Origin of the sequence: Serratia sp. PL17, from assembly GCF_017832355.1 — a bacterium.
GTDB lineage: Bacteria > Pseudomonadota > Gammaproteobacteria > Enterobacterales > Enterobacteriaceae > Serratia.
Window position 1 is genome coordinate 1 of sequence record NZ_JAFIBY010000013.1, and the last position, 55,328, is coordinate 55,328.

The window sequence follows — 55,328 nt, forward strand, 5'->3', positions numbered from 1 at the left end:
AGCCAACACCGCGACAACGTGAAGGATCACGGGTATACCCAATAGATTTCACGTTGTAGCAAGGCGGCAACCAAGGGAATCCCCGGGAGCTTAGTTAACTAAGTGACTGGGGTGAACGAGGGCAGCCAACACAGCGACAACTTGAAAGATGAAGGGTATAAGGGTTTCCAACAGCACCAAGGTCTATTATCATCGGCAACCTATGCCCTAAAGGAATGTGATTACTATGCGCTGTAAAACGCTGACTGCCGCCGCTGTAGTTCTTGTGATGCTGACTGCAGGCTGTTCTACTTTTGAGAAGGTGGTTTACCGGCCTGACATCAACCAAGGGAACTACCTGACGTCAACCGACGTAGCTAAAATTCAGAAAGGTATGACCCAGCAACAGGTCGCTTACACATTGGGTACCCCAATGCTGCAGGACCCGTTCGGTACTCAGACATGGTTCTATGTGTTCCGTCAGCAACCAGGCCATGAAGATATCACTCAGCAGACCCTGACGTTGACCTTCAACAGCGCTGGCGTGTTGACCGATATTCAGAACAAACCTGCGTTGACCAAATAATCAGCGGGGAATTATCGTCCGGCCCATGAGGGATGCGTCACGTTCTTCATGACAGTCACAGGCTGCAACTCGGAAGATAACATTCTGATAAAAAATAAGGCGCATTCAGCGCCTTATTTTTTTGCCTTTTCTGCCCGTTGGCGGCGCAGTTCTTTAGGATCGGCAATCAAGGGGCGGTAAATCTCCACCCGGTCGCCATCGTTGAGCACATCACCCAACTTGGCTGGTCGGCTATAGATGCCCACCTTGTTACTTTGCAGGTCAATGTCACTACGCACTTCAAGCAGCCCAGAGGCAATTATCGCCTGTTCAACGCTGCTGCCTTCTGCCAGCGTGACATTGCGCAGATATTGGCGTTCCGGCAGGGCGTAAACCACCTCAACCCGTATATCTGACACTGTAAACCTCTTTTGCCCGCTGGGTGAATGCTTGCACCATATTGCCGGCCAGCTCTTTAAACACCTTTCCGAATGCCAACTCGATCAGCTTGTTGGTAAATTCGAAATCGAGGTGCAGCTCAACCTTGCAGGCTTCCGGGCTGAGCGGCGTAAAATGCCAGCCCCCCATCAGCTTACGGAAGGGACCATCCACCAGTTGCATATTGATGCTCTGGTTATCCAGCAGCGTATTACGCGTAGTAAACGTTTTGCTGATACCGGCTTTGGCAACATCCACTGCGGCGGTCATTTCATTGTTGGACGCGTCAATCACCCGGCTACCGGTACAACCAGGCAGAAAATCGGGATAAGAGTGAACATCGTTTACCAACTGATACATCTGCTCGGCGCTGAACGGCACCAACGCAGACCGACTGATCTGGGGCATATCATTTCCTGTGAGACACAAAACATACAAATCATATCATTTATCTATCAGCAAACAAAAAATCTGCTATGCAACGAAGGGGCCAAAAATGCGAAAAATTGCGCAGGTGCTGAGCGGTAAAGGATTTCTTTCGCTGGCGCATCCAGTATAATGAACACACTATGACAAAGAAAAAAGCACACAAACCCGGTTCTGCCACCATTGCGCAAAACAAGCGAGCGCGTTTCGAATACTTCATTGAAGAAGAAATCGAAGCGGGCCTGTCCCTGCAAGGGTGGGAAGTAAAATCGCTGCGTGCCGGCAAAGCCAACCTCAGCGACAGCTACGTAACATTCCGCGATGGTGAAGCCTATCTGTTTGGCGCCACTATCACGCCGCTTAGCGTGGCTTCGTCGCATGTGGTTTGCGATCCGACGCGTACCCGTAAACTGCTGTTGAACAAACGCGAGCTGGATTCATTATTCGGCCGTGTTAACCGCGAAGGTTATACCGTGGTTGCCTTGTCCATGTATTGGAAAAATGCCTGGGTCAAAGTCAAAATCGGCGTAGCCAAAGGCAAGAAAGAACACGATAAGCGCGATGACATCAAAGATCGTGAATGGCAGACGGCGAAAGCCCGTATCATGAAGCACGCAAACCGATAAGCCTCTGGCTTAACGGGCTAAACTTCTGGTATACTGTACAAAGTTACTTGGGGCTGATTCTGGATTCGACGGGATTTGCGAAGCCCTAGGAGCATGCCGAGGGGCGGTTGGCCTCGTAAAAAGCCGCAAAAAAATAGTCGCAAACGACGAAAACTACGCACTAGCAGCTTAATACCCTGCTCAGAGCCCTCTCTCCCTAGCCTCCGCTCTTAGGACGGGGATCAAGAGAGGTCAAACCCAAAAGAGATCGCGCAGATGTCCTGCCTGGGGCTGAAGCGTTAAATCCAATCAGGCTAGTTTGTTAGTGGCGTGTCCATCCGCAGCTGACCGGCGAATGTAAAGATTGGACTAAGCATGTAGTGCCGACGGTGTAGTAATTTCGGACGGGGGTTCAAATCCCCCCAGCTCCACCAAATAGGTCACCGGTGACCCCAGATAGATCTGGTGACAATAACGAAAAAGCCCGCAATTCACGTTGCGGGCTTTTTTGTGTCTGTAGCTCTCCAAGAATACCCAATCAAACCTTCGGGTTATTGGTATACGTTTAGGTATGCCAATCATGGAAGAATCCTTACACAGTGCAGACTACAGGTCCCCTGCCCCATACCGAAATGCGCTGAGCAAATAACGTTACGATCGTTTTTGCCGATCAATAGACTTTTATTGATCTGCCGAACCCATTGGACGCTGTTGCGTAGGGCCGCTTATAGTCGAGCTGTACAAACCGCATACACCCAACACCGGGGAACCCCGTAGCGGTAACTACTCAGGCCTGCATTGCAGGCCTTTTCTTTGCCTGATATTTCGCCCTGCCGCCCATCCACAGGGTAAATCCATCGCCCACTGGTCACTGCTTAATTATTTGTTTTTAAAAAACTAAAATCAAAAGTGAACACTGAGAACAATTTTTCTATAAATCTTTTTTTTCTGGCGTTTGGACCATTGCCCTGTCAGAGACTCTTCCAGTCAGGCAGTTTGTTGGCCCGCTTGCGCCAAGAGTGGATTAACGCCATGAATAAACCAAACAACAAACCGGCAAAGAGGGCATTTAACACCTCGGTTAGTATACTGACACCTTCATTTTTCCAGCGACTAAACCACATAAGAATACCCCATAGCGGGCCAAACCAGACGGCAAAGAACAATGTATTCAGCCAGAAGGGGGCGAACGGTGGCGGTGGCATTTTACCCCCCATCATCCAAAACAGGCGCAAGATCGGCGGTGCATAATTGCTCCGCCACATCTTTTTATCTTCCATCAGGGCTATTGCTTTTTTCTTCTTATCTTCAAATACCATCATCCGAATCCTTTCATTGGGCATCTATAGAGACCGTATAATAATAGGCCTTATCCAGAGTCAGCCATAGCGTGAAATGAATGAACGTTCAGCCCTCTTGTAGCAAGGCAGATATTACCGTCAGAAGCACTTCGAGAACCGGCCCAGGCCGGTTGGGTAATCCGTGCCTGGTTCGCGAGGTTCGATAACCTTGACGCATCTAGCCCTGACTCAATTTTTTGAAAAGATAATCAAAAACCAAACGCACTCTCATTGGATAAGGGGTCTGATGTGTGTGGTAGAGATTGACCGGCCACGGAGGCGGTGCATCGTCACGGAGAACGGAGACCAACTCACCTGACGCGATGTGGTCTTCTACCAAATACTCCGCCAGTTGGGCAAACCCTAAACCGGCGAGTACCGCTTTGCGTTCAATATCGGGTGTGTCAGTGACAAATGCGGCGGATTTCGGATAGAAATTGCGTTTTTGACTAAACTCCCAGGGCCAGTAGCGCCCGGTTTTACGGTTAAGCAGCGCCACAATCGGCAGGCGGGCAAGATCATCAACGTTGGCAGGTGGCGGCATGTTTTCAAGCAGCTTCGGTGATGCAACCAGATGGAAAGGCATGGTACAGGGTTGGCGAACGATGCAGGTTTGGTCATGCAAAAAGCCTATGCGTATGCCGATATCGATTTTTTCATCAACCAGGTCGCTGTGTATATTTGACAGGTGGAGTTCGAGCGTAATTGCGGGATACAAACGTGTAATCTCCGCCAATATTGGCATGATGATTTCACTGCCATAGGTATGTGGTGCCGTGATGCGTACAACGCCATTGATATCTTCTGTACTCTTCTTTTTTTCCTGAAACAGCCTGTTCATCTGTTCCATGGCTATTTTTGCCTGCTCAAAAAAACCGAGGCCAAAATCTGTGAGCTTTACGCTTCGGGTGCTGCGGTGAAATAGCTGCTCCCCGAGCAACGACTCTAACTCTTTGATGGCTCTTGTGACTTTTTGCGGGGAAATACCAAGCCTGGTCGCCGTGTGTTTAAAGTTCATCTCCTCTGCGGCACAGCAGAAAATACGTAATGCTTCTTGTCTGTTTTGCACCATCACCTCTTTATTCCAAAAAATGGAATTCTAAAAGCATAACACTTCCATTTACTGATTTTAAACTGCGGATAAAGTATTCGCACAGACAAATACAGGAGAAAAGAAAGATGAACAGTATTGCAGGTAAAGTCGTCGTGATCACCGGCGCCAGCAGTGGGCTTGGTGAAGCAACCGCAAAACACCTGGCTGCAAAGGGGGCCACGGTAGTCGTTGCGGCACGCAGAAAAGCGCGTCTTGATGCGTTGGTCCAGCAAATCGTTGATGCCGGAGGGAGCGCATTAGCGCTGCAGGTGGATGTGACAAACCGCCTGGATGTCGAAGCGATGATCGCCCAGGCCGTAAAGCAATTTGGCAAGATTGATGTATTGGTCAACAACGCAGGGCTAATGTCGATCGCCCCGCTCAATGCCGTGAAGGTTGATGAGTGGGAGCGAATGATCGATATCAATGTGAAAGGGGTGCTTTACGGCATCGCCGCGACGCTGCCGCTGTTCGAAAAACAGCAATTCGGTCATTACATCACTATTTCGTCCATCGCCGGCAAGAAGGTATTCAGTCCCGGAGGGACGGTCTATAGCGGCACAAAATTCGCGGTAAGCGCCATAACCGAAGGTTTACGCCATGAAGTCGGCGGGAAGATCAGAACCACCACCATCTCTCCCGGCCTGATCGACACTGAATTGAAGATGGGCAGCTCGCACGCAGAAAGCTCGAAGGCCGTTGTCGAGCTCTATCAGAGCCAGGCGATTTCTGCCGATGCAATCGCGCGTGCCATAGCGTATGCGATCGAGCAGCCTTCAGACGTGGACGTAAGTGAAATTGTTATCAGGCCGACAGTGCAAGAGTTCTAAATCATCGGTAGGAAGATTCAACGTTCATTACCCCTATTTCATAGGGGTTCTTAGGTATTTTTTCTTACATTAACGAGGTCTTCTATGCGTCGCAATATACTCATTGGCGCGTTTCTCGCCGTTTTTTCCGCTGCTTCAACCGCCATGGCGCCTTTTTCTAAAATAGAAAATCCCGGGTTCTACAGGATAATGCTTGGCGACTTCGAAGTGACGGCGTTGTCTGACGGAATAAGCCCGATGCCCGCAGATAAAATATTGATCAACACTCAGTTGAAGCAGCTCGAAAAGGCGATGGCGCTCAATAACCTGTCGTTACCCTTGCCGACATCGGTGAATGCCTATCTGATTAACACCGGAGGCAAGTTGATTTTAATCGACGTTGGCACCGGCATGCTGCATGGCGAAACGCTGGGCAAGATGATGAAAAATTTAAATGCTTCGGGCTATAAGGCGGAACAGGTGGATGAGATTTATTTAACCCATTTACACCCCGATCATGTGGGGGGACTGATGGCGCAGAATAAAATCGCTTTCCCGAACGCCATCGTCAGAGTGGAGAAAGAAGAAGTCGCTTTTTGGCTTAGCGAAGAGAAAAAACAACAGGCGGAAGAGAAAGATAAGCGCTTCTTTGATGCCGCATCCGTTTCATTAAAGCCTTACGAAACGGCGGGAAAACTGAAGACGTTCGAAGGCGATAAGGAATTAACACCGGGTATTTCGGCTATCGATACGCGTGGGCACACGCCAGGACACAGCGTGTTTGCCGTCGAAAGCAAAGGGAAAAAGATGGTGATACTGGGCGATATGATCCACGTCGCTTCCGTACAATTCCCTGACCCGAATGTCGCTATCGCCTATGATATTGATGTCCCTGCCGCCGTTGCACAGCGCAAGAAGCTGTTTGACAGTCTTGCTCAGCAAAGAGCACTTGTCGCGGGCGCGCATCTGTCCTTCCCTGGCCTGGGCTACATCAGTAAAAGCGGTGATGGCTATGGCTGGCACCCTTTAAACTACGGCGCAATGAATCAACATTAATCTGCCCGATAGTTAATAAAGAATGAATGCGAACATGATGTTATGGGGCCGAATGGCCCCTTTTTTATGATGCAAAGGACACATTTTCAATGTTGAACCGCTGGCTTTCACGCTGCGTGTTGTGTGTTATTTTGGTCACCGGTGGCAGCGGTTAAGCAGGTAGAAAGGCTATGGGGAATTCGGCATTCATGCATCGTTTTGACGCGTTGGGCGGGCTTGAGCTGCTCATTGCAGATTTTTCGGACCACCGATTTGACGTGCACTGGCATGATACCTGGTCGATTGGCGTTGTCCTGCGCGGCGCCAATAACAACAGTGCCAAAGGCGACGCCGAGGGTATCGTCTGCCGTGGGCAAATCAGCGTCATCTCCCCAGGGCAGATGCATGCCGGGACCACTCTGGGTGTAGAGGGTTGCCACTATTTTATGTTTTATCCCAGCCACGAGATGCTGCTCGGCGCAGCGGAGAGCATGGGAATGCAATTACCTACGATCAAGGGAAAGCACATCGAACATGCGGTTTTAGCCAAAAAATTGTGTGAAACCGCTACGGTATTAACTGACATGCAATCTAGCCATTTTGATCGTGAAGTGGCCTGGAGCCACTGTGTGGCGGAGCTGCTCCAGGTGTTTTCCCCGTGGCAGTCATTGACTGAGGCTGGCGACATCACGCCAGGTTTGCGAAGGGCAAAAGAGTATCTGCACGATCATAATGCGCAGGAAGTGCGTCTGGATATGCTGGCGCAGGCAGTCGGCATATCGAAGTTCCACCTTTGCCGCCAGTTCTCGGCAAAATTTGGTTTATCGCCGAGTCGCTATCAGCGGCAGCTTAGATTGCAACAGGCTAAGGCCTTGCTTTCCAGGGGCGGAGACATCGCGGAAATCGCTATCGCTTGCGGATTTGCCGATCAGTCGCACATGGGCAGAATATTTAAGTCGACGTACGGCGTCACGCCGCGTAGCTACCGCGATCGGCGCATTTGAGCAATATCGTTCTATCTCACCGACGAAGAGGCGCTAAGAATATGCCTTTTTGACGACGAGAAGAAAACATGTTCATCGATCTTTCCACGTTGGGTTTATTTGCTCTTTCGGCTGCCGCGCTAACGCTTATTCCGGGTGCCGACATGCTTTGCGCATTGTCTAACGCCATCAGCCAGGGAACGAAAGCGGGGCTAATCACCGTATTTGGCGCTGTCACTGGGGTGACGTGTCACATCGGTCTTGCGATTGCCGGCGTTACGGCGCTGATCGCCTCTTCGCCTGTGTTATATGGTTTTTTTGTCGTCGGCGGCGCGCTCTATATTATGTGGGTAGGCTTTGGCATCTTTAACAACAAAAACGCGATCAGCCTTCAAAACAACAGCGAGCGGAAAAGCCTGCATAAACTTTATTCGCAAGGATTACTGACCAACTTGCTGAACCCTAAAGCCATCATCTTTACATTGGCATTTATCCCGCAGTTCATTCGGGTTGAAACGGGCATGCCGGGTATGCAGATGCTGATATTGGGCATTGAGCTCATCGTCATTATGTTCCTCATTGAAATTCCCCTGGTATTTCTGGCAGGTAAAATTGCAATGAAAATAAAAACCAGCCCGGCAATCGGTATCTATATTAATAAGTTCTTTGGCGCCGTCATTCTGGCATTGGCCGTTGCCATTCTGGCCACGCGATTGCTCTAGGGTCTTAAATAGGCAGATTGGCAGCGTTGTTCGGTAGATAAGGTTTAATCTAGCCCGGAGCCTCTATCACGGCCTTCGCCTGAAGATCAGATCCTGGCCCTCCCCCGCCAAGTTGGCATAGACAAGATCCTGCCCCTACAGGGCCTGTTCGAGAACCGACGGGTTCAACACGTCGCCCATGATCACCCGGCGGTTTGCCGGGTGCGGGTGTCGAATATTTCCAGGGTCGCGAACAACCCGGCTGCTGGCGCCACAGTCAGCCCCCTACTCATAGAGGCGTCTGGTCTTATCCCAGGTGTGCGGCAAAAAACGGCAGCACCCTGGCCAGTGCTTCACGAACGGCTTCGGGTTTGTCATACAGCTCGTAATGTGAAAAATCAGGCAAGGAAACCAGTTCGCGCTGCTTCGAGATTGTTGCTCGTCCATAAATCTCCATGCCATCGCGATAGGCGCCAAAGGCACCGACTTTCTCTCCGACAACAACCATCACTGGCTGCGTCAGTAACACCTCAGCATACGCAAAGGCATCCCAGGCCAGCGTTTTCTGAGCATGCGAAAACAGCATTCGCGTTGCGCCACCGGGTTGTTGACCGCGAGATGTCTTGTAGTAGTCAGTGGCTTCATAGACATCACGCTCGGTCAGCCCATGGGCTTTCGCCATATCAAGACTGGCAGGTAGCAGTTCGTTAATGTGAAGCTCGCCCCCTTGGGCTTCGATTGTGCGCTGTGCAGCCATCGCATTCAGAGCACCAATCGGGTCGTAATTACTGAAACCTTCGCGGAAAAGTCGGCCGATATTAACGCCGGTAATGCTCACTACGGCCTTGATTCGTTTTTCTGTCAGGGTGGCATTGATGGCATAGCCGCCACCGCCGCAGATACCCAACACGCCAATAAGTTCAGCATTGACGTAGGGCAGAGTGACGGCGTAATCAATCACTCGGCTAATATCCTCTACACGCTGGGTCGGATCTTCTACCCAACGTGGAGTACCACCAGACTGCCCCTGGAAACTGGCGTCATAAGCGATAACGACATAACCCGCTTCAGCCAGCGCTTTGCCGTAAACATTGCCGGATGTCTGCTCCTTACAACTGCCAAAAGGATGGACGCTGATAATCGTCGGGTATTGTCTGGACTCATCAAAATCCAATGGGAACTGAATATCGGCGGCAATGTGCCAGGCCATGTCGGTATTCTGAATATGCACATGTTTCATTACAGTGTTCCTTTAAAGAACGGGGCTAATACCGAAACCGCTTCAGCGACGTACTCTTTACCGTCATACAGTTCCATGTGGTTAGCGCCTTCCACAATGTGATAGCGCTTGTCGGTGCTTGAGGCACGGTCATACAAATCGTCACTCATCCATTTACTCCCAGCCATGCTGCCCGCCACAACCTGTATCGGCTGGGTCAGATAAACTTCGGCCATAGAGTAGGCATCATAGGTAATAATCTGGTTCAGGCTGCGCAGCGTGGCGAACCCAGGAGCGGTTGGATATTGCGCGCGTGGCGTATGGTAATATTCCCAGGCTTGGCGTAATTCTTCGTTTGGGGCATCGGACTCTTTCATGGGTGCCAGTGGCATGGTGGTATAGTTACCACTGGTAATATCACCGGTACGGGCATTTGAGCCCGCCTCTACGTACGGCAGTGCGTCAATGGATTTCACATTGTTTTCCCAGCCGTTACGGAACATCGAGCCAATATTTACCGCACTTACGGTACCTATCGCTTTGATGCGACGATCCTGAATTGCAGCATTTGCGGTATAACCCGCACCAGCACAAATCCCCATTGCCCCCACTCGCGCATTGTCGACATACGGCAGCGTGGTCAGATAATCAATCACAGCGCTAATGTCTTCGGTACGAATATACGGATTTTCTAACTGACGCGGCTCACCGCCACTTTCCCCCTGGTAGGATGCGTCGTAGGCAATGGTCACAAATCCATTTTCTGCCAGCTTTTCAGCATAGGTTCCGGCAGTTTGTTCTTTAACACCGCCACCCGGGTGGGAAACGACGATAGCCGGATACTCACGGTTCTCATCAAATGCTGGGGGGAAATAGATCACAGCAGATAAAGAAATAGTCGGGATATTGGTATTAGTGAAGCTGATTTTCTGGTTCATCATCCGGTTCCTCATAGGGCTTCGGTTAGCAGTAACGCCTGGTGATATCACTATAGTCATTGACCATTAAGATGATTAGACCCAAAATCACGATAGGACCTATCATTTAAATGATTAATTAACGAGAATAAAGGCAGAGATGAAGCGTGATGAGATAGCGGATCTGGTGGCATTTGTGGTCGTCGCTGAAGAACGCAGTTTTACCCGGGCCGCGTCTCGTCTGAATATGGCGCAGTCGGCATTAAGCCAGATTGTCCGGCGCATTGAAGAACGACTGGGGTTTCGTCTTTTGACGCGAACGACCCGCAGCGTTGTAACCACCGAGGCCGGAGAGCAACTGTTGTCCGTACTGGGTCCTATGCTGCATGATCTTGATTCTGCCGTGGCCTCTCTGGGGGATTTACGCGACCGACCTTCCGGCACGATACGTATCACAACGGTTGAACATGCAGCAAAGACCATACTGCTGCCTGCCATGCACAATTTGTTGAAATCTCACCCCGAAATCAATGTACAACTCATCATCGATTATGGCCTGACTGACGTGGTATCTGAACGTTTTGACGCCGGTGTACGCCTGGGTGGCGAAATGGACAAAGATATGATTGCAGTGCGTATTGGGCCTGATATTCCAATGGCGATAGTGGGTGCGCCAGATTATCTTGCGCGACGGGGAACCCCAACATCTGTCGCGCACTTGGTCGATCACCAGGCTATCAACCTGTATCTTCCGACATCAGGTACCGCAAACCGCTGGCGACTCATCCGCGGGGGGCGAGAAGTCCGGGTTCACATGGAAGGTCAACTACTGCTAAATACGCTAGATTTGATTGTTGATGCCGTACTTAACGGACACGGGCTGGCCTACCTACCTTATGACCAGGTACGGAATGCCATTGAAGAAAAAAAACTGATTCGCGTTCTGGAGAAATTTACCCCTGATTTGCCTGGATACCACCTGTACTATCCACACCGGCGCCATCCTGGCTCTGCCTTCTCCTTATTCATTGATGAGCTCAAATATAAGGGATCTGCTTAGCCACGCTTTGTGATGATATGTCTCACATTCTGAGCCCGCCAATGAACCACATTGCAACCTCCGCGATTGGCACCAGGCGCCGGCATAATTAATGAATATGTCTAATAAACCCTAGTTAATTACCCCATCTAATCGAATAAACCGCTTTGCGTTATGCTTTCCTACACAACAGCTGAAGGATAACGTCATGCAAACTGTAAAACTGAATAACGGCATTGAAATGCCCCTGCTGGGTTTTGGCGTGTTTCAGATGTCTGATGCCGCCGAATGCGAAAGAGCCGTTATTGACGCCATCGATACAGGATACCGCCTGATCGATACCGCCGCGTCTTACCAGAATGAAACCCAGGTCGGCAACGCACTGAAACAGAGCGGGATCGCACGTAACGAACTCTTTGTTACCACTAAACTTTGGCTACAGGGTACCCATTACGAAGGTGCTAAAGCGCAGTTCGAACGTTCTCTGAACCGACTGCAACTGGACTATGTTGACCTGTACCTGATTCACCAGCCATACGGTGATGTGCATGGTGCCTGGCGTGCAATGGAAGAACTCCAACAGGCAGGCAAAATTCGTGCAATAGGCGTCAGTAACTTCCACCCTGACAGGCTAGCCGATCTTATCGCCTTCAACAAAGTGGCCCCTGCGGTCAACCAGATTGAAGTAAACCCCTTCAACCAACAATTGCATGCCGCTCCCTGGATGCAAAGCCGTGGCATTCAGACGGAGGCCTGGGCACCCTTTGCGGAGGGTAAAAATGGTCTGTTCCAACACCCCGTGTTAACGGCGATTGGCCAAAAATACGGAAAAAGTGTAGGTCAGGTTGTTCTGCGGTGGATATACCAGCGCGGCATCGTTTCGCTGGCAAAATCAGTGCGAAAAGAACGCATGGAAGAGAACATCAATATTCTCGATTTTGAACTCAACTCTGCAGATATGCTGCAGATTGCCGCTCTTGATACAGCCACCAGCGCATTCTTTTCTCATCGCGATCCAGCCATGGTTGAATGGCTGACTGGCCGCAAACTCGACGTTTAAGCCAGGACAAAAGAAGCGCTTATTGAATGCAAAAAATGTTATCCGGGTATCTCTGGATTCGGTTACATGGCGCTTCGTTAAAACTCAGGCGGGTCCGCTGCACATTGCGGAGCCGCTATTGCGAGTACCTAAGCGCATCGATCATCAGCGCAAAAGCAGGTGGGTGCTGTTTGCGGCTGGGGTAATAAAGGTAGTATCCGGGGAAAGAAGGGCACCAGTCCTGCAGAACCTGAATAAGTTCTCCTGACTTTACATGATCCTGAACCACATCCTCGGGAACACAGGCGATGCCAAAACCCGATAACACCGCATCGATCCTTTCCGCCAGCAGATTAAACGTTACCTGTCCTTCAACTCTCACACGCAGCGGCTTCCCTTCTCTCTCAAACTCCCAGTGATAAAGGCCACCGGCAGTCGGCAAGCGCATATTGATGCAGCGATGATTTTGTAGCTCATGCGGCGTTTCAGGCGCAGGGTTAGCTGCAAAATATGACGGTGCGCCCACCACGGCCATTCGCATATCCGGACCAATCTTCACAGCGATCATGTCTTTATCCACGCTTTCGCCCAGGCGGATCCCGGCATCAAAGCGGCCATCGACGATATTGACGAAGCCGTTATCGACCAACAACTCGACATTGATTTCCGGATATTCCTTGAGAAAGGGTTTTAGCTTCGGCCATACCAGACTCCGCGCAGCGTGTTCTCCCGCAGATAAACGGATGTTGCCGGAGGCTCTGCCATTCAGTTGCAAAAGCGACTCCAGCTCCTGCTCAAGATCGGCAATACGAGGTTCAAGGCAGGCAATAATTCTCTCGCCGGCTTCTGTGGGGGCAACGCTTCGCGTGGTTCGGGTTAAAAGACGGAGATTCAGTCGTTCTTCCAGAGCTTTCATGGCATGGCTAAGGGCTGACTGGGAAACACCAAGCTTACCAGCAGCTTTGGTAAAACTTCGCTCTCTTGCCACCACGAGAAAGATTTGGAGTTCATTGAAGTTTTCTTTGAGCATTGTTATTTCCTTGTTCAAGCATCGCCCCCCAAAGAGAACTTATGAAGGGTATTCATAGACACTTAATTTTAGCCCCGTTACTGACAATAATGATAATTGAAATGGGCCATCCCCCCATGACTCTTGCCAGAAATCAACGCAATGAGGCGTTACCTGCTGATGCCGGATTCTAAAATCGCCCCTCGGAAAATACTGATGATGGGTTCGTTGGCAAACGCGTCTTTGTGGAGGGATACCTCAGGTAACTGAAGATCGCATTGAATCAGTAATTGTTATGTTATATTGTAACGTTTTGTTTTTTTGCAATCCTAAGGAGAGTGATATTTTGGGACGTTATCTTGGTAAACTTTCATTGGCGCTGGGTGCGTTCTTGGTGTGTGGCTACGTGTCAGCCCATGGCCATCATTCGCATGGCAAACCTTTGACGGACATCGAGCAGAAGGCCGCTGTCGGTGTTTTCGATGATAAGAACGTGAAGGATAGAAGCCTGTCGGATTGGGATGGCGTATGGCAGTCGGTTTATCCTTATTTGCAAAATGGGGACCTTGATCCGGTGTTCAAGAAGAAGGCAGAAAAAGAACCGGGTAAAACCTTCGAACAGATCAAAGCGTATTACCGCAAAGGGTACGCTGGCGATATAGACACTATCGGGATTGAAAACGGCGTTATGGCCTTCCATAAAGGCAACGAAGAGAGCTCCTGCAAGTACGACTATGCCGGCTATAAAATCCTGACTTACACCTCGGGCAAAAAAGGGGTTCGCTACCTGTTTGAATGTAGAGATGCCGGTAGCCAAGCGCCGAAATATGTTCAATTCAGCGATCACACCATCGCGCCACGCAAATCGGCCCATTTCCATATATTTATGGGGAATACATCCCAGGAAGCATTGCTGGCGGAAATGGATAACTGGCCGACTTACTACCCCTTCCAACTGACAACGGAACAGGTTGTCGACGATATGCTTCATCACTGAAAGTGATGATAGATCGGGTGACAATAACGAAAAACCCGCGACCCAGGTTGCGGGTTTTCTTACGGCAGCGCTAACCCGCCTGGCAACTCACCGCGAGTGATTATTCATTCACCGCTTACCGAGCCGGTGGAACTGATGCAGCATCCTTTGATCTCAGCAAGCTGTCACCACCATGACCAGACACCCTGATGAAAACCCTGCTATTCAATAAAGGTGGCCCTATCCTCACAGCGTCCGCGTATACACCCTCGACGCCTCCCCCCAGGGGTGATAACCCAGCCCGTTAAAGGCAAAACCCTGCTTTTCGTAATAACCTTCCAGATCGGTGCACAAATGTAGCTGTGGAAACCCCAGTCTGCGCGTCTCCGCGGCCACATGATTAATCAACAATGTGCCATAACCGCACCCACGGTGCGCGTCCTCCACATACAGCGCACATAGCCAAGGATAGAGTTCGCCCCGGCTGATAAAATCATTGGTGATCAGCCCCGCACAGCCAAGGATCTCAGTCTTTTCCATTAACAAATACCACTGAGGTAACGGGTTGGCTGCACCAATACAGCGGGAGATAGCATCCTCATACATTATCAAGGTCTCCTCCGACGCCCACTGTTGCTGGAAGTAGCGAATAGCCTGTTGTTTAAATTCGGGTGACTGACGCACCGAAATAATGTCCATCTCAACACCTGTTATTTTTCATTATCTGGTCGGTTTAAAATTATGCAGCAATGCCTCTGTTTTAACACCCGTTTATATTGGAAAACAACGCCATCAGCGCATACCATGGCGGAGACACAACCCCAATACAGGAATCGTAATGGCTCAAAATATTTATGATAATCAGGCATTTTTCGATGGATATGCACAGCTTAACCGTTCCGTGAACGGCTTGGACGGTGCGCCGGAGTGGCCGACCATCCGCAGCATATTGCCGGATTTACACGGAAAGAAAGTGGTCGATCTGGGCTGTGGTTATGGCTGGTTTTGCCGCAGTGCCCGTGAACAGAACGCTGCCAGCGTCCTGGGCTTGGACCTATCGGAAAAAATGCTTAACCAGGCACGGACATTGACACAGGATGACGGCATTGAATACTGCCAGCAGGATCTGGAGCAGCTTCAACTTCCCCCTGCTTCCTACGATTTTGCCTACAGCTCACTGACGCTGCATTACATAGACGATCTGGCCCGGTTGTTTGCTACGGTCTATCAGGCACTGGTGCCCGGTGGTCAGTTTGTCTTCACCGCCGAACACCCCATTTATACTGCGCCGCAGCATCAGGGCTGGTTGGTGGATCAGAACGGGCAGAAATCCTGGCCGGTCAATGGTTATCAGAAAGAGGGCCAACGGATCTCAAACTGGCTGGCGGAAGGTGTGATCAAACAGCATCGTATGCTCGGCAGCTACATTAATCTGCTGGTACAACAAGGTTTTGTCGTCACCTACCTCAATGAATGGGGCCCTTCGGCGCAGCAAATAGCAGAAAACCCGGCGCTCGACGAAGAGAAAGAGCGCCCGATGCTCTTTATTCTCGCCGCACATAAGCCCACATAATTACCCGGCACCGCATAAATGCTTACTCTATCCAATATGGGGAGGTCACCTCCCCCATGAGATCCTCCCCAGGTGGCATTATGCGCCTATTGGCAAATATCCCTGCCACAGCGGCCGTGCCGGTTCCCCTTGCGCATTGGCCTGCAGATGAACATGGTACCCCTGCAGTGAGTGCAGCAGCAGGCAGTCGTCGACGTCCGCCAAATCATCCTTATGCTGTTGGAAACTGCCGGTCAGCAGCACCTGCTTGGCTTTTTCTTTGGCCTCATCGGCATTGTGTGCCACAAACAAGCCAAACTGATGCAACTCAGCCAGCTCGTCACTGCGGTAGCCCCCCACATTGACAAAGAACAGCTTCTCGGGACCGTTAAAGGGGGCTGGATGCAACATTACGTCGTAGCCATCCGCCCATTCAATACGCGCATAGCCATCAATATGCACCTTGCTCTTATCCCCAAACCATTTTTCTCGCAGTAAAGGGTGAGCCTCTTCAGGCTGGTCTGCTGCGACAAACTGCACATCGTGCAGTTCGATATTGGCGCCCGGCGCCGTGCCGCCCACATAGAACATCAATAGTCCCGGCATTATCGTGTTATCTCCCTGTTTTAATAATCGCTATATAACATAATATATAACGATTATTCTGCCAACCACCACAACGCTCAAGACAGGTTTACACCAGCAAGGCCGTTACGCGCGGATATCCTGGTAGTCGGGGGTCGTATCGAACTCGTGTTTGGCAAACGGGCACAACGGAATAATTTTACGGTTTTCCGCGCGCATTTTCGCCACCACCAACGCCACCAGCTTTTTACTCACGCCCTGGCCTTTCAACACCTCGTCCACCCAGGTGTGATCGATAATCGTTAATTTATCCCCACTCGGCACAAAGGATATCTCTGCGATCATTTTTCCCTGCGGATCGTTTATATAGAAACGTTTCTCATCTGCCAGAATTTCAAAATCCATAAAGTTATCCCATCTTAAAAATACATAAATTTATACCCTATAGATTTCAAGCTGCAGCTAGGCGGCCAGCTCGCTCATCCCCAGGCGCTTACTTGAGTAAGTAACTGGGGTGAGCGAGTGCAGGTAACAACACTGCAGCTTGAAAGATGACGGGTCTAGAACAAATCTGATATTAGTCTACTATTTAATCAGTAACACGACATAATTTTGACAGTGGCTAAGGAGTTCAAAATGGGTGAAAGTTCAAAAGACGGCGTTATTCTGCTATCCCGAATATTATTGATGATTTTGTTTATTATTTTCGGCTGGATGAAGTTAACCAACTTTGGTGCAAGCGTTACGTCAATGGAAGGGTATGGCACACCAATGCCTTATTTGGCGGCCATTATCGCTGTAGTCGTTGAATTCTTTTTTGGCATCGCACTTATTCTCGGGTTATTTACCCGTCCTATCGCGGTTATTTTTGCTGTCTATGTCCTCGGTACCGCATTTATCGGTCACCCGTTCTGGAAAATGACCGGCATGGAAATGATGGGCAATGAAATAAACTTCTTCAAAAATATCAGCATAATCGGCGGGCTGTTGTTACTGGCCGTCACCGGTGCCGGGCGTTATTCACTGGATTATAAGTTCTTTGGTAAATAATTTTCTTCAGCCGGCAGCCGCAACGCTGCCGGTTGTTCCTGCCACCTCCTCAACTCCCACGCTAGCGGCTGCGTTTGGCATGACGTTCGAAGTTATCAAGCCTGGCCTGCGCTGACTTGCGCAATGTGACGTAACAAGCCCCGTCGCCCCCATCACGCGGTAGCGCTCGGCAAAAAGCCTGTACCTGTTCAAACTGCGCCAACCATTTGGCGATAAAACTGCGGATTATGTTGGCGTGGCTCTCATTCCCCCGCCCACGACCATGAACAATCAGCAACGAACGCAGGTTTTGCTTTTCCGCCTGCAAAATAAAACGGAACAGGGCTTCTCGGCACGCCTCTACCGGCTGTTTCAGTAGATTAAGGCTGGCCTGCGGTGGGTAGCGGCCATGGCTTAGCTTATCCAGTACGCCTTGCTGAATGCCCTCGCCTTTGTATTCCAACGGCAGCTCGCAGGGGATCAGTTCGAGAAAGCCGGTGCTGAGAAAGTTTTCCTGTCGCAGCGCCTGCTCTTCACGACGCACACTTTTGTCCGTCTTCTCCAGCGGCTTAAGGTATAGCGTCTGGGAAGTGCTGGATAACGGCGTCACATCCGCCATCGCCTGTTCAAAAAAGTCTTTGTCTTGTTTGCTCATCTCACTGCCACTCTTGGACCTAAGCCTTCAACGCTTGGGATGACCCTGATTGTAAAACGCCTCACCCCAGTTGCAAGCCGGGAATTTTCCGCAATTGTCGTCAACGGGTGAGGTTCTGTGCAGTTTTCGTTATACTGCTAAACCATTATTGAGTGCCGCAAAGGATCGATCCCATGAAAATGCGCGAGCTGGAAACCCAGTTTCAAAATGCCATGAGCGAGTTGCAGGCCAGCTTCGAAAGGCAGCACCGTGAATGGCAGCACAGCTATCAGGCACTGCAGCAGTTGCTGGAAGAAGCTAAACAACGCGAAGTTGCATTACGTATGCAAAATGAGCAGCTGGTGCGCAAGCTGAGCACCGCCAGCTCCGTGCCGGAGCAGCACGCGTTGGTCAAGCAAATCAAAATGCTGGGCGCCCATCTGGATGCACTGGCCAAGGATGCAGCCACCTTCAACCACCACCTGCGCAATCAACAGCGGGCAGCCGACAATTTCAGCGGCGAACAGCGTTGACACCGGGCGCTGTCGCACAGCGCCTCCTGCCAAATACTGGCGTTCTGAGAGTGTAATAAATCATAAATGACCTGGATCATCATCGCTGCCCTGATCGTTGTATTTATTATTGGTTACCGCATTTTGACTTCCGATACGCGCAAAGCCATCGACTCTCTGGCCCACTTGCTGAAAGTAAAACCGATGTTGGTTGAATCGATGATTCAGGAGATGGGCAGCCGTAACAGCCAAACCTTTATCCGCGTTTTAAACAACGGCTACACCGAAGAGATGCACCAGGCAGCCTATTTGCTGTTTATCTATCTGACCTTTATCAAACAGGCGGATGACCACCAGATTGCCCTGTGGCGGGAAACGCTGATGCGGGCAGGACTATCGCCAGAGCTGCATGCCGAACACACTGAAGCCGCCCTGTTTTACTTTACCGAACTGGATATAGACGCCTTCGAATTGGCGCAGTTTCGGCGCGCGTACAACGAGCGTTTTAATCAGGACGCTATCGCGAATGGGTGAAAGTGTCCCCCGCAGGCGGGGGAGGCATTACTGAAACATGCTGTAGATATAGCGCGAAAGCGCATCACGCGAGCTGAAGCCGTGTGGAATGCCGTAGCGCGCACTCGGGGCATCACTGCTTAAATCCAGGGGAAACTCAAGGTACTGATCGCTGGTGCGCACCGGCGAGGTCGGCGTGGCGAAATGCACGCTTTTCTCTTTCAGTGCAGGGTGGATCACCAACGCGGTTCTGCCCATCCGCGCTTCACGATTCACATACACGTAGTGCTCACCCTTGCGGTAACCATAAGACTGGTCGGTGACATAATCACGCTCAAAGCCAGTATTCTCCAACACTCTAGCCACTTCATCCGGCCGTAAATACATCGATTTCTCCTCTCGTTCTGGACCGCTGAGCGACCTTACCGCAATCATGAGATGAAACAATAAATTTTTCGGTATGAATGTGGGTTTAGGAATAATCCTTAACTATATATTTTGCCGGTTTAGCAGCAGCAAACGCAGCGTCAGCAGAGCGCCCATAAACACCATCAACGCAGCCGCCAGATAGATTGATGGCACCCCCGAATGGCTCATCAACAACCCCGCCAATGGCCCGGTGATCCCCAGCGCCAAATCAAGAAACGCGGAGTAAGTACCCAGCGCGGTGCCCTGATTTTGCTGTGGCACTTGCTTCACCGCCTCCACGCCCAACGCGGGGAAAACCAGGGAAAAACCGGCTCCTGCCAGCAACGCGCCGGCCTGCACCATCAGCGGATCCGTCGCCAGCCAAATCAGCAGCAGCCCGGCAATCTCAATCAGGAATGACACCAACGTCACCGTTAACCCACCGTGACGATTGATGGTATTACTGAAAATCAAACGAATGCCGACAAAAGCACCACTGAACAACGTCAGCGAGAACGCGGCACCGCTCCAGCCTTTATCAGCATAGTAGAGGGTGATAAAGGTGGCGATAACCCCAAACCCCACGGTGCCCATCGCCAGCCCCACGCCGTAGGTCCAAATACGCCCCAACACCGCGCTAAAGGCAATGCGTTTACCGGCAGTGATTGAAACGGTGGGTTTAGCGCTCGCCAGCCACAGTGAAACCGCCACCGCCAACACGATTAACGCCGCTACCCCGGCCAATCCCCAGTGCTGGTTGAGGTAAACACCGAGCGGCGCCCCAGCCGCCATCGCACCGTACGTTGCCACCCCATTCCACGAGATAACCCGGGCGGTATGCAGCGGCCCCACCAGGCCAATCCCCCACAGCGTAGACCCCGTACTGGCAAAGCTTTCGCCGACACCGAGAAATACCCTGCCGACGCACAGCAGGATTAAACTCAACAACGGCACCCCGCCGAACCAAAAAGCCAGGGCATAAAACAGACCGCTCACCCCGCAGCAAGCCAGCCCGAACAACACCACTTTTTTCGGCCCAAGCTGATCGGCATAGCGCCCGGCATGCGGTCGACTAAATAAGGTAGCGAAATATTGGGCGCTGATGATCAGACCGGCCAACACCGAGTTGTACCCCAAATCGTTATGTACAAACCCAGGCAACACCGCCAACGGCAGGCCAATGGTCAGGTAGCAAACGAAGGTGAACATCACGACCGACAAAATACGTTTATTCAGTTGGAGATTGTTTTCTTTGGAACTGATTGCGGTCATCAACGGTGGCTCGCATCGAACGGGGTAGGCAACAGCGTTCAGCATACCCCGATGGGATCCGATGATAAATGTGAGAGTTATAACGAATTATTATTTAACTACGCGTTTGTTGCCTGCGCCATTCGCTCGGATTGACGCCATAAATGCGTAAAAACTCACGGTTAAAGTTCGACTTGGTGGTAAAGCCCGCCGCCTGCATGATCTCGGTGATCGAACGGTCATCGGCAAGCAACCACTGCGCCGCTTGGCAAATACGCAGTTGATTAACATATTGCGACACATTCATGCCCGCATGCCGATTGATGGCTTGTGACACACGGCGTGCCGGTAAGCCAACTTTTCGCGCCAGCCGCGCCAGATTCAGTTCTGGTTCCAGATAAAGGTCATCATGTCGCAGCCGTTGCTGTACCTGCGCAAACCACTCGGCCAGCCGTTCTTCATCCTCTGCGGCATCTTCCGTGGGCTCTGGCAGTGCATCCACCGGGCTTTCCGAGGGTCGGCTGCGGGCCAACACCAGGCAGAGGCTCAATGCCACCAGCACATTAACGAGGGTGGCCATCCAACCGGCATGTCGCCCATCAAACAGTGAAAAATCGAGTGTGATCACCAGATCGGCTATCGCGACCGCGATCAGTAACATGCCCAAACCGCGCCACAACCGATAACTGAGCCAACTGTCCGCCAGCGCCACCTGCTGCAGGCTGTTCTCACCACGCCGCAGCGCATACAGCAGCGCCACGCCATAGCCCAGGTCAGTGCCAACGATCAACGTATCCAACCAAAAAGGCGCGGCCAAACTCGCCAACAACGTCAGGCACAGTGGCATCAGGTGCCACAGTTCTCGCCGCCTTAGCCTGCCTTGGGTACTGGCCAAAAAAGCCAAATACGTTAGCGTGGGGATCGCCACTGCGCTCAAAGGTTGCAACCCATTTAATTGAGCCAGGCCGTAGCCGTAACGGATGCCCACCAGCACACTTTGCCAAGCACACAACAGCAGCAATAACTGAAAGACCCAGCGTTGCGCATGTGGTCGCCCCAGCCGATACAGCAGCCCCAGGCACAATAAACCAAACAGAAAAGTGAGCGGAATAAGCGGCATCGTCAGCATCTTGTTGTCTTTACACAGAACCGACAGTGTACTGTTAAAACAATCATTTAACGACCCGGATCGCGATCGAGGTCGCCGGGCAGCCCCGCCAATGTCACTCTCTCGACGTTGATACATTGAGGAGTGAAAATGAAAAGAGCATTGTTGTTATTGTGGGTCTTATGTGGTGCCGCGAGCGCCACCCCTTACCAGGTTGCCACCCGGGATGACGTCTTTCAGGACGGTCCACGTACGTTGACCAGCCGAATTTACTACCCCACCACCGAGACAGGTTCCCCCCAGCTCATCGGTGCGAATCCGGTCTTTACCGGCATTCAAAGCCAGCCTGATGCACGTATAGCCAATGGGCGCTTTCCGCTGATCGTGATCAGTCACGGTAGCGGTGGTAATAACAGCAGCCAGGCCTGGCTGGCAGCCGCTCTTGTCCAGCAAGGCGTGGTCGTGGTGGCGGCTAATCATCCCGGTAGCACCACCGGTGACTCAATCCCCGCACGCTCCGCCAAGCTGTGGTTACAGACCGACGATATTTCTGCCTTGATTAGCGCCATCACGGCAGATCCCCACTGGGCTAAGGCCATTAATCATAAAGCCATTGGTGTTATCGGCCACTCGAAGGGCGGTTACAGTGCGATTGCCATCATCGGTGGTCGAGTCCGGCTCACCGATTTCATTCGCGGTTGCCAGCAAGCGCCACGCTCGCCCAACTGCCAGTTTTATACTCGGGCCAAGGTTGATCTGGGTACCCTCTCCACCCAGCAATTTGATGCAGACTATACCGACCCGCGCATCCGCTTTGCCGTCGCCCTCGATCCCGGTATGGTGCCTTATCTGCTGCCTGCCAGCCTGCATCAGCTCAGCGCCCCTTTATTGATCGTCGAACCTCAGCGTTTCGAGCCAGACGGCCAGATCCCCGGCCTTGGCGGTGCCGCGCTGGCCAAAGAGGCGGGGCAGCAACCGATTCACGCACTACTGTTGTCCAGAGGCAATCATTTCGATTTTACTCCGCTTTGCCAGCCCAATGGACGTCAAATCCTGGCAGAAGAAGAGAAAGATGCGGAGGTGTTATGCGCTTCTTCCAACGCGCAACGCGAATGGGTACACCAGCAAACGGTGGCTAGCATTCTGAGCTTTATTCACCCCTGGTTACCTGTTCACGCAGAAAATCAATAAACGCCCGTACCTTTTCCGGCACATGGCGGGTATTGGGGTACAGGGCATAAATACTCTGTTCAGGGAAGCTGTGATCTGGCAACAAATGACACAGTTTTCCTGATGCTATTGCCGGCTGTACCAGCCACGCCGGCAGCAGTGCCACTCCAGCACCATGCAGGGAAAACGCGAGCAGCGCAGAAGCGCTGTCGCCCATTAGCGTGGCAGTGTCTTCAACTTTGAACAACACCGCTTGCCGTTCTGGCGTCACAACCTGCCAGCTCAAGGGCGAGCTGAGGCGACTGTGGGCGATCCACTGCGCCTGCGCCAATTGGGTTAATGACTCAACAGGATGTCGCGCCAGATAGTCCGGCGACGCGACCGGCAAGATGGCAAAACTGTCCAGCAGAGCCGCCCGGTGGCTAGAATCTGCCAGTTGCCCCAGGCGGATAGCCACGTCAAAGCGCTCTGAAATCAAATCGGCATGATAAGAAGAGGAAACGTGTTGAATGCGCAAACGCGGATGCAGGCGGGAAAATGCCGCCAATGCCGGCACCACGACCTGAGCCCCGTATTCAGGCGTGGTTGTGATGCGTAAGACACCACTTAACCCGTGGTGATCGCGGCGTACGTCGTCCAACACATTCTCGGCATCTTGCAACAAGCGCAGGCAGCGCTGATAAAAGCGTTCACCCGCATCGGTAAGTGCCAGCCGCCGGGTGCTACGCACCAGTAAGGATACGCCTAGCTCACTTTCCAACTGTTTGACGTTGAAACTCACCACCGCCTTGGTTTGCCCGAGCGCTACCGCAGCAGCGGTAAAACTGCCGGCGTCCACCACCGCCACAAAGATAGCCAAACGCTGCAGGTTAAGCATGTTACCGCCCTTTATTGTCAAAATTATTTTGACAGTGTAATCGCTCGCAGCCGATTTATCCGCACTTTCCCGCCCGCTACACTGCTCGCCTTCAACCGGAGGCACCATGCCCTATCGCATCAAAGTCGCAATCGTCTATCTGCTCGGTTTTTTCGTCGATCTGATCAACATGTTTATCGCTAACGTCGCTTACCCGTCTATCGGGCATACCTTTCATGCCTCAGTCGGTGAATTGGCGTGGGTCAGCAATGGTTATATTCTCGGCCTGACGCTGGTGATCCCACTCAGCGCCTGGCTGGCGCAACGCATTGGTGGGAAACGCGTATTTTTGGTCTCTCTGACACTGTTTATGCTGGCGACGGCCGCAGCCGGTAATGCGGGTTCAATCGGGGAACTGATTGGCTGGCGTGTGTTGCAAGGCATGGGGGGCGGTTTGCTGATCCCGATAGGCCAAACATTGACCTATCAACTGTACAGAAGCCATGAACGTGCGGGGCTTTCCGCCGCCATTATGTTGGTCGGCTTGCTGGCACCCGCGTTATCACCTGCACTGGGTGGACTCATTGTTGATCGGCTTGACTGGCGCTGGGTCTTCTTCGCTAACTTGCCATTGGCAGCGCTGGCGCTCTTGCTGGCAGCACTGTGGTTACGTCCGCAAGCACCTGATGCCCAACCCAGGCCACTCGACGTTAACGGGCTGCTCTGCGCCTGCACGGCCCTGACACTGATCCTGCTTGGCCTCACGCGGCTGGGTGAAACTGACGGTCTGCTACAGGGCTTCTTATTGCTGGCCGCAGGGGCATTAACGCTGACCTATTACCTGCGGCGCAGTTTGCGTATCGCGCAGCCTTTGTTGAACCTGCGACTGGTGCAAGAGCCGCTGCTGCGCACCTCGATGATCATTTACCAATGCATACCGGGTGTCTTTATCGGAGTCAGCCTGGTTGCCATGTTGTATTTGCAAAATCAACTCGGAATGCGTGCCGCGCAAGTCGGCAGCCTGATGGTACCTTGGTCTTTGGCCTCATTCCTGGCCATCACGCTAACCGGCAAAAAATTTAATCGCGTTGGCCCACGCCCCCTGTTTATCGTCGGCTGTCTGCTGCAAGGGCTGGGTATTTTGGCGCTATCGCAGATTGCGCACGCCGGGGAGTATGGGTTGCAGGTAGCGGCTTTCGCCCTTATGGGGTTTGGCGGCAGCCTGTGCAGCAGCACAGCGCAGAGCAGCGCCTTTCTGCATATTGCCGATGAACAATTGGCAGACGCCAGTGCGCTATGGAACATCAATCGGCAGCTCAGCTTTTGCCTGGGCGTCGCCCTGCTCAGCTTAGTGCTGAACCTGTTGCTTGAGCATTTTCCCCCGGCCGTTGCCTATAAAAGCTGTTTCTACCTGGCCGCCGCCAGCACGTTAATTCCACTACTGCTATGCCTGCGCATCGCTAACCGCGCAATTGTGCGCCACCTTAAGACTCAACAGGACCTCTCATGAACCAATATTTTACCGAAGTGATCGACGCTCATGTCGCCATTGAAAACTGGCTGGAAAAAGGTACAGGGGAAGAACAGACGCTGCTGGCGCGTTTTGATCCCGCATTCAGCATGATCGCGCTGAACGGTAACCGGCTGGATTTCGCTGCGCTTAGCGCATTCTTCCATGCCAATCGTGCCGTTAAACCGGGGCTGGTTATCACAATAGAAGAAATGACGTTAGTGGCCGAATGGCCAACGGGGGCGGTGGTTAGCTATCGCGAAAAGCAAATGCTGCCAGGACAAGGGGCAACGCTGCGTAACTCTACCGTGGTGTTTACGCAGACCCAGGCTGGGCTGGGTTGGCGGCATCTGCACGAAACCACACTGGCCCAATAATCAGGCGTCAGAGAAAGCCGTCTGCCAGGAACAGTTCCCAGGCAACAATCAGTCCGCATAAGGTGACGGCGCTGAAAATCACTTCGAACAAATAACGATTGATCATCATGAGCTAGCCCTCAAAAGAAAACACCCGGAAAAACCGGGTGTTTGCATCGCGTCTGGATGATGCGGCACCCTCAGGCCCCGCATTTGTCACTCAATTAAGCAGCTGGAGTTGCTGATTTTTTAGCCGCTTTGTGGTGCTTTTTAGCGGCCTGAGCTTTCTGCACTGGCGCTTTTTTGTGGTGTTTTTTAGCAGCCTGGGCTTTTTGAGCTGGCGCTTTTTTGCTTACTTTGTGGTGAGTTTTAGCAGCCTGAGCTTTCTGTGCTGGGGCTTTGTGGCTCACTTTGTGGTGTTTTTTAGCAGCCTGAGCTTTCTGTGCTGGGGCTTTCTTGGTCGCTTTGTGGTGCTTTTTAGCGGCCTGAGCTTTCTGTGCTGGGGCTTTCTTGGTTGCTTTATGGTGCGTCTTCTTATGATGAGTCGCTTTAGCAGGAGCCTTCTCAGCAGCAGCTGGCGCAGCGGTAGTCGTGGTTGCAGTTGCAGCAGGTGCTGCTGCTGGAGCTACTGCATCAGCAGCGAAAGCAACAGAAGACAGACCCATGGTAGCAGCAACGATCAGGGCTAATACTTTTTTCATCTTTAATTCCTCAGAGTGTTTTTTCAGTAAGCCCCGTTGGGCCGTTGAAGCAGATACTAGAGGAATCGATGAACCGCTTCCGTGAGTGATTGGTTTCGCCGAGTAACCAAATGTACAGCGCTTGTGAACCCTGTACACAAGTCTATGCTGGAAGCTGAAGATCCCCTTTTGCTACAGGCTGGCAGCGCCATGAAAACCTCAACGATGAAAGTCACACCGGCAAACGTTGCTGGTCTGGGCGCCGGTGTTCTGTTGCTGCTGGTTATGCTCTATCTGTTCGCCCGCCACTGGGCGGAGTTCGTCCAATACTGCATCAATGCCCAGATCTATATGCACCGTTATCTGGTGCTGTACTTATTGCAACAGCGCAATCATCAGTACAGCGGTGGTGTGATGCTGGCATTGTGCAGCTTTATCTATGGTTTCCTGCATTCCGTCGGCCCGGGCCACGGCAAGTTTGTTATCACCACGTATCTGGCGACCCACCGTAGACAATTGAACGCCAGCCGGCTGATCACTTTGCTCGGTAGCCTGATGCAAGGCGTTGTGGCGATCCTTTTCGTGCTGGTGCTGGCAATCGCGCTGAATTTGTCGATGGGCGATCTGAGCCTGAGCCGTTACTGGCTGGAAAAAGGCAGCGCACTGTTTATCGCCGCGTTCGGCCTGGTGGTGATCCTGCGCGCCGTGGGGCTACCCCAACGCAAGCGACTGGCGTTCAAGGCTCTGAGGCCGTTAACAACAACCACACAGCACAGCCCAGAAGACGATTGTGGCTGCGGCCATCGGCATCTGCCTGATGCAACAGCCCTGACGGGGGGCTGGCGCAATGCACTGTGGCTTATCGTTTCTATCGGTATCCGCCCCTGCAGCGGTGCGATCCTCATCTTGGTGTTTGCCAACGCCGTTGGCATGTTCACCTGGGGCGTGATTTCCGCACTCAGCATGGCGCTGGGAACGGCGCTGTCGATCATGATTCTCGCCACCCTGGTACACCATGCACGTGAAAAATTTATCGCTGCCAACGACCATTTGACAGGTAAACGCCTGGCGCAGGTATCACGACTGGCCGTTATTTTAGGGGGGATATTGCTGATCCTGTTCGCATTGGTGCTGTTCAATTCTGTCATCCCGGTGAGCGCCAACGGCGACTTTATTGCCGCCGGTTGCTGATGGCTTCTATTGCGTCGCTATCCGCCGCGAAAACAGCGCTTAATGACAGTTTTTTCCGTGATCGCCAACACAGTTTGAAAAATGGTCTACACTTAATAGACATGTGTCGAAACGGAGAATCGAATGTTTAAGAGATCAGAAAAAGTAGAACGCGACATCGATCAAGACGTTACCCTTCTGGCCGATACGCTGGACGAAGTGTTACGGGAGTCCGGTGACAAGACCAAAGAGGAACTGAAAGAGCTGCACAGTAAGGCAAAAGGTGTATTACGTGATGCCCGGGCACGCTTCAATGGTTCCACTAATCTGACACAGCATGCTCGCGATGCCGTCGAACACGCCGATAGCTACGTGCGCGAAAAACCTTGGCAGGGCGTAGGAATCGGGGCCGCGGTTGGCATCGTCCTTGGCGTTCTGCTGGCCCGGCGTTAACACCCCCTGCAGTCATAAAGATAAAACAGATGTGCGTCTGGCCCGCGGGAAACCGCGGGCCGTTTAATGTCCACTGTTGAACAATTCAGCCAACCTGGCCACCGCCTGTTCGGCTTCACCCTGCTGAGTAAAATTGGCAAAGCCCATGAGCAGGCCAGAGCTTGTTGGTCCTGTGATTTGCCAGTCCGATAACGCCTGTACCGACAATCCGCGCCGCCAGGCCTCCTCCGCCAAACGCCGGTCCTGCCCATGCTCCGCTAACCGTGCCAGCAACTGAATGCCACCCGCTTGCGAGACCACCGCCAAGTGCTCAGCCAATTGTTGCTCGAGCGCCTGCGCCAACCACGCACGTCGCTGGCGGTAGATTGGCCGCATCCGTTTCAGGTGGCGATAAAAATGCCCCTGATTAATAAAGTCTGCCACGCTGGCCTGCATCAGTGGCGGGCAACCGCAGCCCCGCAGCCGGCTGCCGTGGCCAAAAACCTCCACCAGCCCAACGGGCACGACCAAATAAGCCATGCGCAGCGCCGGGAACAGCGTTTTGCTGAAGGTTCCGGCGTAGAGCACTCGCCCCTGGCGATCGAGGCTTTTCAATGGCGGTAGCGGACGGCCATGATAGCGAACTTCGCTGTCGTAATCGTCTTCAAGGATCCATGCCGCCTGCTGCTGTGCCCACTCAAGCAAGGCCATACGCCGCGCCAGGCTGAGTGATACCCCCAGTGGGCTTTGGTGAGTCGGCGTCAATACTGCCATGCTTGCCAAAGGCGCCTTCGCCATGCCGGCGGCAATGTCCATTCCCTCTTCATCAACCGGTACCGCTACCGGCCGCATACCCGCGGCCTGGAACAGCGGCAGCGTCACCGGGTAGCCTGGATCTTCCAACCACACCTCATTGCCCGGCTTAAGCAAGGTACCGATCACCAGATCCAGCAATGCCTGATACCCGGCGCAGATAAAGACCTGCTCTGGACGGCAGTTGATGCCACGTGAAAGTTGCAAATAATTGACAATCGCCGCGCGGAGTTCAGGCAAACCCTGAGTTGACGGATGCGCCAGCGAAGCCAGCGGGCTCGTCCGTAATTGGCGACCAACAATCCGCTGCCATAGCGCACGCGGAAAAACATCCAGCGCCGGCAACCCCAACTGAAACGGCTGAGTAGCCCCATTGGGATGCAACGGATTCGCCGTCACCGCCGGTAAAGGCTCCGCCGTCGATGCTGCCCGCACAGGCAAGTTCTGCACCTGTGGCGAAACATAAGTACCCGCCTGCCCCCGACTTTGCACAAACCCCTCAGCGATCAGTTGGCCATACGCGTTTTCCACCGTGGCGCGTGCCACACTGAGATCGCTCGCCAGCCCACGCACCGAGGGCAATCGGCTGCCGGCTTGCAAGGTGCCCTGCGTAATGGCGTCTTTAATTCGCAGATAAATCTGCCGGTACAAAGGATCGGCAAGCTGGCTGTCCAGCCGCAGGGAGGAAAGAAACTGACGCATCATGGCCTGATTAAATAATCATTTTATGGCCCTATAGCATAGTCCATATTGCCCTTAAAGTAGCACCAAGATTCTGCTACTCGCTAACCGAGGTTGACCATGATTAAGCAACGTTTGAACTATTCCGAACTCTCTCCTGCACCGTACAAAGGCATGGTGAACGCCCTTATGGCACTGGAAAAGGGTGCCCTGGACAAGGCAACAATTGAACTGATGTTCATGCGTGTATCGCAGATCAACGGCTGTGCCTACTGCCTGGATATGCACGGCAAGGCGCTGCGTGAAAGTGGTGTTAGCAACGCTAAACTGGATACCTTGGCAGGCTGGCGTGTCAGCCATGAATTCAGCGCACGCGAACGTGCGGCACTGGAATGGGCAGAGTCTGTCACGCTGATCGCCGAAACCGGCGCACCAGACAGCGCGTTTGAAGCGCTAAAAGCGCATTTCAGCGACGCAGAAATTGCCGATTTGACCTTCGCCATCAGCATCATGAATGCCTTTAACCGCTTGGCCGTCAGCATGCGCCAGTGATAAAAATGCGCTTTCCCCTCTTGCTGCGAGAGGGGATTTTCACCGATAACCGCCCGCAAAAAAATTTTCCTCACCGCATTTCCAGCCCCGCTGCGGCCTCCGCGCAAAATCCACCAAAACACCATATATAGCGTGGTTGATAAATTAAACGTCAACATATAGTATTTATTCCATCAACCGCAGGGAACATGTCGCGGTCGGTAACGCCGTCAGAAACGCCGTTCAATGCTCCGTTATCTGACCTGTCCGCCTTTCCTTCAACACAAAAGGTAAATGCGAATCATGAGCATTATTATTTACAGCAAACCGGACTGTGTCCAGTGCAACGCCACCTATCGCGCATTTGATAAGCAAGGGATTGGTTATCAGGTGATCGACCTCACCCAGGATCAACAGGCGCTGATCCATGTGAAATCCCTTGGCTACCAGCAGGTTCCGGTGATTATTGCCGGTGACGATCATTGGTCCGGTTTCCGGCCCGATAAAATTGGCGCGCTGGCTCACGCCCTTGCATCCTGAGGTCAACCATGAACCCGCTGGTCTACTTCTCCAGCAGTTCGGAGAACACCCACAGGTTCGTTGAAAAGTTGGGATTACCGGCGATGCGCATACCGATCGCCGGCGCCCGCAGCAAACTGCTAATGGAAACACCTTATATTCTGATTGTGCCCAGCTATGGCGGCGGTAGCGCCGTGGGAGCCGTGCCAATCCAGGTGATCCGCTTTCTCAACGTTCCACAGAATCGCGCGTTTCTGCGCGGCGTGATTGCCGCCGGGAATACCAACTTCGGCGCAGCGTACGGCATTGCCGGCGACATCATCGCCAAGAAATGTCAGGTGCCTTTTCTCTATCGTTTTGAGCTGCTCGGCACCACACAAGACGTTGCAAACGTTCGACAGGGAGTAACCGCATTTTGGCAACGACAGAACTGACCAGACCCGCCACGAGCGCGCTGGATTACCATTCGCTCAACGCGATGCTCAATCTTTATGATGCTGAAGGCCATATCCAGTTTGATAAGGACAGGCTGGCGGCGCGGCACTATTTCCTGCAACACGTGAATCAGAACACCGTGTTCTTCCACAACCTGGAAGAGAAGCTGCGCTATCTGGTAGAAGAGGGCTATTACGAGCAGAGCGTACTGGCACAATACGACTTCGCTTTTATCAAGCAGCTGTTCCAGCAAGCTTACGCGAAAAAATTTCGCTTCGAGACGTTCCTCGGTGCCTTCAAGTACTACACCAGCTACACGCTGAAAACGTTTGACGGCAAACGCTATCTGGAACGCTATGAAGACCGGGTGTGCATGGTGGCGCTGACGTTGGCGGCAGGTGATACCACGCTGGCGCAAGATCTGGTGGAGGAGATGATTTCCGGGCGTTTTCAGCCTGCAACCCCGACCTTTCTCAACTGCGGCAAACAGCAGCGTGGTGAGCTGGTGTCCTGCTTTCTGCTGCGGATTGAAGACAACATGGAGTCGATCGGCCGGGCGGTAAATTCTGCACTGCAACTGTCGAAACGCGGTGGCGGCGTGGCATTTTTGCTGACCAATATCCGGGAGGTCGGTGCCCCCATCAAGCGCATTGAAAACCAGTCTTCCGGCGTGATACCGATCATGAAAATGCTGGAAGACGCCTTCTCTTATGCCAATCAACTGGGCGCACGCCAAGGGGCGGGTGCGGTCTATCTCAACGCTCATCATCCGGATATTTTACGGTTCCTCGATACAAAGCGTGAAAACGCCGACGAGAAAATCCGCATCAAAACGCTGTCGCTGGGGGTGGTGATCCCGGATATCACTTTCGAACTGGCGAAGAATAACGAAGAGATGTACCTGTTCTCGCCGTATGACGTCGAACAGGTGTACGGCGTACCTTTCTCGGAAATCAGCGTCAGCGAAAAATACCGCGAGATGGTGGATGACAAACGCATCCGCAAATCACGCATCAATGCGCGCGAGTTTTTCCAGGTGCTGGCGGAGATCCAGTTCGAATCCGGTTATCCGTATATGATGTTTGAAGATACGGTCAACCGCGAAAACCCGATCGCCGGGCGCATCAATATGAGCAACCTGTGTTCGGAGATTTTACAGGTTAACCGCGCCAGCACTTATCACGACGATCTGAGCTATGACCAGGTAGGCAAGGATATTTCCTGCAACCTTGGCTCGCTGAACATCGCCAAAACCATGGATGCGCCGGACTTCGGCAAAGCAATCGACACCGCGATCCGCGCACTGACGGCGGTGGCCGACATGAGCGACATTCGTTCTGTACCGTCAATTGCCGAGGGTAACCGCAGCTCCCACGCTATCGGCCTGGGCCAGATGAATCTGCATGGTTATTTGGCACGTGAACGCATCTTCTATGGGTCTGAAGAAGGCATCGATTTCACCAATATCTATTTCTACACCGTTGCTTACCACGCCATTCGTGCCTCTAACCAGCTGGCGATCGCGCGCGGCAGCGCGTTCGGCGGTTTTGAGGACTCCACCTACGCCTCCGGCGAGTATTTCAGCAAATACACCGAACAAGAATGGCTGCCACAGACTGAGCGGGTACGTGCCTTGTTCGCCGACGCCAAGATTGCCATTCCCGGTCGCGAAGAATGGTTGGCGTTGCGCCAGTCGGTGATGATGCACGGGCTGTACAACCAAAACCTACAGGCGGTGCCACCGACCGGCTCCATCTCCTACATCAATAACTCCACCTCCAGCATCCATCCGATCGTGTCGCGCATCGAGATCCGCAAGGAGGGCAAAATCGGTCGTGTGTATTATCCCGCGCCTTATATGACCAACGACAATCTGGAGTATTACCAGGATGCCTATGACATTGGGCCAGAAAAGATCATTGATACCTACGCCGCTGCCAGCCAGCACGTCGATCAAGGGCTGTCGCTGACGCTGTTCTTCCGTGATACCGCCAGCACGCGCGACATCAACCGTGCACAGATTTACGCCTGGCGTAAAGGTATCAAAACCATCTATTACATCCGTCTGCGCCAGATGGCGCTGGAAGGCACCGAGGTGCAGGGCTGTGTGTCCTGTGCGCTGTGAGGCAACTTATGAATACCGTTAAACCGTCACCCTTGGTACGCGCAATCAACTGGAACATCATTGAAGACGATAAGGACCTGGAGGTGTGGAACCGCCTGACCTCCAATTTCTGGCTGCCAGAAAAAGTGCCGTTGTCGAACGACATTCCGTCGTGGGCAACGCTGACACCAAAGGAGCAGCAACTGACCATTCGGGTGTTCACCGGGCTGACGCTGCTGGACACCATTCAAAACACCGTCGGGGCACCGGCACTGATTGCCGATGCCATCACGCCGCACGAAGAAGCGGTGTACTCCAACATCAGTTTTATGGAGGCGGTGCACGCACGTTCGTACAGCTCGATTTTCTCCACGCTGTGCCAAACGCCAGACGTTGACGATGCCTACCGCTGGAGCGAGGAGAATCGCGCATTGCAGAAAAAGGCCAGCATCATTCTGGCCCACTACCGCAGTGACGATCCGCTGATGAAAAAGGTCGCCAGCGTGTTCCTCGAGTCATTCCTGTTCTATTCGGGTTTCTATCTGCCGATGTACTGGTCAAGCCGTGCCAAACTGACCAACACCGCCGATTTGATCCGTCTGATCATTCGTGACGAAGCGGTACACGGCTATTACATTGGTTATAAGTTCCAGAAGGGATTGGAGAACGTGGACGCGGCACGCCGTCAACAGGTGAAAAACTTCGCGTTCGATCTCATGCAGGATCTGTATGACAACGAAGTGCGTTACACCGAGGAGTTATACGACGGCGTCGGTTGGAGCGAGGACGTGAAAACCTTCCTGCACTATAACGCCAACAAGGCATTGATGAACCTGGGTTACGAAGCGTTGTTTCCGCCATCAATGGCTGAGGTCAATCCGGCTATTCTGTCGGCGCTGTCACCGAATGCCGACGAGAACCACGACTTCTTTTCCGGCTCTGGCTCGTCTTACGTGATTGGCAAAGCGGTCAATACCGAAGATGACGACTGGGATTTCTAAGCGTAATGCAGGGGCGAATAACTTCGCCCTATAACGATAACCGGTGAACGGGCGCAGCATGCCGCGCCCCTGGTGTTTAGATATTTCCGGCACGCTGTCGGATGCGCTGCCAGATAGCCCGTTTTTCCTCGTCATCTGCGCTCGACCAAGCGGCGATTTCATCCAACGTGCGCCAACACCCACGGCACCACGATTTATCGGTGTCGATCTGGCAAACGTTATTACAGGGCGAACGGACACCGTCGTCTATTTGACTGCGGGTTTTTCTTCTTCTGCTGCGGCCTACCATGGGACGCTTTCCTCCGGTGGATGTCTGACAACAGGATACCCGATCCTGCCGTCAGAGAAACCGCCCCGACGCGATCAGATGATACCGCCATTGGCACGCAGGGTTTGACCGTTGATCCAGGCGCCGTCGGCACCGGCCAGGAAGGAGACCGCCGCCGCAATATCCTGCGGCTGGCCCAGGCGCTCTAGCGGTGCCATGTTCGCCAGGCGCGCGATCAGCTCCGGCGTTTTCCCGTCCAGGAATAATCCGGTGGCCGTTGGCCCCGGCGCGATGGCATTCACCGTGATATTACGGCCTCGAAGCTCTTTCGCCAGCACGCTGGTCAATGCCTCAACCGCGGCCTTAGTGGCAGCGTACATGCCATAGCTTGGCTGCAACAGCCCGACCACACTGGAAGAAAAGTTGATGATACGGCCGTTATCACGCAGCCGTTTCGCGGCTTCTCGCAGGGTATTGAACGTCCCCTTCAGATTGATATCAATCAGCCTGTCAGCCTCGGCGTCGCTCATTTCAGCAACCGGCGCCAATGCAATCACCCCGGCGTTATTCACCAGGATATCGACGCCGCCAAACGCCTGCTCCGCACGATCAAACAGTTGGGCAACGGCCGTGGCATCACTGACGTCGGCTTTGGCGCTCAGGGCCCGCCCGCCGTTGTGTTCAATGTTACGCACCAGTTGATCCGCCAAGGTCTGATTACCCGAATAGTTGACGATTACGGTAAAACCATCGGCAGCCAGGCGTTCGGCAATGGCTGCGCCGATGCCACGTGATGCGCCGGTTACGATGGCGACGCGTTGTGAAGTGGTGTTCATCTTATCTATCCTCATCAGGTATACGCCTGCGGCTTGCCGGCGTCGGATCATCATGCACCTTTCGCTATGGCGAATAATCCCCTACTCTTCGTTATCACTATCCGATTTTAACGAACAATACTCATGGACAGAATTGATGCCATGCGCCTGTTCACCCGCGTGGTGGAACAACGTAGCTTTACGCAGGCTGCGCAGGATCTGGGCCTGCCGCGCTCGACGGTGACCGATGCTATCAAACAACTGGAGGCCCGGCTGCAAGTGCGTTTGCTGCAACGCACCACCCGCCATGTCAGCCCGACGCTGGACGGGGAAGCCTACTATCAGCGTTGCCTGACCATTCTGGCGGATATAGAAGATGCCGAGATGGCTTTTGCCGGCGCCAAGCCGCGCGGGTTACTGCGCATCGATGTCCACGGCACGTTAGCGCGTCATTTTCTCTTGCCGGACCTACCCGATTTTCTGGCGCAATACCCAGACATCGAATTTTTCATGAGCGAAGGTGACAGGCTGGTTGATCCGGTACGGGAGGGCATCGACTGCGTGGTACGCGTCGGCAGGCTAAAAGACAGTGATATGGTGGCACGTCGTTTGGGTGAGCTGGAAGAGGTTACCTGCGCGGCGCCTGACTATCTGCAACGCTTCGGTACGCCACTGAGCCTCGACCAACTTGACGGGCACCGAATGGTCGGTTTCCGTTCTTCGGCCAGCGGTACAATCATGCCCCTGGAGTTTACTGTCGCTGGACACCCCCACCAGGTAACACTGCCCTGCACTGTATCGGTGAGTGCAGCAGAAAGTCTGGTCGCAGCGGCACACAGGGGGTTGGGCATTATTCAGGTACCGCGCTATCACCTGCGCGACAGCCTTGCCGAGGGCAGCCTGTTGCCGCTGTTGCCGCAGTTCCCTTCCACGCCGATGCCGGTTTCACTGCTGTATCCCCGTAACCGTCAACTTTCGCCTCGGGTCCGGGTATTTATCGACTGGTTCAGCAAGGTATTTGCCACGCGCAATGGCTAAAAAGCCGCCCGTTAAGGCGGCCAGCAAGTTACAGAGCACCATAGTCCAGCGGTACCCAGTCGTATCCGTCGCCTTGTTTATTGAGATAGCCTAACCCCGGAAACGACAGATGCGCCCCGCCCACCAGCACACGCTGCTGGGCGCTATCACCGAAGACGCGCAGGCGCTCAGCCACCGCGGCCTTTGCATCGCTGTCAAAGCGAATGGCCACGCGCGGATGAGGGAGCTGCACTGCCGCCACATGGATCAGATCGCCAATCACCAGCAGACTTTTTCCTTTGCTATCGACCTGATAAATGCTGTGACCCGGCGTGTGGCCGTGAGCTGCAAATGCCCTGATCCCCGGAGACAACTCACCGTCGCCGTTGAACGGTGTAAAGTGCCCGGCAGCCTGATAAGGTTTTATCGCCGCCATCGCTCTTTCGAACGACGCCTTGTCTTCGGTCTTCGCCTGCTTCAATCGGCTCTCGCTCAGCCAAAAATCGACATCCTGCTGACTGGCTCGCACCACCGCATTCGGGAACATCGCCACGCCATTTTGCGTGAGGCCACCGAGATGGTCCGGGTGCATATGGGTCAGATAAATTTCGTCCACCTGCTGCGGCTGATAGCCGGCAGCCTTCAGATTGGCGACCAATTTGCCCAATCCATCCCCCAGCAACGTGCCGGCACCGGTATCAATCAGAATCAACTTACTGCCGGTGTTGACCAAATAGGCATTCACCGAAGTAGCGACAGGCAGGCTCTGGTGATGCTCGGCTAACGCGGTTTCAATCTGTTTTGGCGAGCTATTCAACAGCAATTTATCCGCTGGCAAACGAATGATGCCATCGGACAATACGGTAATTTCATAACTGCCCAGCATAATGCGATAGAAGCCTGGCGCGGGGCTTTTCACCTGCGGCGCAGCGGCTGAAACCTGCAGTGACATGACGGCCAACGCCGCTCCCAACAGGTAGTGTTTCCAGTGCATAACGACTCCTTAATTGTAAATTCAGCAGCGCTAAGTATTAACGCAAAACGCTGAACCTGCCTGCGGGGCCATGACACAGGCAAAAAAATCCCCGCGGGGGCGGGGAAAGGCAAAGAAAACTAAGGTCTTTTTTATGTTATACGAAGAATTTGGCCAGCACTAACAATGAGAGGGATACGTTAATCGCACCGCCAATACGGGTAGCGATTTGGGCAAACGGCATCAGCGACATGCGATTGCCCGCGGTAAGTATGGCAACATCACCGGTACCGCCCTGCCCGCTCTGGCAACAGGACACAATTGCCACATCGATCGGGTGCATACCAATTTTCTTACCCACAAAGAACCCGGTCGCCACCAACGCACTAACGGTGCTCACAATCACCACCAGGTTTTGGAGAGTGAAGGCATTAACCAGCTCTTGCCATGGGGTGATTGCCACACCGACGGCAAACAGAATCGGGTAAGTCACCGCGGTGCGGAAGAACTTATAAACCACTTGAGAACCTTCCTGAATACGCGGAGACACGCCGTGTGCCAGCTTCACCGCCACCGCGGCAAACAACATACCTACAGGTGCAGGCAGGCCAATCAAGCGGTGCAGCAACATCCCAACCATGTACAACAAGATAGCCAGCAAGGCGCCGCAAGCAATGGTGCTGACATCCACCTTGCCACTGAATTTTTCCACCGCGCTCACTTCGCTATTGCCTTGTTTGTTCGGCATCAAGCTGCCTTCACCGGTCAAGTGCGGGTAGCGTTTGCCCAGTTGGTTCAGCAAACCGGCAAGTACAATCGCCGTCAGGCCGCCAAGCATCACGATCGGCAGAATACGGCCCAGCGCCACGCCCTGATCCATATGCAGGATTGCCGCGTAGCCCATCGACAGCGGGATAGCGCCCTCACCGACACCGCCGGCCATGATAGGCAAGATCAGAAAGAAGAAGATCTGGAACGGTTCCAGTCCCAATGCCATACCGACGGCCATCCCCACCAACATGCCGACAATTTCACCGCACAGCATTGGCGCGAAAATACGCAGGAAGCCCTGGATCAATACCTGTCGGTTCATGCTCATAATACTGCCGACAATGATGCAGCAGATGTAGAGATAAAGGATATTGGTCGACTTATAGAATTTGGTGGTCGACTCCACCACCACATCCGGCAACAGCCCATAGTGCACCAATGCAGAAGGGATAAAGGTGGCGCAAATCGCTGCTGCCCCCATTTTACCGATCAGCGGCAAGCGCTTGCCAAACTCGCCACAGGCAAAACCAAAGAAGGCCAGTGTGGCAACCATCACCACAATATCGCTGGGTAATTTCCCTTCCAGACAATCCAATAAAATAAGTACGCCGGCCAGAACAAAGAACGGCAACGGAATAATCCCTACCTTGTAATTGTCCAGTATCTGCCACCATTTCTCCCGCAACGGTATTTCAGCGGTTTTATCTTTGGCAGCGAGGAAAGAATCATCTGTTGTGCTCATAATCTGGCCTCTTATTAGTTTGTTCGGCCATCATAGAGAAACGCACTGATTATCTGCTGTGATTTTGTTCAAAATTAAAAAGGGTTTTTAATGGTGGTTATGGTTTCTATGGTGTTAATAGTCATTATGTAAAATATGGCGTGGTTTTAATGGTGTTAATGTTATTTTTACTTCAAGGATTGTCCATTTTATTGTAACTGCCCCGCGGTCTGCCAGATAAGGATAATCCCGTGGCTGCGATCACAAGTTGATCCGGCGCAATATTACATTAACTGCGACTCATGATAGGGTAAGCACTCAGGATCTCTCAGGGTGAACCCCAGGCCATGCGCATAAAACTCTCATTTCAAATCAAACTTTTTCTCTGCCTGGTTGCCTTCTCCTGCCTGCTGCTGACATTTATTGGTGCTTACACCTACTATCAGCTCGATGCCCAGCTACACCGAGACCTTGGTGCCCGCGCACAGGTACAGGCGCGGGAGATTGCCCTGATCCCGTCGTTGGTCACCGCGGTCGAAAACCATGATCCGGTGAACATTGCCGCCTTGATGAAGAAAATACGCGCCAGCAGCGATGCCAGCTATATCGTTATCGGCGATAAACAAACCCGGCATCTTTATCATTCCGAGTACCCCAATATTGTTGGAACGCCCATGGTCGGCGGTGATAACAAAGAAGTGTTGGAAGGGAAAAGCATTATTTCTATCCGCAAAGGCGGCATTGGTGTTTCACTGCGCAGCAAAGCACCCATTATGGATGAAAATAATAATGTCATCGGTATTGTTTCGGTCGGCTACCTTAAATCACATATCGACAACCTGAATGCGAGAACGCTAACGCAAATCGTAGGATCGATTGTATTGCTCTTAATTGCGCTATTTGTATTTTCCTGGCTGTTATCCAAGAATTTAAAACGTCAGATGTTCTGGTTGGAGCCGAAAGAAATTGCATTATTGGTGCGCCAGCAAAAAGCCTTGCTGGAGGCAATTTATGAGGGCGTTATTGCCGTCGATCCCCAACTTCGCATCATCACCATCAACCACGCAGCGCGGGAGTTACTGGATTTGCGGCAACCCGCCAGTGCCCTGATGGGACGTGAAATCGGTGAGGTGATTCAATCTCAACCTGACTTTTTCGGCGCTGCGCAGTTAGATCAGGATACCCACGATGAAGTCTGCCGTTTCAACCATGTACGGGTCATCGCCAGCCGCGTCCGCATCATGCAGGAAGAAGAGCTGCAGGGCTGGGTGATCAGCTTCCGCGACAAGAACGACATCAATACCCTGAGCAGCCAACTCAGCCAGGTTAAACGTTACGCCAACAACTTGCGGATCATGCGCCATGAACAACTCAATTGGACTGCCACCCTCGCAGGGCTGTTGCATATGCAACGCTACGACGAGGCGATTCGCTATGTGGAGGCGCAGTCAGAAGGCGCACAAGAGATTCTCGATTTTATCTCGCAGCGTTTCAGCTCTGCGGCGCTCTGTGGTCTGCTGTTGGGTAAATACGCCAGCGCGAAGGAAAAAGGCGTTGAGCTGCGATTCGATCCCGCCTGTCAGCTGCGGCAAATCCCGGCCGCGCTGAATGAAACCGAACTGATGTCGATCATCGGGAATTTGCTGGATAATGCGGTTGATGCGACTCTGCGTTGTGACCCGCCACATGAAGCCGTAGAACTCTATATCAGTGATAACAGCAATGAACTGGTGATTGAAGTGGCCGATCGCGGTACCGGCATTGCAGCGGAGATCCGTGATACGCTGTTTGAACAAGGCATCACTACTAAAGATGACAAAGGTGACCACGGCATCGGCTTGCATTTGGTTGCCAGCCATGTGGCCCAAGCGCATGGCAGCATAGAAGTGTCGGACAACGAGCCACACGGCGCTATTTTTTCTTTGTTTATCCCTAAACAATCTTGAGCACCCGAATAATGCAACCTGAAGCACTGGACGTTTTGATCGTGGAAGATGAGCCACAGTTGGCCACGCTGCACGCCGAGTTCATTGAGCAGAACTTTGCCCTGCGCGTGGTGGCCTATGCCGCCACGCTGGCCGAGGCCAGAGCCAAAGTCAATGCACACCAGCCACGCCTGATCTTACTGGATAACTTTCTGCCGGATGGCCAGGGAATTGAGCTTATGGAAGAGGCCAGGGTAAAAAACCCCGGTTGCTCCGTGATCTTTATTACCGCCGCCAGTGACATGAACACGTGCAGCCAGGCGATCCGTAACGGCGCTTTCGATTACATCATTAAACCCGTGTCCTACAAGCGCCTACGCAACTCGCTGGAACGCTTTATGCAGTTTGTGCAAACCCAGCGGACGTTCAAAGTGATCGACCAAAGCAACGTCGATGCACTCTATAACCTGCAATCCAAACAGTTTTCCAGCGAGCCCAGTGCCAAAGGCATCGAAACCAATACGTTAGAGCTGGTTCAATCGCTGTTTATCAACCAACCAGAGGTTGCCCACGCGGTGGAAGATGTTGTCGAGAAAGTCGGTATTAGCAAAACGACGGCCCGACGTTATCTGGAATACTGCGTCGCCACCCAGTTTGTACGCGTTGAGATGATGTACGGCAATATCGGCCACCCGCGTCGATTGTATCGCAAAGCCTAAACTGACATCTGGCTGTCATAATGACGGGATAATATGCCTGCGACGATATCCCCCTCGATATCGGCACCTGTCGTTGAAAACTGATGAAATACTGATGACTTTTACCCGACCTATGGTCGGGTTTTTTATTGTCCAAGAAGACAACTTGAACGGAAAATAATAGCGATAATCAGAACGGATTATTTTTACCTAAAACCAACCTGTTACGGGGAATATTAGGTGTTGATAATTGAATATTCACCGCACTACCATAACCAATCGAAAACCTGATGTAAATCGCTAATATCCTATTAATCGGACATTGAGGGTTGTCTCAGATATTCACTGTGTTAGGGTATAGAGGACTATTATTTTCTATTGGGATATTTTTATCGCTTGATAATTCATCAGAGGAAACAGCAAATTGCATGGCAATTAAACTCGAAGTAAAGAACCTATATAAGATATTTGGCGAACATCCGGATCGCGCTTTCAAACTGATTGATAAAGGCCTGACAAAAGACCAATTGCTTGAAAAAACCGGGTTATCATTAGGCGTAAAAGACGCCTCTCTGGCCATTGAAGAAGGCGAGATATTTGTCATCATGGGGCTTTCCGGTTCCGGAAAATCTACCCTGGTACGCCTTCTCAATCGTCTGATAGAACCCACCCGCGGGCAGGTGCTGATTGACGGCGAGGATATATCGAAAATATCCGACAGCGCACTGCGCACCGTCCGTCGAAATAAGATCAGCATGGTGTTTCAATCATTCGCTTTAATGCCACATATGAATGTCTTGAATAACACTGCATTCGGTATGGAGTTAGCCGGTATTCCGCCGCAGGAGCGCCAGGAAAAAGCGCTGGAGGCCCTGCGTCAGGTCGGTCTGGAGAATTATGCGCATTCCTATCCCGATGAACTTTCCGGCGGGATGCGTCAGCGCGTGGGATTAGCCCGTGCCATGGCGAATAATCCTGACATATTATTGATGGATGAAGCCTTCTCGGCACTGGATCCATTAATCCGTACGGAGATGCAGGATGAGCTTGTCAAATTACAGGCTCAACATCAACGCACCATCGTCTTTATTTCCCACGATTTGGATGAGGCAATGCGTATTGGCGATCGCATTGCCATTATGCAAGGTGGAGAAGTGATTCAAGTCGGTACGCCGGAGGAAATATTAAATAATCCGGCCAACGATTATGTCCGTACATTCTTCCGCGGCGTCGATATCAGCCATGTCTTCAGCGCCAAGGATATTGCCAAGCGTCGCCCCGTCGCGCTTATTCGTAAAACCCCCGGTTTTGGTCCGCGTTCGGCATTGCAGCTGCTGCGCGATGAAGACCGCGATTACGGTTATGTTGTTGAACGTGGAAAGAAATTTATCGGCGTTGTGTCGATAGATTCGCTCAAGCACGCGCTCGCCGCCAATCAAACGTTGGACGACGCCCTGCTGGAAGCTCCGGCCCCAGTGCCAGCCGATATGCCACTGAGCGAACTGATTTCATTGGTCGCCCTGGCGCCTTGTGCTGTCCCCGTGGTCTGCGAAGACAATAACTATATCGGAATTATTTCCAAAGCCATGCTGTTGCAGGCTTTAGATAAAGAGGGCCCAACGAATGAGTGATACGACACAGGATCCCTGGGCTACCGCGCCTACCGACCCCAGCACCCTACCGGCAACTGACGCTGCAAGTTCAACGGCGCCTGCGGGTGATGCCTGGTCCAGCGCACCACCACCCGCCGCCCATGACGCCGCTAATCAGGCTGCACAGGGCGCTGACTGGCTTAACAGCGCACCGGCACAGCCTGAGCATTTCAACTTGCTGGACCCGTTCCACAAGACCTGGGTGCCATTTGACTCCTGGGTAACGCATGGCATCGATTGGCTCGTACTGCACTTTCGCCCATTGTTTCAGGGGATCCGCGTTCCCGTCGACGTTATCCTCAGTGGCTTCCAACAATTGCTACTTGGCATGCCGGCACCGATCGCCATTCTGCTGTTTTCATTGATTGCCTGGCAGCTTTCCAGCCTCGGCATGGGGGCTGCGACGCTGGTCTCGCTGATTGCCATTGGTGCAATTGGCGCCTGGTCACAAGCCATGGTAACGCTGGCGCTGGTACTGACGGCCCTGTTCTTCTGTATCGTCATCGGCTTGCCGCTAGGTATCTGGTTGGCACGCAGCAAACATGCCGGCAAAGTTATTCGGCCACTGCTCGATGCCATGCAGACCACACCCGCCTTCGTCTATCTGGTGCCCATCGTCATGCTGTTCGGTATCGGCAACGTGCCCGGGGTGGTGGTCACGATCATCTTTGCTCTGCCGCCGATCGTGCGTTTGACCATTCTTGGCATCAAGCAGGTGCCAGAAGATCTGATCGAAGCCGCCGAATCCTTCGGTGCCAGCCCGCGCCAACTGCTGTTTAAAGTGCAGTTGCCACTGGCTATGCCGACCATCATGGCTGGCGTAAACCAGACGCTGATGCTGGCGTTGTCGATGGTGGTTATTGCCTCGATGATCGCCGTCGGGGGGCTGGGTCAAATGGTACTGCGTGGCATTGGCCGCCTCGATATGGGTCTGGCCGCCGTTGGGGGGGTCGGTATCGTAATCCTGGCGATTATTCTGGACCGCCTCACACAGTCTCTGGGGCGCGATCGTCGCAGCAAAGGCATCGGTCGTTGGTATGCTCACGGCCCGATTGGGTTAGTCGCCCGTCCATTCATCAAAAAGCCTTAATGACCTTCCCCCGGCGTTGGCCGGGGGTATCGGCAGTCCCCATAAAATCGAAGGAACCACTATGCGCTCGACAGGAATTTGGGCTATTGCCCTGACTTCATGGCTAAGCACACAGGCGTTCGCCGTCGAACTTCCCGGCAAAGGCGTCACGGTTAACCCCGTGCAAAGCCCCATTGCGGAAGAAAGCTTCCAGACAGAACTGGTTAACCGCGCGTTGACCCAGCTGGGCTATGACGTCAAGCCTACCGCCGAGGTGGACTATAACGTCGCCTATACCTCCATCGCTTCCGGTGACGCCACCTATATGGCAGTGAATTGGGATCCGTTGCAAACAGACATGTACCAAAGCGCCGGCGGCGATAAGACGTTCTATCGCCAGGGTGCCTATATCACGAATGCGGCACAAGGCTATCTGATCGATAAAAAAACCGCGGACAAATACCACATCAGTGATATTGCCCAGCTAAAAGATCCCAAGCTGGCCAAGCTGTTTGACGCTGACGGTGACGGCAAAGCCGATCTGGCTGGCTGCGAACCGGGCTGGGCATGCAGCAATGTGATCGACACCCACATCAAGGCCTATGGCCTGAGTAACACCGTCACTCAAAACCAGGGTAACTACGCCGCCATCATCGCCGATACCCTGACCCGCTATAAACAGGGCAAACCAGTGCTGTATTTTACCTGGACACCCTATTGGGTCAGCGACGAGCTCGTGCCCGGCCGCGACGTCGTCTGGCTCACCGTTCCATTCTCCGCCAGCCCTGGGTCATTGAAAGATAAAGAGACCGCATTACCGAACGGTAAAAATTACGGTTTCTTCGTCAATAACGAACACATTGTCGCCAACAAACAATGGGCGCAGGCCAACCCGGCAGCTGCCAAGCTGTTCGCCGTCATGAAACTGCCATTGTCAGATGTGAACGCACAGAACCTGCGTATGCATAACGGTGAGAACAGTGCCGGCGATATACAGCGCCACGTAGACGGCTGGATTAAAGCCCATCAGGCCACCTTCGATGGCTGGGTCAATACGGCTGCTGCGGCAGCGAAATAATCCCGACGTGCCGGAAATCCCGGCTTCATAACATAAAAAGGTATTTCACTATGCGCACTACAGGAATCTGGGCCGTTGCCCTTACCACACTGATTAGCTCACAGGCGGTTTTTGCCGCGGACTTGCCGGGTAAAGGCATCAGGGTGCAACCGGTGCAGAGCACCATTTCCGAAGAAACCTTCCAGACGCTGCTGGTCAGTAAAGCGTTGGAAAAACTGGGCTACGACGTGAAAGACACGCGCGAAGTGGACTATAACGTCGCCTACACGTCAATCGCCTCCGGTGACGCGACGTTCCTTGCGGTCAATTGGGATCCGCTGCACGCCGATCAATACAAAGCCGCCGGTGGCGACGCCAAGTTTTACCGCGAGGGGGTATACGTCAACGGGGCAGCACAGGGTTACCTGATCGACAAAAAAACCGCCGATAAATACCACATCACCAACATTGAACAGCTGAAAGATCCGAAGATCGCCAAGCTGTTCGACACCAACGGGGATGGCAAAGCGGATCTGACCGGTTGTACGCCGGGCTGGGGCTGTGAAGCCGCCATTAACCACCACATCAAGGCCTACGGTCTGGATAAGACCGTCGAGCACAACCAGGGCAACTACGCGGCAATGATTGCCGATACCATTACCCGCTACAAAGAAGGCAAACCGGTGTTGTACTACACCTGGACGCCATACTGGGTGAGCGATGTGTTGGTTCCGGGGCGCGACGTCGTCTGGTTGCAGGTGCCGTTTTCCGCCATGCCGGGCGAAATGAAAAACAGGGATACCAAGCTGCCAAACGGTGCTAACTATGGTTTCCCGGTGAACACCATGCGTATCGCCGCCAACAAGCAGTGGGCCGAAGCCAACCCGGCTGCCGCCAAGCTGTTCGCCATCATGAAGCTGCCCATTGCCGATGTGAATGCGCAAAACCTGCGTATGCATGAGGGTCAGGCATCTGAAGCCGATATCCAGCGTCACGTTAATGGCTGGATCAAGGCGCATCAGGCCACCTTTGACGGCTGGGTGAAAACGGCCGCCGAGGCCGCGAAGAAATAATCACACAGGGGTGCAGGCAACTGCACCCCTCCTCTCTTTATTCAACAATATCTATCCCACTAAACTGCAAAAAACGCTCGGCGGTTCTGGACAGCAACTGCGGCCATACGCAGTACACCTGCCGCCGTGGGCCATCCTCGATTGGAATTGACACCAGCGAACTCAAACGCTGTGCCGTCGAAATCGGTACGATACCCGTCGCTAGCCCGCGCCGGACCAAATTTTCCAGCCATTCAATATGATCAATTTCAAAACTGACGTGCCGCTTAATCCCCGCAGCCTGAAACGCGCGATCGGTTTGGCGCCTGGCCCCTGTACCGCTGTAAAAGTCCACCAGCGGCACTTCCGACAAGGTTTGCAGATTGACTCGCTGGCGGTTGGCTAACGGATGTTGTGTCGCCACCAGTGCCACCAGCGGCTCATCGGTAAGCTGCCGATGAGATACCGGCAGCATATCGATATCCCCCGGCCAAATGCCGACAAACGCCACGTCGGTTTTTTGTTGGCGAACATCCTCCAGCAATTCCTCGCTCATTCCCACATACAACCGGATGTTCACCGCCGGATAATGGCGATGGAAATTACCCAGTTTCTCGGTGAGATCAATCGCGTTTATGGTTGAAATGGTGCCAATAGTCAGGGTACCGGACACTGTGCCACTGGCCGCGACCACCTCCTCCACCAGCGCCTGTTTCGCCGCCAGTAATCGTTGTGCAGGTTGAATAAATGCCTGCCCGGCAGTCGTCAATTTTACCCGGCGTGAGGTACGCTCAAACAATGTGCATCCTAGCTCTTCCTCCAGTTTGGCAATCTGGTGGCTAAGGGCAGACTGTACCGTATGGCAGCGCTGCGCCGCCCGCGTAAAGCTCTGTTCTTCAGCCACCGCAAGTGCAAAGCGGATTTGTTTCAGGTTCATGGCATCTATCGCAAAATGAGATTAATCAAATGAAAATTATACATTGGTTTAACGCGCTGTCCTGAACGATACTCGCCCCACTTCTTCTTATGATTAAAAACTATGAATCAAAAACACGCACAGCCGGGCCTAAGCCCAGCGTTAACCGTACTGATTGCCATCGCCACCGGTCTGGCGGTCGCCAGTAACTATTATGCACAACCATTGCTGGAAACCATCGCCCAGAACTTTGATCTGTCGGTGAATCAGGCCGGTTTTATCGTCACCGCCGCTCAATTGGGCTACGCCGTAGGCCTGCTATTGCTGGTGCCGCTCGGCGATATGTTTGAACGCCGCGGGTTAATTGTCTTTATGACGCTGTTGGCAGCAGGGGGCATGCTGATCACGGCCAGTTCCTCAACCTTGCCGATGATGATCCTCGGCACGGCACTCACCGGGCTGTTCTCGGTGGTGGCACAAATCCTGGTGCCGTTGGCGGCTACGTTGGCACACCCGGAAAAACGCGGTAAAACCGTTGGCATTATCATGAGTGGCTTACTGCTCGGTATTCTGTTGGCACGAACCGTCGCCGGGGCACTTGCGTCGTTCGGCGGTTGGCGCACCATTTACTGGGTGGCCAGTGTGTTAATGATCCTGATGGCGCTGATCCTCTGGCGTGCACTACCACGTTATAAACAGCACTCAGGGCTGAATTACCCCCAGTTACTGAAATCAATTTTCACCCTGTTCTGCGGGACTCCACTGCTGCGGACCCGTGCGGTGCTGGGGGCGCTCTCGTTCGCCAACTTTAGCGTGCTGTGGACGTCCATGGCCTTTCTGCTGGCCGCGCCGCCCTTTGGCTATTCCGAAGGCGTCATCGGCCTGTTCGGGTTAGTCGGTGCTGCGGGAGCGTTAGCCGCCTCACGTGCCGGGCACATGGCGGACCAAGGCAAAGCCGGTTTAACCACCACCGTTGGCCTGGTGCTGTTGTTACTGTCATGGATACCCATCGCTTTCGCTAAACAATCGCTGTGGGCATTGATCGCCGGCATCCTGATCCTTGACCTGGCGGTGCAAGCCGTACACGTCACCAATCAAAGCGTGATTTACCGCATCATGCCGGAAGCGCGTAATCGCCTGACGGCAGGCTACATGACCAGCTATTTTATCGGTGGCGCACTCGGTTCACTGCTGTCAGCCACCGCTTACCAACATGCAGGCTGGACCGGCGTCGCCGCTGCTGGGGGCGTTTTATGTCTCCTCAACCTGCTGACCTGGTGGCACGGTAAGCACCATGACCCACAAGGCCCAGCGACAATCTGATTAGCAAGCGAATAGTAATATCAGGAATTTATTAGCGCCGCAGGGTATAAACATTACTCACTCTCTGGTAATGTTCTGCAGATGAACTATTGATCTCTATATCCTGCGACACTCATAAAAATGCAAAGCCAAGCTGCAGAAAACCTCAATCCTCCTGCCGTCAGCTCTACCTTTACCCACGGCATCGTCGACAGTTTACCTATTGTCATCGGCTATGTGCCGGTGGCTTTCGCGTTCGGCCTGAGCGCCGTTAAGCTGGGATTCACCCCGCTAGAGAGCATCTTCTTTTCCTGCATTATCTATGCGGGGGCGAGTCAGTTTGTGATCACTGCCTTGTTGAGTGCCGGTATGTCACTGTGGGTTTCCGCGCTAACCGTGATGGCCATGGACATACGGCATTTGCTGTATGGCCCAGCCCTGCGACACCGCATCGTTTCGCGCATGTCGCGCGGTAAAACGGCACTGTGGGCCTTCGGCCTGACCGATGAAGTGTTCGCCGCGGCTACGGCCAAGTTAATGCGCAATAACCGCAGTTGGAGCGAAAACTGGATGCTCGGCATCTCGCTGTGCTCCTGGCTGTCGTGGGTCGCAGGCACCGCGATTGGCGCACTCTTCGGCAACGGGCCTCTCGAGCAATATCCCGTCATCGAGGCGTCACTCTCCTTTATGTTGCCGGCGCTGTTCCTCAGTTTCCTGCTTGCTGCATTCAAACGCCCGCAAAGCCTGACTATCGCCGCGGCTCTGGCCGGTGCACTGCTCGGCGTAGTGCTATTTTCCATCCCGGTAGCCATTTTAGCGGGTATCAGTGCCGGATGTATCGCCGCGCTGTTCCAACCCACCACGCAGGAGGTTATCAATGAACACTGATGTGCTGATCATTGGCCTGGTTGTGGGTTGCGCTAATTACCTGTTCCGCTACTTACCATTACGCCTGGCGCCAGCGCGTGCCCAACCCGGCATCAAGCGAGGTAAAACGGCCCTGCTGCTCGACAGTATCGGCATCGCCTCTATCTGTGCGTTGCTGGTGGTATCCAGCACGCCGGTGGTGATGCGTGAACCCGACAAGCTGTGGCCAACACTGGTCGGGTTCGCCGCACTGGGTTTGTGCTTCTACCGCAGCAAGAGCATCATTTTGTCGACGTTGATCGGCGCAGTCGCCTTTGGCATCACATTAAAAATGTTTATGATTCTCGGCCCAGCCAGCCTTTGATTTTGTCCGTCATCCCCATTCTGAGCACTTACTCAAAAATGGGTCATTGACAAACAACTTACAAATGACACGAATTGCTAAATTATTCGCACGGCTGAACATTTACATTATTAATCACTATCGTTACTATCTCGAACGAAATTAATGAGGCCCCAAATTATGGAAAGCTCGTTTACTCCCATTGAACAAATGCTTAATTTCCGCGCAAAACGTCAGAAAGATTTCCCTTATCAGGAGATATTGCTGACCCGGCTGTGCATGCACATGCAAAGTAAGCTGCTGGAAAACCGCAATAAAATGCTCAAAGCACAAGGGATTAACGAAACATTGTTTATGGCGCTGATTACTCTGGATGCACAGGAAAGTCACAGCATTCAGCCTTCTGAGCTAAGCTCTGCCCTAGGTTCGTCGCGTACTAATGCCACACGTATTGCCGATGAGTTAGAAAAGCGCGGTTGGATTGAGCGCCGTGAAAGTGACAATGATCGTCGTTGCCTGCATTTGCACATGACGCCGCAGGGAGAGGAATTTCTCAACCAGTTGCTGCCACCGCAGCACAAATGTCTGCATTTCCTGTGGTCCACGCTGAACGATGACGAACAGCAGCAGCTTGAAAAGCTGACGCGCAAACTGTTAACGCGTCTGGACCAGATGGAAGTTTCAGGACAGTTATCCCAATAACTTCTGTTCAGGTAACATACTATGCGATCCCCATTTAACTGGAGATTCACCCCGCTGTTCGCTGTATTGCTGCTGGCCGGGTGTGCATCTACCGATAATATTGCCCCGCAATCCACCCTGATGGATCCGCAGAGCCTGCAACTGTCACAGCCAAAAGTCAGTTCGCTGAATGTCAGCCCGCAATGGTGGCGTTCGCTTAATGACCCGCAGCTCGATAGCCTGATGACCCAGACGCTGCAAAGCTCGCCGACGCTGAGACAAGCGGCGGGTCGCGTGCGCGAAGCACAAAGTGTCGTAGGCGAAGCCAGTGCCGCCAATGGCCCCAATCTGGATCTGAACGCCAGCAGCAACCGCCAGAAAATTCCACAGAACGTTAACCTGGGGCTGGGCTACCCGCACCAACCGATCTATGAAACCTCAAACTCTTTGGGCCTGAATCTGGCTTATGAGTTTGACTGGTGGGGCAAATACCGCAATCAGGTTAACGCCGCCAAGGCACAGGTTGATGCGGCACGCGCCGAACAGGAACAGGCGGCACTGACGCTGACCAGTTCCGTGGCCTCGGCGTATTACCAGCTTCAAAGCAATTTTGCACTGGAAAAACTGCTGCAACAGGAAGTGGATAACAACCAACGCCTGGCAGACCTGCGCCAGCAGCAATATAAAGCCGGCATTACGGGTGTTGATGTTCCACAACAAACCCAGGCACAAGCTGACGGCGCCAAACAGCAGATCCTTCAACTGCAGTCGCAAATTGAACAACTTAGACACCAATTGGCCGCACTGGCTGGCCAGGGCCCGAATGCGATGCAGCACCTGCGTCCAGTCGCGTTGCCTGCCAGTAATTTGATGGCGCCAAAAGGTGAGCTCACTGCCGATTTGCTGGGTAAACGCCCGGACATCGCCGCACAGCGCCAGTTGGTGGAGTCCTACAGCCAACGCGTCAGCGCCGCACGTAAGGAATTTTACCCTAGCCTGACCATTTCAGCCTTTGCCGGCCTGACCACGACCAATACCAGTGGCACCAGCCCAAACCTGTTTGAAGCGGCCAGCCAAGCCTGGAATGTGGTGCCGGCGATTTCATTACCGATCTTCCACGCCGGCGCACTGCGCAGCAAGCTGGGTGAGGAGTCTGCACTGTATGACCAGGCCGTCGAGTCCTATAACCAAACTATCCTGAATGCCGTGCAGGAAACTGCTGATGCCATCACCGTCCAACAAAGCACTGCGCAACAGCAGCTGCAGGCGGCATCCGCGTCCCAATCGATGCAGCAGGTGTACCGCGTCGCTAACGCTCGATACCAGGCAGGGATTATCGGGCGCGACCAGTTGTTAACCAGCCAAACGCAGCTCTTGCAGCAGCAGCAGGCGGAACTGAATGCCAGCAGCAACTTGTTGCAGGCGAAGATAGGACTGATCCGTGCGCTGGGCGGTGGCTATCAAGCTCCGGCCGTAGCGGATTCAAAAGCATAATAAAACGACCCAAAATAATTGGCGCGGCATCGAGACGGCAAGGGAACAAGCCCCATGAACTTACTGCTGTAAGTGCATCGGGCGAGTGAGCAGAGCCAATACCGATGCCGCTTCAGTCTGAAGGGTAAAGAGAGCTTGGAGAACACCATGAGTGTAAGCGCGGAAACTCAAAACCCGCAGCAACCGGTCGGTAAGAAGAAGCAGCGTAAATTCTGGCTGCTGTTGCTAACGGTTATTTTTGTTGTTATTGGGGTGGCATATTTAGTGTATTGGTTCCTGGTGCTGCGTCATCATCAGGAAACGGACGACGCCTATGTGTCCGGTAACCAGGTGCAGATCATGGCCCAGGTGAACGGTAGCGTTAACCGCGTCAACTTCGACAATACAGATTACGTAAAACAGGGTGATGTACTGGTCACGCTCGATCCAACCGATGCCGAGCAAGCGCTTGAACGCGCCAAAACCGGCTTGGCTAACAGCGTGCGTCAAACCCACCAGCTCATCATTAACAGTAAGCAATATCAGGCCAATATTGCCCTGCGCAAATCTGACTTGAGCAAAGCTGAGAGTGATTTAAAGCGCCGTGTGGTGCTGGGTAGCGTTGACGCCATTGGCCGTGAAGAACTGCAACATGCACGAGATGCGGTCGACAGCGCCAAGGCCGCGTTAGAAGTGGCCGTACAGCAATACAACGCCAATCAGGCGATGGTGCTCAATACCCCACTGGAACAGCAGCCCGCGATCCAACAGTCCGCCGCGCAAGTACGCGACGCTTGGCTGGCATTGCAACGTACTCAAATCATCAGCCCGATCACCGGCTATGTGTCCCGTCGTAGCGTACAGGTTGGCGCGCAAATCGCCGCCGGCTCCCCGCTAATGGCCGTGGTGCCAGCCGATCACATCTGGGTTGATGCCAACTTTAAAGAAACCCAAATTGCCAATATGCGTATTGGGCAGTCGGCTACCGTAGTCAGTGATATTTACGGTGACGATGTGGTGTATAACGGCAAAGTCGTCGGTATCGATATGGGCACCGGTAGCGCCTTCTCGCTGCTGCCTGCACAAAATGCTACCGGTAACTGGATCAAAGTGGTTCAGCGTCTGCCAGTGCGTATTGAGCTGGACGCAAAACAAATCGCCGATCATCCGTTACGCATTGGCTTATCCACACTGGTAAAAGTCGATACCACCAATCTGGATGGCCGCGTGCTGTCTGATGTGGTGCGAGACAAACCGCTGTACCAGACCGACGCACTGGCGTTGAATCTGGCACCCGTTAACCAGATGATCGCTGACGTGATCCATGCGAATGCCGGCTAAGCGCGCGGGAGGCTACCTTGGCACAGAAACCGCTTGAAGGCGCTCAGCTCGCCTGGATGACGGTCGCGCTCGCCATGGCGACCTTTATGCAGGTGCTGGACTCTACCATTGCCAACGTGGCGATCCCAACAATTGCGGGTAACCTCGGGTCTTCCAACTCGCAGGGCACCTGGGTGATCACCTCGTTTGGCGTGGCAAACGCCATTTCCATCCCGATCACCGGCTGGCTGGCAAAGCGCGTCGGTGAAGTGCGGTTGTTCCTTTGGTCCACCGCATTGTTCGTGCTCGCTTCCTGGCTGTGTGGCATTTCCAACAGCCTGGGCATGCTGATCTTCTTCCGCGTGATCCAGGGGGTGGTCGCAGGGCCCTTGATCCCGCTGTCACAAAGCCTGTTGCTGAACAACTATCCGCCCGCCAAGCGAGCGATGGCCCTGGCGCTCTGGTCGATGACGGTGATCGTCGCGCCAATATTCGGGCCTATCCTCGGGGGTTATATCAGTGATAACTATCACTGGGGCTGGATCTTCTTCATCAACATTCCGATTGGCGGTTTCGTGATCATGGCGGCCCTGTCGACGTTGCGCGGCAGAGAAACCAAGACCGAGATCAAACCGATCGATACCGTTGGCCTGGTGCTGCTGATTGTCGGCATTGGTTCGCTGCAGGTGATGCTCGATCAGGGTAAGGAGCTGGACTGGTTCAACTCGACCGAGATTATTGTGCTGACGGTGGTGGCGGTGGTGGCGCTGCTGTTCCTGGTGGTCTGGGAACTGACGGACGACCACCCGGTGGTAGACTTGTCGCTGTTCAAGTCACGCAACTTTACCATCGGCTGTCTGTGCATCAGTCTGGCCTACATGCTCTACTTCGGCGCTATCGTCCTGTTGCCGCAGCTGCTACAGGAGGTGTATGGCTATACCGCCACCTGGGCAGGATTGGCTTCGGCACCGATCGGGTTGATACCGGTATTGCTGTCACCGATCATCGGTAAATTCGGCAACCGACTCGATATGCGCAGGCTGGTGACCTTTAGCTTCATTATGTATGCCGTGTGCTTTTACTGGCGCGCTTATACGTTTGAGCCGGGAATGGACTTTGGTGCCTCGGCCTGGCCGCAGTTTGTCCAGGGCTTTGCCATCGCCTGCTTCTTTATGCCGTTAACCACCATCACGCTGTCCGGCTTGCCGCCGGAACGTATGGCAGCGGCATCGAGCCTGTCGAACTTTACCCGTACGTTGGCGGGGTCGATCGGTACGTCGATCACCACCACGCTGTGGACCCAGCGTGAATCGCAGCATCACGCGCAGCTGACGGAGTTCGTGAATCCATACAGTCCGCAGTCACAGGAAATGTATCGACAGTTGGAACAGATCGGTATGAGCAAGCAGCAGGCGTCGGCCTATATTGCCAACGAGATCACCGCGCAAGGGTTGATCATCTCTGCCAACGAGATTTTCTGGTTGGCTGCTGGGGTGTTCCTGATCCTGCTGGTACTGGTGTGGGTGGCGAAACCGCCATTCAGTTCAGGCGGTGGGGGCGGCGGCGCTCACTAAACAGTAGAAAGCAAAACGGGCGCCTCAGGGCGCCCGTTTTTTTATAACATTATGTATACCCTATGAATTTCAAGTTGCAGCTAGGCGACCCACTCACTCATCCCCAGGCGCTTACTCTAGTCAGTCACTGGGGTGACAAATCTGCCGGGAGCAGATTTGAACGCTGCCCGCAGCGGCCCCTAAGGGGTGTGGCCCATGGACGGGCCACATAACTGAGTGCAGCTAACAACGCTGCGGCTTGAAAGGCGACGGGTATATTAGGCCTGGTTTTGACGCCACCAGTCAGCCAGCAAAATACCGGTCGCGACCGATACGTTCAGGCTTTCTACCTTGCCGGTACCGCCGATAGACACGTTCATATCCCCCTGTTGCCAGGCGCTGTCGCTCAGACCGTCGCGCTCTTGCCCCAGTACCAGCACCATTTTGGCCGGCAGTTTAGCCTGCGCCAGTGGGGTACCTTTGTGGCTCGAGGTGGTCACAATGGCATAACCCGCCTTGCGGAAGGTATCCAGCACCGACAGGAAGTCATCAGCGCTAATCGCTTTGATGTGCTCTGCCCCACCCTCTGCCGTACGCACCGCAGCACCAGACTCCAGCAACGCAGGATCCTGCAGCAACACGCCGTTAACGCCAAAGTGAGCGCAAGAACGGACGATAGCCCCCAGGTTATGCGGGTTGCCCACTTCTTCCAATGCCAGCACGCAGTCTTTCGCCGGTGCTTCTTTCAAATAGGTTTGCGCATCCAGCCCCTGACGCTTTTTGATCAGGAAGCACACGCCGCCATGGTGTTCAGTGCCGGACGCTTTAGCCA

The 55,328-nt window shown here is 53.3% G+C and carries 60 protein-coding genes, 1 other RNA gene and 1 pseudogene (1 of these 62 running past the window's edge); 38 read left to right on the forward strand and 24 right to left on the reverse strand.

What is annotated here, in order from left to right; translation table 11 throughout:
• Positions 1 to 226 precede the first annotated feature (226 nt).
• Entirely contained in the window at positions 227 to 565 is a 339-nt protein-coding gene (gene bamE, locus JOE25_RS25505) for an outer membrane protein assembly factor BamE (protein ID WP_037422134.1), read from the forward strand.
• Between the two features lie 113 nt (positions 566 to 678).
• Here bamE and JOE25_RS25510 read toward each other — a convergent pair whose 3' ends face one another.
• Both JOE25_RS25510 and JOE25_RS25515 read right to left on the reverse strand, forming a co-directional pair.
• A complete protein-coding gene (locus JOE25_RS25510) occupies positions 679 to 963 on the reverse strand; it encodes an RnfH family protein (protein ID WP_209640248.1) in 285 nt (94 codons plus the stop codon).
• A complete protein-coding gene (locus JOE25_RS25515) occupies positions 944 to 1,390 on the reverse strand; it encodes a type II toxin-antitoxin system RatA family toxin (protein WP_037422140.1) in 447 nt (148 codons plus the stop codon). Before JOE25_RS25515 ends, JOE25_RS25510 begins: the two co-directional genes overlap by 20 nt.
• A 161-nt stretch (positions 1,391 to 1,551) precedes the next feature.
• Here JOE25_RS25515 and smpB point away from each other — a divergent pair, with 161 nt between their 5' ends.
• Together smpB and ssrA are read left to right on the forward strand one after the other, a co-directional pair.
• Positions 1,552 to 2,034, forward strand: a complete 483-nt coding sequence (gene smpB, locus JOE25_RS25520; RefSeq protein ID WP_020828274.1) for an SsrA-binding protein SmpB — start codon at positions 1,552 to 1,554, stop codon at positions 2,032 to 2,034.
• 49 nt (positions 2,035 to 2,083) lie between these two features.
• Positions 2,084 to 2,447: a transfer-messenger RNA gene (gene ssrA / locus JOE25_RS25525) on the forward strand.
• A gap of 537 nt (positions 2,448 to 2,984) precedes the next feature.
• Here the strand turns inward: ssrA and JOE25_RS25530 are convergent.
• Positions 2,985 to 3,332, reverse strand: coding sequence for a DUF6404 family protein (locus JOE25_RS25530; protein WP_209640412.1), 348 nt, complete (start codon positions 3,330 to 3,332; stop codon positions 2,985 to 2,987).
• A 199-nt stretch (positions 3,333 to 3,531) separates the two neighbouring features.
• Positions 3,532 to 4,425 (reverse strand): LysR family transcriptional regulator, encoded by an 894-nt coding sequence (locus JOE25_RS25535; protein ID WP_209640415.1) that lies wholly within the window; start codon positions 4,423 to 4,425, stop codon positions 3,532 to 3,534.
• A gap of 107 nt (positions 4,426 to 4,532) precedes the next feature.
• Between JOE25_RS25535 and JOE25_RS25540 the strand changes: the two genes are divergently transcribed.
• From JOE25_RS25540 to JOE25_RS25555, 4 genes are all read left to right on the forward strand, one after another.
• Positions 4,533 to 5,276 carry an SDR family oxidoreductase gene (locus tag JOE25_RS25540; RefSeq protein WP_209640251.1) on the forward strand — a complete coding sequence of 248 codons (744 nt, stop codon included), beginning with the start codon at positions 4,533 to 4,535 and terminating at the stop codon, positions 5,274 to 5,276.
• 237 nt (positions 5,277 to 5,513) lie between these two features.
• The gene (locus JOE25_RS25545) at positions 5,514 to 6,311 is read left to right on the forward strand and encodes an MBL fold metallo-hydrolase (protein WP_245210105.1); all 798 of its coding nucleotides are present in this window, start codon (positions 5,514 to 5,516) and stop codon (positions 6,309 to 6,311) included.
• A gap of 188 nt (positions 6,312 to 6,499) precedes the next feature.
• Positions 6,500 to 7,294 carry an AraC family transcriptional regulator gene (locus JOE25_RS25550; protein WP_209640256.1) on the forward strand — a complete coding sequence of 265 codons (795 nt, stop codon included), beginning with the start codon at positions 6,500 to 6,502 and terminating at the stop codon, positions 7,292 to 7,294.
• Positions 7,295 to 7,362: 68 nt separating this feature from the next.
• Positions 7,363 to 7,995, forward strand: coding sequence for a LysE family translocator (locus JOE25_RS25555; protein WP_209640259.1), 633 nt, complete (start codon positions 7,363 to 7,365; stop codon positions 7,993 to 7,995).
• A gap of 138 nt (positions 7,996 to 8,133) precedes the next feature.
• On the opposite strand, the pseudogene JOE25_RS26630 reads toward JOE25_RS25555, so the two are convergent.
• From JOE25_RS26630 to JOE25_RS25565, 3 genes and pseudogenes are all read right to left on the reverse strand, one after another.
• Positions 8,134 to 8,202: pseudogene (locus tag JOE25_RS26630) on the reverse strand (hypothetical protein); the annotation flags it as partial.
• Positions 8,203 to 8,281: 79 nt separating this feature from the next.
• Positions 8,282 to 9,214, reverse strand: coding sequence for an alpha/beta hydrolase (locus JOE25_RS25560; RefSeq protein WP_209640262.1), 933 nt, complete (start codon positions 9,212 to 9,214; stop codon positions 8,282 to 8,284).
• Complete coding sequence (locus JOE25_RS25565; RefSeq protein ID WP_209640266.1) at positions 9,214 to 10,134, reverse strand: alpha/beta hydrolase; 921 nt, start codon at positions 10,132 to 10,134, stop codon at positions 9,214 to 9,216. Before JOE25_RS25565 ends, JOE25_RS25560 begins: the two co-directional genes overlap by 1 nt.
• A gap of 136 nt (positions 10,135 to 10,270) precedes the next feature.
• On the opposite strand from JOE25_RS25565, the gene JOE25_RS25570 reads away from it, so the two are divergent.
• Positions 10,271 to 11,170, forward strand: a complete 900-nt coding sequence (locus tag JOE25_RS25570; RefSeq protein ID WP_209640270.1) for a LysR family transcriptional regulator — start codon at positions 10,271 to 10,273, stop codon at positions 11,168 to 11,170.
• 187 nt (positions 11,171 to 11,357) lie between these two features.
• Positions 11,358 to 12,209 (forward strand): aldo/keto reductase, encoded by an 852-nt coding sequence (locus JOE25_RS25575; RefSeq protein WP_209640273.1) that lies wholly within the window; start codon positions 11,358 to 11,360, stop codon positions 12,207 to 12,209.
• Between the two features lie 115 nt (positions 12,210 to 12,324).
• Here the strand turns inward: JOE25_RS25575 and JOE25_RS25580 are convergent, their stop codons facing one another.
• Entirely contained in the window at positions 12,325 to 13,218 is an 894-nt protein-coding gene (locus JOE25_RS25580; protein ID WP_209640276.1) for a LysR family transcriptional regulator, read from the reverse strand.
• Positions 13,219 to 13,543: 325 nt separating this feature from the next.
• On the opposite strand from JOE25_RS25580, the gene zinT reads away from it, so the two are divergent.
• The gene (gene zinT, locus JOE25_RS25585; protein WP_245210106.1) at positions 13,544 to 14,194 is read left to right on the forward strand and encodes a metal-binding protein ZinT; all 651 of its coding nucleotides are present in this window, start codon (positions 13,544 to 13,546) and stop codon (positions 14,192 to 14,194) included.
• Between the two features lie 225 nt (positions 14,195 to 14,419).
• Here zinT and JOE25_RS25590 read toward each other — a convergent pair whose 3' ends face one another.
• On the reverse strand, positions 14,420 to 14,872 hold the full coding sequence (locus tag JOE25_RS25590; RefSeq protein ID WP_209640282.1) for a GNAT family N-acetyltransferase: 453 nt from the start codon (positions 14,870 to 14,872) through the stop codon (positions 14,420 to 14,422).
• 139 nt (positions 14,873 to 15,011) lie between these two features.
• Between JOE25_RS25590 and JOE25_RS25595 the strand changes: the two genes are divergently transcribed.
• Positions 15,012 to 15,746: a class I SAM-dependent methyltransferase gene (locus JOE25_RS25595; RefSeq protein ID WP_209640284.1), complete on the forward strand. Its 735-nt coding sequence runs from the start codon at positions 15,012 to 15,014 to the stop codon at positions 15,744 to 15,746.
• Between the two features lie 78 nt (positions 15,747 to 15,824).
• On the opposite strand, the gene JOE25_RS25600 is transcribed toward JOE25_RS25595, so the two are convergent.
• On the reverse strand, positions 15,825 to 16,331 hold the full coding sequence (locus JOE25_RS25600) for a DUF1543 domain-containing protein (protein WP_209640287.1): 507 nt from the start codon (positions 16,329 to 16,331) through the stop codon (positions 15,825 to 15,827).
• 105 nt (positions 16,332 to 16,436) lie between these two features.
• Positions 16,437 to 16,715, reverse strand: coding sequence for a GNAT family N-acetyltransferase (locus JOE25_RS25605; RefSeq protein WP_209640290.1), 279 nt, complete (start codon positions 16,713 to 16,715; stop codon positions 16,437 to 16,439).
• Between the two features lie 231 nt (positions 16,716 to 16,946).
• On the opposite strand from JOE25_RS25605, the gene JOE25_RS25610 reads away from it, so the two are divergent.
• Entirely contained in the window at positions 16,947 to 17,360 is a 414-nt protein-coding gene (locus JOE25_RS25610) for a DoxX family protein (RefSeq protein WP_209640293.1), read from the forward strand.
• A 61-nt stretch (positions 17,361 to 17,421) separates the two neighbouring features.
• On the opposite strand, the gene smrA is transcribed toward JOE25_RS25610, so the two are convergent.
• Complete coding sequence (gene smrA, locus JOE25_RS25615; protein WP_209640296.1) at positions 17,422 to 17,994, reverse strand: DNA endonuclease SmrA; 573 nt, start codon at positions 17,992 to 17,994, stop codon at positions 17,422 to 17,424.
• A 173-nt stretch (positions 17,995 to 18,167) separates the two neighbouring features.
• Here smrA and JOE25_RS25620 point away from each other — a divergent pair, with 173 nt between their 5' ends.
• Both JOE25_RS25620 and JOE25_RS25625 read left to right on the forward strand, forming a co-directional pair.
• The gene (locus JOE25_RS25620; RefSeq protein ID WP_209640299.1) at positions 18,168 to 18,506 is read left to right on the forward strand and encodes an MbeD/MobD family mobilization/exclusion protein; all 339 of its coding nucleotides are present in this window, start codon (positions 18,168 to 18,170) and stop codon (positions 18,504 to 18,506) included.
• 66 nt (positions 18,507 to 18,572) lie between these two features.
• Complete coding sequence (locus JOE25_RS25625) at positions 18,573 to 19,019, forward strand: DUF1198 family protein (protein ID WP_209640302.1); 447 nt, start codon at positions 18,573 to 18,575, stop codon at positions 19,017 to 19,019.
• A 27-nt stretch (positions 19,020 to 19,046) separates the two neighbouring features.
• Here JOE25_RS25625 and JOE25_RS25630 read toward each other — a convergent pair whose 3' ends face one another.
• The 3 genes from JOE25_RS25630 to JOE25_RS25640 all read right to left on the reverse strand — a co-directional run bounded on the left by JOE25_RS25630 (position 19,047) and on the right by JOE25_RS25640 (position 21,786).
• Positions 19,047 to 19,385: a DUF2002 family protein gene (locus JOE25_RS25630; protein WP_037422190.1), complete on the reverse strand. Its 339-nt coding sequence runs from the start codon at positions 19,383 to 19,385 to the stop codon at positions 19,047 to 19,049.
• 102 nt (positions 19,386 to 19,487) lie between these two features.
• The gene (locus JOE25_RS25635; protein ID WP_209640305.1) at positions 19,488 to 20,678 is read right to left on the reverse strand and encodes an MFS transporter; all 1,191 of its coding nucleotides are present in this window, start codon (positions 20,676 to 20,678) and stop codon (positions 19,488 to 19,490) included.
• Between the two features lie 94 nt (positions 20,679 to 20,772).
• The gene (locus tag JOE25_RS25640) at positions 20,773 to 21,786 is read right to left on the reverse strand and encodes an AraC family transcriptional regulator (RefSeq protein ID WP_209640307.1); all 1,014 of its coding nucleotides are present in this window, start codon (positions 21,784 to 21,786) and stop codon (positions 20,773 to 20,775) included.
• Positions 21,787 to 21,915: 129 nt separating this feature from the next.
• Between JOE25_RS25640 and JOE25_RS25645 the strand changes: the two genes are divergently transcribed.
• Positions 21,916 to 22,956, forward strand: a complete 1,041-nt coding sequence (locus tag JOE25_RS25645; RefSeq protein WP_209640309.1) for a dienelactone hydrolase — start codon at positions 21,916 to 21,918, stop codon at positions 22,954 to 22,956.
• Here JOE25_RS25645 and JOE25_RS25650 read toward each other — a convergent pair.
• A complete protein-coding gene (locus JOE25_RS25650) occupies positions 22,916 to 23,812 on the reverse strand; it encodes a LysR family transcriptional regulator (protein ID WP_209640312.1) in 897 nt (298 codons plus the stop codon). The two genes, JOE25_RS25645 and JOE25_RS25650, sit on opposite strands and share 41 nt — an antisense overlap.
• Before the next feature lie 106 nt (positions 23,813 to 23,918).
• Here JOE25_RS25650 and JOE25_RS25655 point away from each other — a divergent pair, with 106 nt between their 5' ends.
• Positions 23,919 to 25,301, forward strand: a complete 1,383-nt coding sequence (locus tag JOE25_RS25655; protein WP_209640315.1) for an MFS transporter — start codon at positions 23,919 to 23,921, stop codon at positions 25,299 to 25,301.
• Positions 25,298 to 25,678, forward strand: a complete 381-nt coding sequence (locus tag JOE25_RS25660) for a DUF4440 domain-containing protein (protein ID WP_209640318.1) — start codon at positions 25,298 to 25,300, stop codon at positions 25,676 to 25,678. The genes JOE25_RS25655 and JOE25_RS25660 overlap by 4 nt, the downstream gene beginning before the upstream one ends.
• Positions 25,679 to 25,881: 203 nt before the next feature.
• On the opposite strand, the gene asr is transcribed toward JOE25_RS25660, so the two are convergent.
• A complete protein-coding gene (asr, locus tag JOE25_RS25665; protein WP_209640321.1) occupies positions 25,882 to 26,358 on the reverse strand; it encodes an acid resistance repetitive basic protein Asr in 477 nt (158 codons plus the stop codon).
• A 189-nt stretch (positions 26,359 to 26,547) separates the two neighbouring features.
• Here asr and JOE25_RS25670 point away from each other — a divergent pair, with 189 nt between their 5' ends.
• Both JOE25_RS25670 and JOE25_RS25675 read left to right on the forward strand, forming a co-directional pair.
• Positions 26,548 to 27,528, forward strand: a complete 981-nt coding sequence (locus JOE25_RS25670) for a nickel/cobalt transporter (RefSeq protein WP_209640418.1) — start codon at positions 26,548 to 26,550, stop codon at positions 27,526 to 27,528.
• Between the two features lie 123 nt (positions 27,529 to 27,651).
• Complete coding sequence (locus JOE25_RS25675) at positions 27,652 to 27,960, forward strand: YqjD family protein (RefSeq protein ID WP_209640324.1); 309 nt, start codon at positions 27,652 to 27,654, stop codon at positions 27,958 to 27,960.
• Between the two features lie 63 nt (positions 27,961 to 28,023).
• Here JOE25_RS25675 and JOE25_RS25680 read toward each other — a convergent pair whose 3' ends face one another.
• Entirely contained in the window at positions 28,024 to 29,457 is a 1,434-nt protein-coding gene (locus JOE25_RS25680; protein ID WP_209640328.1) for a PLP-dependent aminotransferase family protein, read from the reverse strand.
• Between the two features lie 96 nt (positions 29,458 to 29,553).
• On the opposite strand from JOE25_RS25680, the gene JOE25_RS25685 reads away from it, so the two are divergent.
• The 5 genes from JOE25_RS25685 (at position 29,554) to nrdF (ending at position 34,023) form a co-directional block, all read left to right on the forward strand.
• A complete protein-coding gene (locus JOE25_RS25685; protein ID WP_209640331.1) occupies positions 29,554 to 29,985 on the forward strand; it encodes a carboxymuconolactone decarboxylase family protein in 432 nt (143 codons plus the stop codon).
• Positions 29,986 to 30,267: 282 nt separating this feature from the next.
• Positions 30,268 to 30,504, forward strand: coding sequence for a glutaredoxin-like protein NrdH (nrdH, locus tag JOE25_RS25690; protein ID WP_209640333.1), 237 nt, complete (start codon positions 30,268 to 30,270; stop codon positions 30,502 to 30,504).
• An 8-nt stretch (positions 30,505 to 30,512) separates the two neighbouring features.
• Entirely contained in the window at positions 30,513 to 30,917 is a 405-nt protein-coding gene (nrdI, locus tag JOE25_RS25695) for a class Ib ribonucleoside-diphosphate reductase assembly flavoprotein NrdI (RefSeq protein ID WP_209640336.1), read from the forward strand.
• Positions 30,899 to 33,043, forward strand: a complete 2,145-nt coding sequence (gene nrdE / locus JOE25_RS25700) for a class 1b ribonucleoside-diphosphate reductase subunit alpha (protein ID WP_209640340.1) — start codon at positions 30,899 to 30,901, stop codon at positions 33,041 to 33,043. The genes nrdI and nrdE overlap by 19 nt, the downstream gene beginning before the upstream one ends.
• An 8-nt stretch (positions 33,044 to 33,051) precedes the next feature.
• A complete protein-coding gene (gene nrdF, locus JOE25_RS25705) occupies positions 33,052 to 34,023 on the forward strand; it encodes a class 1b ribonucleoside-diphosphate reductase subunit beta (RefSeq protein WP_209640343.1) in 972 nt (323 codons plus the stop codon).
• A 76-nt stretch (positions 34,024 to 34,099) separates the two neighbouring features.
• Here nrdF and JOE25_RS25710 read toward each other — a convergent pair whose 3' ends face one another.
• Both JOE25_RS25710 and JOE25_RS25715 read right to left on the reverse strand, forming a co-directional pair.
• Positions 34,100 to 34,312, reverse strand: a complete 213-nt coding sequence (locus tag JOE25_RS25710; RefSeq protein WP_209640346.1) for a DUF1289 domain-containing protein — start codon at positions 34,310 to 34,312, stop codon at positions 34,100 to 34,102.
• Between the two features lie 74 nt (positions 34,313 to 34,386).
• Complete coding sequence (locus JOE25_RS25715; protein WP_209640349.1) at positions 34,387 to 35,127, reverse strand: SDR family oxidoreductase; 741 nt, start codon at positions 35,125 to 35,127, stop codon at positions 34,387 to 34,389.
• Between the two features lie 123 nt (positions 35,128 to 35,250).
• Between JOE25_RS25715 and JOE25_RS25720 the strand changes: the two genes are divergently transcribed.
• The gene (locus JOE25_RS25720) at positions 35,251 to 36,144 is read left to right on the forward strand and encodes a LysR family transcriptional regulator (protein WP_209640352.1); all 894 of its coding nucleotides are present in this window, start codon (positions 35,251 to 35,253) and stop codon (positions 36,142 to 36,144) included.
• Between the two features lie 28 nt (positions 36,145 to 36,172).
• On the opposite strand, the gene JOE25_RS25725 is transcribed toward JOE25_RS25720, so the two are convergent.
• Together JOE25_RS25725 and JOE25_RS25730 are read right to left on the reverse strand one after the other, a co-directional pair.
• Positions 36,173 to 37,117 (reverse strand): MBL fold metallo-hydrolase, encoded by a 945-nt coding sequence (locus JOE25_RS25725; RefSeq protein ID WP_209640355.1) that lies wholly within the window; start codon positions 37,115 to 37,117, stop codon positions 36,173 to 36,175.
• Between the two features lie 136 nt (positions 37,118 to 37,253).
• Entirely contained in the window at positions 37,254 to 38,609 is a 1,356-nt protein-coding gene (locus tag JOE25_RS25730; protein WP_209640358.1) for a 2-hydroxycarboxylate transporter family protein, read from the reverse strand.
• 326 nt (positions 38,610 to 38,935) lie between these two features.
• Here JOE25_RS25730 and JOE25_RS25735 point away from each other — a divergent pair, with 326 nt between their 5' ends.
• From JOE25_RS25735 to proX (JOE25_RS25760), 6 genes are all read left to right on the forward strand, one after another.
• Positions 38,936 to 40,534: an ATP-binding protein gene (locus tag JOE25_RS25735; RefSeq protein ID WP_209640361.1), complete on the forward strand. Its 1,599-nt coding sequence runs from the start codon at positions 38,936 to 38,938 to the stop codon at positions 40,532 to 40,534.
• An 11-nt stretch (positions 40,535 to 40,545) separates the two neighbouring features.
• Positions 40,546 to 41,232 carry a response regulator gene (locus tag JOE25_RS25740; RefSeq protein WP_209640365.1) on the forward strand — a complete coding sequence of 229 codons (687 nt, stop codon included), beginning with the start codon at positions 40,546 to 40,548 and terminating at the stop codon, positions 41,230 to 41,232.
• Positions 41,233 to 41,639: 407 nt separating this feature from the next.
• On the forward strand, positions 41,640 to 42,842 hold the full coding sequence (gene proV / locus JOE25_RS25745; RefSeq protein WP_209640368.1) for a glycine betaine/L-proline ABC transporter ATP-binding protein ProV: 1,203 nt from the start codon (positions 41,640 to 41,642) through the stop codon (positions 42,840 to 42,842).
• Positions 42,835 to 43,953 carry a glycine betaine/L-proline ABC transporter permease ProW gene (gene proW, locus JOE25_RS25750; RefSeq protein ID WP_209640371.1) on the forward strand — a complete coding sequence of 373 codons (1,119 nt, stop codon included), beginning with the start codon at positions 42,835 to 42,837 and terminating at the stop codon, positions 43,951 to 43,953. The genes proV and proW overlap by 8 nt, the downstream gene beginning before the upstream one ends.
• A 61-nt stretch (positions 43,954 to 44,014) precedes the next feature.
• Positions 44,015 to 45,010, forward strand: coding sequence for a glycine betaine/L-proline ABC transporter substrate-binding protein ProX (proX, locus tag JOE25_RS25755; protein ID WP_209640374.1), 996 nt, complete (start codon positions 44,015 to 44,017; stop codon positions 45,008 to 45,010).
• A 50-nt stretch (positions 45,011 to 45,060) separates the two neighbouring features.
• Entirely contained in the window at positions 45,061 to 46,062 is a 1,002-nt protein-coding gene (gene proX, locus JOE25_RS25760; protein WP_209640377.1) for a glycine betaine/L-proline ABC transporter substrate-binding protein ProX, read from the forward strand.
• A gap of 37 nt (positions 46,063 to 46,099) precedes the next feature.
• Here proX (JOE25_RS25760) and JOE25_RS25765 read toward each other — a convergent pair whose 3' ends face one another.
• Entirely contained in the window at positions 46,100 to 46,978 is an 879-nt protein-coding gene (locus JOE25_RS25765; protein WP_209640379.1) for a LysR family transcriptional regulator, read from the reverse strand.
• A 102-nt stretch (positions 46,979 to 47,080) separates the two neighbouring features.
• On the opposite strand from JOE25_RS25765, the gene JOE25_RS25770 reads away from it, so the two are divergent.
• The 7 genes from JOE25_RS25770 (at position 47,081) to emrB (ending at position 54,517) form a co-directional block, all read left to right on the forward strand.
• On the forward strand, positions 47,081 to 48,280 hold the full coding sequence (locus JOE25_RS25770) for an MFS transporter (protein WP_209640382.1): 1,200 nt from the start codon (positions 47,081 to 47,083) through the stop codon (positions 48,278 to 48,280).
• A gap of 120 nt (positions 48,281 to 48,400) precedes the next feature.
• A complete protein-coding gene (locus JOE25_RS25775; protein WP_209640385.1) occupies positions 48,401 to 49,147 on the forward strand; it encodes an AzlC family ABC transporter permease in 747 nt (248 codons plus the stop codon).
• Entirely contained in the window at positions 49,137 to 49,490 is a 354-nt protein-coding gene (ygaH, locus tag JOE25_RS25780; protein ID WP_209640388.1) for an L-valine transporter subunit YgaH, read from the forward strand. Before JOE25_RS25775 ends, ygaH begins: the two co-directional genes overlap by 11 nt.
• 159 nt (positions 49,491 to 49,649) lie before the next feature.
• The gene (gene mprA / locus JOE25_RS25785; protein ID WP_037422292.1) at positions 49,650 to 50,171 is read left to right on the forward strand and encodes a transcriptional repressor MprA; all 522 of its coding nucleotides are present in this window, start codon (positions 49,650 to 49,652) and stop codon (positions 50,169 to 50,171) included.
• A gap of 21 nt (positions 50,172 to 50,192) precedes the next feature.
• Positions 50,193 to 51,644, forward strand: a complete 1,452-nt coding sequence (locus tag JOE25_RS25790; RefSeq protein ID WP_209640390.1) for an efflux transporter outer membrane subunit — start codon at positions 50,193 to 50,195, stop codon at positions 51,642 to 51,644.
• A 147-nt stretch (positions 51,645 to 51,791) separates the two neighbouring features.
• Complete coding sequence (gene emrA / locus JOE25_RS25795; protein WP_209640392.1) at positions 51,792 to 52,964, forward strand: multidrug efflux MFS transporter periplasmic adaptor subunit EmrA; 1,173 nt, start codon at positions 51,792 to 51,794, stop codon at positions 52,962 to 52,964.
• A gap of 17 nt (positions 52,965 to 52,981) precedes the next feature.
• Positions 52,982 to 54,517, forward strand: a complete 1,536-nt coding sequence (emrB, locus tag JOE25_RS25800) for a multidrug efflux MFS transporter permease subunit EmrB (protein ID WP_209640393.1) — start codon at positions 52,982 to 52,984, stop codon at positions 54,515 to 54,517.
• 257 nt (positions 54,518 to 54,774) lie between these two features.
• Here the strand turns inward: emrB and JOE25_RS25805 are convergent, their stop codons facing one another.
• On the reverse strand, positions 54,775 to 55,328 hold the 3' portion of the coding sequence (locus JOE25_RS25805; protein WP_061808384.1) for a tRNA/rRNA methyltransferase. Its footprint extends 547 nt past the window's final position; the window shows 554 of its 1,101 coding nt (coding positions 548-1,101); the start codon falls outside the window, past its right edge; it ends in the stop codon at positions 54,775 to 54,777.

Bases quoted from the DNA above. Each gene is read 5' to 3' on its own strand.
- bamE (WP_037422134.1), top strand. From the start codon at position 227: ATGCGCTGTAAAACGCTGACTGCCGCCGCTGTAGTTCTTGTGATGCTG.
- JOE25_RS25515 (WP_037422140.1), bottom strand. From the start codon at position 1,390: ATGCCCCAGATCAGTCGGTCTGCGTTGGTGCCGTTCAGCGCCGAGCAG.
- smpB (WP_020828274.1), top strand. From the start codon at position 1,552: ATGACAAAGAAAAAAGCACACAAACCCGGTTCTGCCACCATTGCGCAA.
- JOE25_RS25530 (WP_209640412.1), bottom strand. From the start codon at position 3,332: ATGGTATTTGAAGATAAGAAGAAAAAAGCAATAGCCCTGATGGAAGAT.
- JOE25_RS25535 (WP_209640415.1), bottom strand. From the start codon at position 4,425: ATGGTGCAAAACAGACAAGAAGCATTACGTATTTTCTGCTGTGCCGCA.
- JOE25_RS25540 (WP_209640251.1), top strand. From the start codon at position 4,533: ATGAACAGTATTGCAGGTAAAGTCGTCGTGATCACCGGCGCCAGCAGT.
- JOE25_RS25545 (WP_245210105.1), top strand. From the start codon at position 5,514: ATGCCCGCAGATAAAATATTGATCAACACTCAGTTGAAGCAGCTCGAA.
- JOE25_RS25550 (WP_209640256.1), top strand. From the start codon at position 6,500: ATGCATCGTTTTGACGCGTTGGGCGGGCTTGAGCTGCTCATTGCAGAT.
- JOE25_RS25555 (WP_209640259.1), top strand. From the start codon at position 7,363: ATGTTCATCGATCTTTCCACGTTGGGTTTATTTGCTCTTTCGGCTGCC.
- JOE25_RS25560 (WP_209640262.1), bottom strand. From the start codon at position 9,214: ATGAAACATGTGCATATTCAGAATACCGACATGGCCTGGCACATTGCC.
- JOE25_RS25565 (WP_209640266.1), bottom strand. From the start codon at position 10,134: ATGATGAACCAGAAAATCAGCTTCACTAATACCAATATCCCGACTATT.
- JOE25_RS25570 (WP_209640270.1), top strand. From the start codon at position 10,271: ATGAAGCGTGATGAGATAGCGGATCTGGTGGCATTTGTGGTCGTCGCT.
- JOE25_RS25575 (WP_209640273.1), top strand. From the start codon at position 11,358: ATGCAAACTGTAAAACTGAATAACGGCATTGAAATGCCCCTGCTGGGT.
- JOE25_RS25580 (WP_209640276.1), bottom strand. From the start codon at position 13,218: ATGCTCAAAGAAAACTTCAATGAACTCCAAATCTTTCTCGTGGTGGCA.
- JOE25_RS25590 (WP_209640282.1), bottom strand. From the start codon at position 14,872: ATGGACATTATTTCGGTGCGTCAGTCACCCGAATTTAAACAACAGGCT.
- JOE25_RS25595 (WP_209640284.1), top strand. From the start codon at position 15,012: ATGGCTCAAAATATTTATGATAATCAGGCATTTTTCGATGGATATGCA.
- JOE25_RS25600 (WP_209640287.1), bottom strand. From the start codon at position 16,331: ATGCCGGGACTATTGATGTTCTATGTGGGCGGCACGGCGCCGGGCGCC.
- JOE25_RS25605 (WP_209640290.1), bottom strand. From the start codon at position 16,715: ATGGATTTTGAAATTCTGGCAGATGAGAAACGTTTCTATATAAACGAT.
- JOE25_RS25610 (WP_209640293.1), top strand. From the start codon at position 16,947: ATGGGTGAAAGTTCAAAAGACGGCGTTATTCTGCTATCCCGAATATTA.
- smrA (WP_209640296.1), bottom strand. From the start codon at position 17,994: ATGAGCAAACAAGACAAAGACTTTTTTGAACAGGCGATGGCGGATGTG.
- JOE25_RS25620 (WP_209640299.1), top strand. From the start codon at position 18,168: ATGAAAATGCGCGAGCTGGAAACCCAGTTTCAAAATGCCATGAGCGAG.
- JOE25_RS25625 (WP_209640302.1), top strand. From the start codon at position 18,573: ATGACCTGGATCATCATCGCTGCCCTGATCGTTGTATTTATTATTGGT.
- JOE25_RS25630 (WP_037422190.1), bottom strand. From the start codon at position 19,385: ATGTATTTACGGCCGGATGAAGTGGCTAGAGTGTTGGAGAATACTGGC.
- JOE25_RS25635 (WP_209640305.1), bottom strand. From the start codon at position 20,678: ATGACCGCAATCAGTTCCAAAGAAAACAATCTCCAACTGAATAAACGT.
- JOE25_RS25640 (WP_209640307.1), bottom strand. From the start codon at position 21,786: ATGCTGACGATGCCGCTTATTCCGCTCACTTTTCTGTTTGGTTTATTG.
- JOE25_RS25645 (WP_209640309.1), top strand. From the start codon at position 21,916: ATGAAAAGAGCATTGTTGTTATTGTGGGTCTTATGTGGTGCCGCGAGC.
- JOE25_RS25650 (WP_209640312.1), bottom strand. From the start codon at position 23,812: ATGCTTAACCTGCAGCGTTTGGCTATCTTTGTGGCGGTGGTGGACGCC.
- JOE25_RS25655 (WP_209640315.1), top strand. From the start codon at position 23,919: ATGCCCTATCGCATCAAAGTCGCAATCGTCTATCTGCTCGGTTTTTTC.
- JOE25_RS25660 (WP_209640318.1), top strand. From the start codon at position 25,298: ATGAACCAATATTTTACCGAAGTGATCGACGCTCATGTCGCCATTGAA.
- asr (WP_209640321.1), bottom strand. From the start codon at position 26,358: ATGAAAAAAGTATTAGCCCTGATCGTTGCTGCTACCATGGGTCTGTCT.
- JOE25_RS25670 (WP_209640418.1), top strand. From the start codon at position 26,548: ATGAAAACCTCAACGATGAAAGTCACACCGGCAAACGTTGCTGGTCTG.
- JOE25_RS25675 (WP_209640324.1), top strand. From the start codon at position 27,652: ATGTTTAAGAGATCAGAAAAAGTAGAACGCGACATCGATCAAGACGTT.
- JOE25_RS25680 (WP_209640328.1), bottom strand. From the start codon at position 29,457: ATGATGCGTCAGTTTCTTTCCTCCCTGCGGCTGGACAGCCAGCTTGCC.
- JOE25_RS25685 (WP_209640331.1), top strand. From the start codon at position 29,554: ATGATTAAGCAACGTTTGAACTATTCCGAACTCTCTCCTGCACCGTAC.
- nrdH (WP_209640333.1), top strand. From the start codon at position 30,268: ATGAGCATTATTATTTACAGCAAACCGGACTGTGTCCAGTGCAACGCC.
- nrdI (WP_209640336.1), top strand. From the start codon at position 30,513: ATGAACCCGCTGGTCTACTTCTCCAGCAGTTCGGAGAACACCCACAGG.
- nrdF (WP_209640343.1), top strand. From the start codon at position 33,052: ATGAATACCGTTAAACCGTCACCCTTGGTACGCGCAATCAACTGGAAC.
- JOE25_RS25710 (WP_209640346.1), bottom strand. From the start codon at position 34,312: ATGGTAGGCCGCAGCAGAAGAAGAAAAACCCGCAGTCAAATAGACGAC.
- JOE25_RS25715 (WP_209640349.1), bottom strand. From the start codon at position 35,127: ATGAACACCACTTCACAACGCGTCGCCATCGTAACCGGCGCATCACGT.
- JOE25_RS25720 (WP_209640352.1), top strand. From the start codon at position 35,251: ATGGACAGAATTGATGCCATGCGCCTGTTCACCCGCGTGGTGGAACAA.
- JOE25_RS25725 (WP_209640355.1), bottom strand. From the start codon at position 37,117: ATGCACTGGAAACACTACCTGTTGGGAGCGGCGTTGGCCGTCATGTCA.
- JOE25_RS25730 (WP_209640358.1), bottom strand. From the start codon at position 38,609: ATGAGCACAACAGATGATTCTTTCCTCGCTGCCAAAGATAAAACCGCT.
- JOE25_RS25735 (WP_209640361.1), top strand. From the start codon at position 38,936: ATGCGCATAAAACTCTCATTTCAAATCAAACTTTTTCTCTGCCTGGTT.
- JOE25_RS25740 (WP_209640365.1), top strand. From the start codon at position 40,546: ATGCAACCTGAAGCACTGGACGTTTTGATCGTGGAAGATGAGCCACAG.
- proV (WP_209640368.1), top strand. From the start codon at position 41,640: ATGGCAATTAAACTCGAAGTAAAGAACCTATATAAGATATTTGGCGAA.
- proW (WP_209640371.1), top strand. From the start codon at position 42,835: ATGAGTGATACGACACAGGATCCCTGGGCTACCGCGCCTACCGACCCC.
- proX (WP_209640374.1), top strand. From the start codon at position 44,015: ATGCGCTCGACAGGAATTTGGGCTATTGCCCTGACTTCATGGCTAAGC.
- proX (WP_209640377.1), top strand. From the start codon at position 45,061: ATGCGCACTACAGGAATCTGGGCCGTTGCCCTTACCACACTGATTAGC.
- JOE25_RS25765 (WP_209640379.1), bottom strand. From the start codon at position 46,978: ATGAACCTGAAACAAATCCGCTTTGCACTTGCGGTGGCTGAAGAACAG.
- JOE25_RS25770 (WP_209640382.1), top strand. From the start codon at position 47,081: ATGAATCAAAAACACGCACAGCCGGGCCTAAGCCCAGCGTTAACCGTA.
- JOE25_RS25775 (WP_209640385.1), top strand. From the start codon at position 48,401: ATGCAAAGCCAAGCTGCAGAAAACCTCAATCCTCCTGCCGTCAGCTCT.
- ygaH (WP_209640388.1), top strand. From the start codon at position 49,137: ATGAACACTGATGTGCTGATCATTGGCCTGGTTGTGGGTTGCGCTAAT.
- mprA (WP_037422292.1), top strand. From the start codon at position 49,650: ATGGAAAGCTCGTTTACTCCCATTGAACAAATGCTTAATTTCCGCGCA.
- JOE25_RS25790 (WP_209640390.1), top strand. From the start codon at position 50,193: ATGCGATCCCCATTTAACTGGAGATTCACCCCGCTGTTCGCTGTATTG.
- emrA (WP_209640392.1), top strand. From the start codon at position 51,792: ATGAGTGTAAGCGCGGAAACTCAAAACCCGCAGCAACCGGTCGGTAAG.